This window comes from Bacillus sp. MT94, from assembly GCF_058792475.1.
The window spans coordinates 173,015-222,981 of the sequence record NZ_JBXAEZ010000008.1 but is presented as its reverse complement, the minus strand read 5'-3'; the positions used below and the strand labels follow the sequence as shown (position 1 = coordinate 222,981).

Here is a 49,967-nt window from a genome sequence, read left to right as displayed (position 1 = left end):
AGGTTAAGCTGAAGAGGCGGAGCCGCAGCGAAAGCGAGTCTGAATAGGGCGTTTAGTACGTGGTCGTAGACCCGAAACCAGGTGATCTACCCATGTCCAGGGTGAAGTTCAGGTAACACTGAATGGAGGCCCGAACCCACGCACGTTGAAAAGTGCGGGGATGAGGTGTGGGTAGCGGAGAAATTCCAATCGAACCTGGAGATAGCTGGTTCTCCCCGAAATAGCTTTAGGGCTAGCCTTAAGTGTAAGAGTCTTGGAGGTAGAGCACTGATTGAACTAGGGGTCCTCATCGGATTACCGAATTCAGTCAAACTCCGAATGCCAATGACTTATCCTTAGGAGTCAGACTGCGAGTGATAAGATCCGTAGTCAAGAGGGAAACAGCCCAGATCGCCAGCTAAGGTCCCAAAGTGTGTATTAAGTGGAAAAGGATGTGGAGTTGCTTAGACAACTAGGATGTTGGCTTAGAAGCAGCCACCATTTAAAGAGTGCGTAATAGCTCACTAGTCGAGTGACTCTGCGCCGAAAATGTACCGGGGCTAAATACACCACCGAAGCTGCGAATTGATACCAATGGTATCAGTGGTAGGGGAGCGTTCTAAGTGCAGTGAAGTCAGACCGGAAGGACTGGTGGAGCGCTTAGAAGTGAGAATGCCGGTATGAGTAGCGAAAGACGGGTGAGAATCCCGTCCACCGAATGCCTAAGGTTTCCTGAGGAAGGCTCGTCCGCTCAGGGTTAGTCAGGACCTAAGCCGAGGCCGACAGGCGTAGGCGATGGACAACAGGTTGATATTCCTGTACCACCTCTTTATCGTTTGAGCAATGGAGGGACGCAGAAGGATAGAAGAAGCGTGCGATTGGTTGTGCACGTCCAAGCAGTTAGGCTGATAAGTAGGCAAATCCGCTTATCGTGAAGGCTGAGCTGTGATGGGGAAGCTCCTTATGGAGCGAAGTCTTTGATTCCCCGCTGCCAAGAAAAGCTTCTAGCGAGATAAAAGGTGCCTGTACCGCAAACCGACACAGGTAGGCGAGGAGAGAATCCTAAGGTGTGCGAGAGAACTCTGGTTAAGGAACTCGGCAAAATGACCCCGTAACTTCGGGAGAAGGGGTGCTTTCTTAACGGAAAGCCGCAGTGAATAGGCCCAAGCGACTGTTTAGCAAAAACACAGCTCTCTGCGAAGCCGTAAGGCGAAGTATAGGGGGTGACACCTGCCCGGTGCTGGAAGGTTAAGGAGAGGGGTTAGCGTAAGCGAAGCTCTGAACTGAAGCCCCAGTAAACGGCGGCCGTAACTATAACGGTCCTAAGGTAGCGAAATTCCTTGTCGGGTAAGTTCCGACCCGCACGAAAGGTGTAACGATTTGGGCACTGTCTCAACCAGAGACTCGGTGAAATTATAGTACCTGTGAAGATGCAGGTTACCCGCGACAGGACGGAAAGACCCCGTGGAGCTTTACTGTAGCCTGATATTGAATTTTGGTACAGTTTGTACAGGATAGGCGGGAGCCATTGAAACCGGAGCGCTAGCTTCGGTGGAGGCGCTGGTGGGATACCGCCCTGACTGTATTGAAATTCTAACCTACGGGTCTTATCGACCCGGGAGACAGTGTCAGGTGGGCAGTTTGACTGGGGCGGTCGCCTCCTAAAGTGTAACGGAGGCGCCCAAAGGTTCCCTCAGAATGGTTGGAAATCATTCGTAGAGTGCAAAGGCATAAGGGAGCTTGACTGCGAGACCTACAAGTCGAGCAGGGACGAAAGTCGGGCTTAGTGATCCGGTGGTTCCGCATGGAAGGGCCATCGCTCAACGGATAAAAGCTACCCCGGGGATAACAGGCTTATCTCCCCCAAGAGTCCACATCGACGGGGAGGTTTGGCACCTCGATGTCGGCTCATCGCATCCTGGGGCTGTAGTCGGTCCCAAGGGTTGGGCTGTTCGCCCATTAAAGCGGTACGCGAGCTGGGTTCAGAACGTCGTGAGACAGTTCGGTCCCTATCCGTCGTGGGCGTAGGAAATTTGAGAGGAGCTGTCCTTAGTACGAGAGGACCGGGATGGACGCACCGCTGGTGTACCAGTTGTTCTGCCAAGGGCATAGCTGGGTAGCTATGTGCGGAAGGGATAAGTGCTGAAAGCATCTAAGCATGAAGCCCCCCTCAAGATGAGATTTCCCATAGCGTAAGCTAGTAAGATCCCTGAAAGATGATCAGGTTGATAGGTTCGAGGTGGAAGCATGGTGACATGTGGAGCTGACGAATACTAATAGATCGAGGACTTAACCATATAATATGTAGCAAATGTTATCTAGTTTTGAAGGAATATGCCTTCATAGTTTGGTGATGATGGCAGAGAGGTCACACCCGTTCCCATACCGAACACGGAAGTTAAGCTCTCTAGCGCCGATGGTAGTTGGGACCTTGTCCCTGTGAGAGTAGGACGTCGCCAAGCAAAAACCTAAGTCGTTTCGACTTAGGTTTTTTTGTGTTTATTTTTATTTACCGGATGTTATAATCCATAAATTTAAAAACGCTAAAGACGAAAAAAGAATGAAATAGAGACTGTTTAAAATAATAGCAATGATTTTTTGTGTTCCTGATTTTCCTAATGCCGCTAAAGTAATACTTAAAATAGGACACATTATTTCTATCATAAGTATATATTTTAAATAATGAGATGCTATAAATAAGTATTCAATAATTACAACAATTACTGCGATAGAAAAAATAAATAGGATAATAGCGTAGTTCTTTCTTTCATGTTTATCCTCCTTAGAAATTAAATCGTTATAATAAAAGTTCTATTGATGTGTAGAATACAAGATTGTACATATTGTGATTTAAAACATACTGAAGTACTATATAAACGATTATAAGTAAATAGATCTCTAGAAATATATATTCTAATTCCCTTTTCTTCTTGCATATAGTTGCAATTCTTGTTTTGAATATAACTAAAACACGAACGTTATTGACTACTAATAAAAAAACATTCGATTATTTATTGACATCGTTTATGAAATATTGTTAATATAGCCATAGAAACAATAATATAAGACCTCATATAATCGCGGGGATATGGCCTGCAAGTCTCTACCTAACGACCGTTATTCGTTAGACTATGAGGGAAAGTCACTCGGTATTTTTCTATTCACAAGGGATACGTATGCCTGAGTAGAGCGCTTTCTCTCATAGTAAAAGAGAAACTGTTCTATTTCAGGCTTTTTTTATTTGAATCGGGGGGATTCTAATATGAAATCACTAGTTGGAGTCATAATGGGAAGTACATCAGACTGGGAAACAATGAAATATGCTTGTGACATTTTAGATGAATTAAATATACCGTATGAGAAAAAAGTTGTATCCGCTCATCGGACTCCGGATTATATGTTTGAATATGCAGAGACGGCTCGTGAACGTGGATTGAAAGTTATTATTGCTGGAGCTGGTGGAGCAGCACATTTACCAGGAATGGTTGCAGCGAAGACAAATCTTCCTGTAATTGGAGTTCCAGTTCAATCAAAAGCATTAAACGGCTTAGATTCATTATTATCCATCGTCCAAATGCCAGGAGGTGTTCCAGTTGCAACTGTTGCAATTGGTAAAGCCGGTTCAACGAATGCTGGATTACTTGCTGCACAAATACTTGGATCATTCCATGATGATATACGTGATGCATTAGAATTGAGACGAGAAGCGATTGAAAAAGATGTGCGTGAAGGTAGTGAGCTAGTATGACGAGAATCATTTTACCTGGAAAAACAATCGGCATTATTGGAGGCGGCCAGCTAGGAAGAATGATGGCATTGGCAGCCAAGGAGATGGGATATAAAATTGCTGTTTTAGATCCTACAAAGCATTCACCATGTGCACAAGTTGCTGATATTGAAATTGTTGCACCGTATGACGATTTAAAGGCAATTCAGCATTTAGCAGAGATAAGTGATGTTGTCACATATGAATTTGAGAATATTGATTATAGATGTTTACAATGGCTTGAAAAACATGCTTACTTGCCACAAGGTAGCCAGTTGTTAAATAAAACGCAAAATCGTTTTACAGAAAAGAATGCAATTGAGAAGGCTGGGTTACCAGTAGCAACGTATAGATTAGTTCAAAATCAAGATCAGCTTACAGAAGCAATTGCTGAGTTATCATTCCCTTCCGTCTTAAAAACGACGACAGGTGGATATGATGGGAAAGGGCAAGTTGTTTTAAGAAGTGAGGCTGATGTTGAGACAGCAAGAGATCTTGTGGATAAAGCAGAGTGTATTTTAGAGAAATGGGTGCCTTTTGAAAAAGAAGTATCCGTTATTGTGATTCGTAGTGTAAGTGGTGAAACGAAAGTATTTCCGGTAGCGGAAAATATTCATGTAAATAACATTTTGCATGAATCTATCGTTCCAGCTCGTATTACAGAAGAGCTTTCTCAAAAAGCAATTGCTTATGCAAAGGTACTTGCGGATGAATTAAAACTTGTGGGAACACTAGCTGTAGAGATGTTTGCTACAGCTAATGGTGAGATTTACATTAATGAATTAGCACCAAGACCTCACAATTCAGGACACTATACACAGGATGCATGTGAAACGAGCCAATTTGGTCAACATATTCGAGCAATCTGTAATTTACCTCTAGGAGAAACAAATTTGTTAAAACCAGTTGTCATGGTAAACATTTTAGGCGAACATATAGAAGGGGTCCTAAGACAAGTGAATAGATTAACCGGGTGCTATTTACACTTGTATGGAAAAGAAGAAGCAAAAGCACAGCGAAAAATGGGGCATGTTAATATTTTAAATGATAATATTGAAGTCGCTCTAGAAAAAGCGAAGAGTTTGCATATTTGGGACCATCAAGAACAACTGTTGGAGGGAAAAAGATGATTAGTCGTTATACACGCCCTGAAATGGGTGCGATTTGGACGGAAGAGAACAAATTTAAAGCGTGGTTAGAAGTTGAGATTTTAGCTTGTGAAGCATGGGCTGAGCTTGGCGATATTCCAAAAGAAGATGTTAAAAAAATTCGTGAACATGCATCATTTGATATTGATCGTATTTATGAAATTGAAAAAGAAACACGTCATGATGTAGTTGCATTCACTCGTGCTGTATCAGAAACGCCAGCACTAGGTGAAGAACGTAAATGGGTTCATTACGGTTTAACATCTACAGATGTAGTAGATACAGCATTATCTTACATCTTAAAACAAGCGAATGAAATTATATTAAAAGACTTAGAGAACTTTGTAAGCATTTTAGCTAACAAAGCGAAAGAGCATAAATACACAATCATGATGGGAAGAACACACGGTGTTCATGCAGAACCAACAACATTCGGTTTAAAACTTGGTCTTTGGTATGAAGAGATGAAACGTAACGTAGAGCGTTTCAAACAAGCTGCTGATACAGTTCGTGTTGGTAAACTATCTGGTGCGGTTGGTACATATGCAAATATCGATCCATTCGTAGAAAAATATGTTTGTGAAAATCTAGGATTAGAAGCAGCACCAATTTCAACACAAACATTGCAACGTGATCGTCACGCACACTACATGTCAACACTTGCATTAATCGCAACATCTATCGAAAAGATGGCAGTTGAGATTCGTGGCTTACAAAAGAGTGAAACACGTGAAGTTGAAGAAGCTTTCGCAAAAGGCCAAAAAGGTTCTTCTGCAATGCCACATAAGCGTAATCCAATTGGATCTGAAAATATGACTGGTTTAGCTCGTGTTATCCGCGGTTATATGATGACAGCTTATGAGAATGTTCCATTGTGGCATGAGCGTGACATTTCTCACTCTTCAGCAGAACGCGTAATTTTACCAGATGCTACAATCGCATTAAATTACATGTTAAATCGCTTTGGTAATATCGTTAAAAACTTAACTGTATACCCAGAGAATATGAAACGCAATATGACAAGAACATACGGCTTAATTTATTCTCAGCGCGTAATGCTTACACTAATCGACAAAGGTATGGTACGTGAAGAAGCTTATGATATCGTACAGCCTAAAGCGATGGAAGCTTGGGAAACACAAGTACAATTTAAAGAGCTTGTAGAAGCTGATGAGCGCATTACAAGCAAGTTAACACAAGAAGAAATTAATGAATGCTTCAACTATGAGCATCATATGCAACACGTTGATACAATCTTTGAACGCCTTGGATTAAACGAAGCGTAAAATTTCATATGGCACAGAATAGAGTCATTCTGTGCCATTCTTTATAAAAATATTATTCACATTTTTCAAACTACAGGGGGCTTGCGAAATGCAAAAGCTAGAATTGCTGTATGAAGGTAAGGCAAAAAGAATTTATCGTACAGAATCAGCAGATATGGTTTGGGTAGAGTACAAAGATAGTGCGACTGCTTTCAATGGGGAGAAAAAAGAGACGATTACAGGAAAAGGTCGTTTGAACAATGAAATTACAACTTTATTGTTCAGAAAGTTACAAGAAGTAGGAATTAAAACACATTTTGTTGAGAAGTTATCTGAAACAGAACAACTTGTTAAAAAAGTGAGTATTATTCCTTTAGAAGTTGTCACAAGAAATGTAATTGCAGGAAGTCTTTCAAAACGATTAGGAATGGAAGAGGGAACTGTACTTGCAGAACCAATCGTAGAATTTTACTTCAAAGATGATAATTTAGGAGATCCGCTTGTAACGGAAGATCATATTCGTGTATTAAACGTTGCATCGCCAGAGCAAGTAAGCGTATTACGAGATATGGCTCTACAAATCAATCAAGTGTTGATTGATCATTTCGCAAGCTGTCGTGTAAGATTAGTAGATTTCAAATTAGAGTTTGGTGTAACGGAAGAGGGAGAAATCATATTAGCGGATGAAATTTCACCAGATACTTGCCGTTTATGGGATGAAACGAGCAATGAGAAGTTTGATAAAGACGTATTCCGTCGCGATCTTGGAAATTTAACAGATGCTTATGAAGAGATTTTAAAACGTTTAGGGGGAATTTCACATGTATAAAGTTAAGGTATATGTAACATTAAGAGAAAGCGTATTAGATCCACAAGGAACAGCGGTAAAAGGAGCTCTTCATAGTCTTTCATTCACAGAAGTACAAGACGTTCGAATCGGAAAGTACATGGAACTAACAATTGATAAATCTGTATCTGACTTAGATAGCAAGGTAAAAGAAATGTGTGAAAAACTATTAGCGAACGTTGTAATGGAAGACTTCCGTTATGAAGTTGAGGAGGTTGTCGCACAGTGAAATTTGCCGTAATAGTATTTCCAGGTTCGAACTGTGATGTCGATATGTTCCATGCAATTAAAGATGAGCTTGGCGAAGAAGTAGATTACGTTTGGCACGATACAGAGAATTTAGATGAATATGATGCAATTTTACTACCAGGTGGATTCTCTTACGGTGACTACTTACGCTGCGGTGCTATTTCTCGCTTTGCTAATGCAATGAAAGCAGTACAAAAAGCTGCTGAGCAAGGAAAGCCGATTTTAGGTGTATGTAATGGATTCCAGATTCTTGTTGAATCAGGATTACTACCAGGAGCGTTAATGAGAAACGAAAACTTAAAATTTATGTGCCGAACAGTTCAGTTACGTGTTGAAAATAATGAAACGATGTTTACATCACAATATGAAAAAGATGAAGTAATTAATATTCCAATTGCACATGGTGAGGGGAATTACTATTGTGATGAAGAAACGCTTAAAAGATTAGAAGAGAATAATCAAATCGCATTCCGTTACGTAGAAAACCCGAATGGAAGCGTTTCAGATATTGCTGGTATTGTAAACGAAAAAGGAAATGTACTTGGTATGATGCCACATCCAGAGCGTGCTGTAGATGAATTACTTGGCGGTGCCGAAGGGCTAAAAGTCTTTCAATCTATCTTAAAACAGTGGAGGGAAACATATGTCGTTAATGCTTGAACCAAATCCAACACAAATTAAAGAAGAGCGCATATATGCGGAAATGGGGCTAACAGACGAAGAGTTTGCCATGGTTGAAAAGATTTTAGGCCGTCTGCCAAATTATACAGAAACAGGGTTATTCTCTGTTATGTGGTCTGAACATTGCAGTTATAAAAATTCAAAACCAGTGCTTCGAAAATTCCCAACAACAGGTGAGCGCGTCTTGCAAGGACCTGGGGAAGGTGCTGGAATTGTAGACATCGGTGATAATCAAGCGGTTGTATTTAAAATGGAAAGTCATAACCATCCTTCTGCTATTGAACCATATCAAGGAGCAGCAACAGGCGTTGGTGGTATTATCCGTGACGTATTCTCTATGGGAGCACGCCCAGTAGCTCTATTAAACTCACTTCGATTTGGGGAATTACAATCACCACGTGTGAAATATTTATTCGAAGAAGTAGTAGCAGGGATTGCAGGGTACGGTAACTGTATCGGTATTCCAACTGTTGGCGGCGAAGTACAGTTTGATCCATGTTATGAAGGAAATCCACTTGTAAATGCAATGTGCGTAGGCTTAATTAATCATGAAGATATTAAAAAAGGGCAAGCGCACGGTGCTGGAAATACGGTAATGTACGTAGGAGCATCAACTGGTCGTGACGGTATTCACGGTGCAACATTCGCATCTGAAGAGTTATCTGAAAGCTCAGAGGCGAAGCGTCCAGCAGTTCAAGTAGGAGATCCATTTATGGAGAAACTTCTTATTGAAGCTTGCTTAGAGCTAATCCAATCAGATGCACTTGTTGGAATTCAAGATATGGGTGCAGCTGGTTTAACATCATCTTCTGCAGAAATGGCAAGTAAAGCAGGAATGGGTATTGAAATGTACTTAGATGATGTACCACAGCGTGAAACAGGAATGACACCATATGAAATGATGCTATCTGAATCACAAGAACGTATGCTAATCGTTGTGAAAAAAGGTAGAGAGCAAGAAATAGTAGATTTATTTGAGAAGTATGGTCTTGCAGCCGTTACGATGGGGAAAGTAACGGAAGACAAAATGCTTCGTTTATTCCATAAAGGTGAAAAGGTAGCTGAAGTACCAGCAGATGCTCTTGCAGAAGAAGCACCAATTTATCATAAACCATCAAAAGAAGCAGCATACTTTGCTGAATTCCAGGCAATGAAAATGGAAACACCAAAAGTAGAAAATTATAAAGAAACGTTATTCGCTCTATTACAACAACCGACGATTGCAAGTAAAGAGTGGGTTTATGATCAATATGATTATCAAGTTCGCACAAGCACAGTTGTTACACCAGGTTCAGATGCAGCAGTTGTACGTGTACGTGGTACAGAAAAAGGATTAGCAATGACGACAGATTGTAACTCTCGCTACATTTATTTAGATCCAGAAGTGGGCGGTAAAATTGCGGTAGCAGAGGCAGCGCGTAATATCGTATGCTCTGGCGGTGAGCCACTTGCAATTACAGATTGCTTAAACTTCGGTAACCCAGAAAAACCAGAAATCTTCTGGCAAATTGAGAAATCAGTAGACGGTATGAGTGAAGCTTGTCGCACATTACAAACACCAGTTATCGGCGGAAACGTATCGATGTATAACGAACGTAGTGGCGAAGCTGTATATCCAACACCAACTGTTGGGATGGTCGGACTTGTACATGACTTAAAACATGTAACAACACAAGAGTTTAAGCAAGCTGGTGATTTAGTTTATATAATCGGTGAGACGAAAGCTGAGTTTGGCGGAAGTGAATTACAGAAAATGATTCACGGAAAAATTTTCGGTCAATCACCAAGTATCGATCTAGATGTAGAATTAAAACGCCAAAAACAAGTATTAGAAGCAATTCAAGCTGGTCTTGTTCAATCTGCACATGATGTTGCTGAGGGTGGTTTAGCAGTTGCAATTTCAGAAAGTGCAATTGGTGCTAACGGCTTAGGTGCTACTGTGAAATTAGATGGAGAAGCAACAGCAGCATTATTCGCTGAATCACAGTCTCGCTTCGTGATAACTGTAAAACGTGAAAATAAAGAGGCGTTTGAGAAAGCGGTAGAAGCAATCCAAGTTGGCGAAGTAACAAGTACAAATGAAGTAACAATTCATAATGAAGAAAATGAAGTATTACTTACAGCAAATGTAGATGAAATAAGAAAGGCTTGGAAAGGGGCAATCCCATGCTTGCTGAAATAAAGGGGTTAAACGAAGAATGTGGCGTTTTCGGAATTTGGGGGCATGAAAATGCAGCACAAGTTTCATACTACGGATTGCACAGTTTACAGCACCGTGGGCAAGAAGGCGCAGGCATTGTCGTAAATAATGGGGAAAAAATCGTCGGTCACAAGGGATTAGGTTTAATATCAGAAGTGTTTTCAAGAGGTGAGTTAGAAGGATTAAATGGAAAATCAGCAATCGGACATGTACGATATGCAACAGCTGGTGGAAGTGAAGTTGCTAACGTTCAACCATTGTTGTTCCGTTTTTCCGATCATAGTATGGCGTTAGCTCATAACGGAAATTTAATTAACGCAAAAATGCTTCGTCGTGAATTAGAAGCAGAGGGAAGTATTTTTCAAACTAGTTCAGATACAGAGGTACTTTTACATCTTATTAAACGTAGTACGAAAGACTCTTTAATTGAAAGTGTAAAAGAGGCTCTAAATAAAGTGAAAGGTGCGTTTGCGTATCTTTTACTAACTGGAAATGAAATGATCGTTGCGTTAGATCCAAATGGATTCCGTCCGCTTTCAATTGGAAAGATGGGGGATGCTTACGTTGTAGCATCTGAAACATGTGCTTTTGATGTAGTAGGTGCAACATACATTCGCGATGTAGAACCTGGTGAATTACTTATCATTAATGATGAAGGAATTCACGTAGATCGTTTCACAAACGATGTAGAACATGCGATTTGTAGTATGGAATATATTTACTTTGCACGACCAGATTCTAATATTGCTGGTGTTAACGTTCATGCAGCGCGTAAAAATATGGGAAAACGTTTAGCAGCGGAAGCTCCTATTGAAGCGGATGTTGTTACTGGTGTACCAGACTCTAGTATTTCAGCTGCGATTGGCTATGCGGAGGCAACAGGCATTCCGTATGAATTAGGATTAATTAAAAATCGTTACGTTGGACGTACTTTTATCCAGCCTTCTCAAGAACTGCGTGAGCAAGGGGTTAAGATGAAGCTTTCCGCAGTAAGAGGTGTGGTTGAGGGGAAACGAGTTGTTATGATTGATGACTCTATCGTAAGAGGAACGACAAGTAAACGAATTGTTCGTATGCTTCGTGAGGCTGGAGCGACAGAAGTTCATGTAAGAATTGCTTCACCACCTCTGAAATATCCATGTTTCTATGGCATTGATATTCAAACGAGAAAAGAATTAATTGCAGCAAATAATACAGTAGAAGAAATCCGCGAAATGATCGGAGCAGATTCTTTAACATTTTTAAGCGAAGATGGATTAGTAGATGCAATTGGACGTCCATATGAAGGGAAATATGGCGGCCTATGCATGGCTTACTTTAATGGGGACTATCCAACAGCTCTTTATGATTATGAGCAAGAGCTTTTAGAAAGTATGAAATAAGAAAAGTGAAAAAAGCTTCTACTTCTTTTGCTGTAGAAGCTAGCTTTTTTCTTAAAACGGCCCGCCCTGGATGGGGAGAAATTAAAAGACGAGGTGTAAATAACGATGGCGAATGCATATAAGCAAGCAGGAGTAGATATTGAAGCTGGATATGAAGCGGTATCTCGCATGAAAAAACACGTACAAACAACTATGAGAAAAGAAGTACTAGGCGGTTTAGGCGGTTTTGGAGGTATGTTTGATCTATCAAAATTTGCATTAGAAGAACCTGTATTAGTATCTGGAACAGATGGCGTGGGAACAAAATTGATGCTCGCTTTTATGGCAGATAAACATGACACAATTGGTATTGATGCAGTAGCAATGTGTGTAAATGATATTGTTGTCCAAGGAGCAGAGCCGCTTTTCTTCCTTGATTATATTGCTTGTGGTAAAGCTGAACCTAGTAAAATTGAAAACATCGTCAAAGGTATATCAGAGGGCTGTCGCCAAGCTGGTTGTGCATTAATCGGTGGAGAAACAGCTGAAATGCCAGGAATGTATTCTACGGAAGAATATGATTTAGCTGGTTTTACAGTTGGGATTGTTGATAAAAAGAAAATTGTAACAGGTGAAAAGATTGAAGCTGGTCACGTGCTAATTGGCTTAGCATCTAGCGGTATTCATAGCAATGGTTACTCTTTAGTACGAAAAGTGTTACTAGAAGATGGAGAACTATCTTTAGAGCGTATTTATGGACGCTTAGAACTACCTCTTGGTGAAGAATTATTAAAACCAACGAAAATTTATGTCAAACCTATTTTAGAACTATTGAAGAAGCATGAAGTATACGGTATGGCGCATATTACAGGGGGCGGATTTATTGAAAATATCCCACGTATGTTGCCAGAAGGAATTGGTGCTGAGATTGAACTAGGATCTTGGAAAATTCAGCCGATCTTCCATTTACTTCAAGAAGTTGGGAAACTGGAAGAGAAAGAAATGTTCAATATTTTTAACATGGGTATTGGTATGGTAGTAGCAGTGAAGGAAGAAGATGCAAAAGAAGTTGTTCGTCTTCTTGAAGAGCAAGGAGAAACGGCTCGTATTATTGGACGTACTGTACAAGGAGCTGGCGTTACTTTTAATGGGGGCAAAGCACTATGAGTAGATTAGCAGTTTTTGCTTCTGGAAGTGGATCTAACTTTCAATCTCTCGTTAATGCGGTAGAAGAAAAAAGATTGGATGCAGAAATTAGTTTATTAGTATGTGATAAACCAGAAGCACGTGCTGTTGGGCGAGCGCATTATCATCATATTCCGTGTTTCGCTTTTTCAGCGAAAGCATATGAGTCCAAAGAAGCGTTTGAAAAAGAGATATTAAAGAAGCTAGAAGAATATGAAATTGATTATATTATTTTAGCTGGATATATGCGTTTAATCGGGCCGACGTTACTAGAAGCATACGGCGGAAAGATTATTAATATTCATCCATCATTACTACCGAGCTTTCCGGGTAAAGATGCTGTCGGTCAAGCGTTAGAAGCAGGTGTGAAAGTAACTGGAGTAACAATTCATTATGTAGATGCAGGTATGGATACAGGGCCAATTATTGCGCAAGAAGCAGTGGTTGTTTCTGAAGGGGATACGAGAGAAAGCTTACAAAAGAAAATTCAGCAAGTTGAACATAAATTATACGTAAATACAGTGAATCAAATTGTTCAGTCTGTGAAAGAAACAACTGTTAACTAACATACAACCAGGGGTGAAGGATAAATGAAAAAGCGTGCATTAGTAAGTGTTTCAGATAAAACAGGAGTAGTAGAATTTGTTAAAGGGTTACTAGAGCAAGGGATTGAAGTTATTTCAACAGGTGGTACGAAAAAGTTACTAGAAGAAAACGGCTTACAAGTAATTGGTATTTCTGAAGTAACTGGTTTCCCTGAAATTATGGATGGTCGTGTGAAAACTTTACATCCAAATATTCATGGTGGTCTATTAGCAGTTCGTGATAATGAAACACATGTAGCGCAAATGAATGAATTAGGTATTCAAGCAATTGATTTTGTTGTTGTTAACTTATACCCATTTAAAGAAACAATCGCTAAGCCTGATGTAACATTTGCTGATGCAATTGAAAATATTGATATCGGTGGCCCGACAATGATTCGCTCTGCTGCGAAAAATCATAAATTCGTATCTGTAATTGTAGATCCAGTAGATTATGATATTGTGTTAGCAGAACTGAAAGAGAACGGTGAAGTAGCAGAGGAAACGAAACGTAAACTAGCAGCGAAAGTATTCCGTCATACAGCAGCGTATGATGCGTTAATTTCTAACTACTTAACAGAGCAAATGGGTGAAGAAAGTCCAGAAACATTAACTGTGACATTTGAGAAAAAGCAAGACTTACGTTATGGCGAGAACCCACATCAAAAAGCAACTTTCTATAAAGCGCCATTCGCAGCAACTTCTTCTGTTGCATACGCAGAACAATTACACGGTAAAGAATTATCGTATAACAATATTAATGATGCAGACGCAGCGCTTAGCATCGTAAAAGAATTTACAGAACCAGCAGTAGTAGCAGTAAAACATATGAATCCATGTGGTGTTGGAGTAGGAACTAATATTCACGAAGCATATACTCGTGCTTATGAAGCAGATCCAGTATCAATCTTCGGCGGTATTATTGCAGCAAATCGTGAAATTGATAAAGCTACAGCAGAAAAGTTACATGAAATTTTCTTAGAAATTGTTATCGCACCTTCGTTCTCGCAAGAAGCTTTAGAAGTGCTGCAAAGTAAGAAGAACTTACGTTTATTAACTATAAATATTGAAAAAGCGACAAGTGCAAGCAAAAAACTAACTTCTGTACAAGGTGGACTTCTCGTTCAAGAGGAAGATACGTTATCATTAGATGAAAGTACAATTTCAATTCCAACGAAACGTGAACCTTCAGAGCAAGAATGGAAAGATTTAAAACTAGCTTGGAAAGTTGTAAAACATGTGAAATCAAATGCAATTGTTTTAGCGAAAGATGACATGACAATTGGTGTCGGTGCGGGACAGATGAACCGTGTAGGCTCTGCAAAAATCGCGATTACACAAGCTGGTGAAAAAGCACAAGGTAGCGCGCTTGCATCTGATGCTTTCTTCCCAATGCCAGATACATTAGAAGAAGCAGCAAAAGCGGGAATTACAGCAATCATTCAACCAGGCGGATCGATCCGTGATGAAGATTCTATTAAAGTGGCAGATACGTATGGGATTGCTATGGTGTTCACTGGCGTACGTCATTTCAAACACTAATAGAGGATGTTTAAAAAGTCCGGTCAAGATAACCTTCGCATGTCGTCGTTGCATCGCCAGTGCGGTACTCATGTAGGAAAGCTACACTCCGTGTCCTCCTGGCAAATGCGCCTAGATCTGCTCGGTGCTCTTGATCCTCCTTTTTAAACCTTTATTGAGATGGATGTTTAAAAAGTCCGGTCAAGGTAACCTTCGCATGTCGTCGTTGCATCGCCAGTGCGGTACTTATGTAGGAAAGCTACACTCCGTGTCCTCCTGGCAAATGCGCCTAGACCTGCTCGGTGCTCTTGATCCTCCTTTTTAAACCTTTATTGAGATGGATGTTTAAAAAGTCCGGTCAAGATAACCTTTTATTGATATGAAAAAGCAAACTAGGAGCATAGCTTCTAGTTTGTACTTATTTAATTATTGGGGGATGAAATATGAATGTTTTAGTAATTGGCCGCGGTGGGCGTGAGCATGCTTTAGCTTGGAAGTTTGCACAATCTGCAAAAGTGAAAAAGGTATATGTAGCACCAGGTAATGAAGGTATGCGAGATGTTGCAATACCAGTTGATATTGATGAAAATGATTTTGATGCATTAGTTTTATTTGCCAAAGAGAATAATGTGGAATTAACTTTCGTTGGACCAGAAATTCCACTTATGAATGGAATTGTTGATCGTTTTAAAGAAGAGGGACTTCGCGTATTTGGTCCGAATAAAGCGGCTGCTGTTATTGAAGGTAGTAAAGCTTTTACAAAAGAGCTTATGAAAAAGTATGATATTCCAACTGGGGCGTACGAAACTTTTACCGATTATGAAGAAGCAGTACAGTACATTCAAAAAGTTGGTGCACCAATCGTTATTAAAGCTGACGGATTAGCTGCTGGTAAAGGGGTAACGGTAGCAATGACGCTTGAAGAGGCATTACAAGCTGTGAAAGAAATGCTACAAGATGTGAAGTTCGGCGCGGCAAGTAAGAAGGTTGTTATTGAAGAGTTTTTAGATGGACAAGAATTTTCATTAATGGCATTTGTAAATGGAACAACTGTACATCCGATGGTAATCGCTCAGGACCATAAACGAGCTTTTGATGCTGATAAAGGCCCAAATACAGGCGGAATGGGTGCATATTCTCCAGTACCACAAATTCCAGAATCAGCAGTCCAAGAAGCGATTCAAACCGTATTACATCCAACTGCTCAAGCGATGCTCCAAGAAAATCGATCGTTTACAGGGATTTTATATGCAGGGCTTATTTTAACAAATGATGGTCCAAAGGTAATTGAATTTAATGCACGCTTTGGTGATCCTGAAACAGAAGTTGTATTACCTCGCTTAGAAAATGATTTAGTTGATGTATGTAACGCTGTATTAGATGAAAGTGAGTTAGTGTTAGAGTGGTCAGAGGAAGCAGTAATTGGTGTTGTACTTGCTTCAAAAGGATATCCAGAAGCGTATAAAAAAGGTGAAATTATTACAGGATTAGATCGTTTAGAAGATGCTATTGTCTTTCATTCAGGTACAGCGATGAAACATGGGGATTTTGTAACAAATGGTGGCCGTGTACTATTTATTGCTTATAAAGCGAAAGACTTACAAGAAGCGAAAGATAGAGTGTATAAAGAAATCGCAAAGATTGAAAGCGATGGCTTATTTTATCGTAGTGATATAGGATATCGTGCGATTGGGCATGAGATTACGCGAAGCTAACATATGTTAGCTTCTTTTTTTATAGGAAATAGAGTATAGTACGTTGAATCTTTTCAAGAGATTATAAACTATTTGTATCTATATACACTTTTTCTCTACCTGCTTACATCTTATTTCTCCAATTAATAATAGCAGTATTGAGATGATTAACGTAAGAGCAGCGACAAGGAGTGGGAGGGAAAAACTTTGCATTTGCTCTGCAATAATACCTGTAAAGATTGGACCGATAATTTGGCCAATCCCATAAACACCTGTCGTATAACCAATGATTTTATTACTTTCATTCGGTCTTATTCGTTTTGCTTCTGTAGTTGTTAAAATTGTAATTCCGACGAATGTAGCACCTAGAAGGACTGCACTTAGAAATGCCCCAAAAAGGTTTGGAATAAGGAGTAGAGAAAGTAAACTTATAATTTGTAACATATAGGCGGATGTAAGAGCTCGTGTTGGTCCGTACTTCCGAGCAACAGTGGACCAAATGTAACTAGATGGGATGACAGCAATACCGACAATAATCCAGCTACAAGATGCATAGAAGGGTGATAGTGTAATTCTTTCTACAATGGTGACAAGGAAGGTCCCTGTAATGATATAGCCAAACCCTTCGAATCCGTAAGCTAAAATAAGCCAAAATAAATAGTTTTTTCTATGAGATGTAGCTTGTATAGTACTTTTTGGTTGCTGTATAGTACGTCTACTGTCCTCTCTTAACCATTTCCATACAAGGATAGCTAAACTAAAACTAATAAGTCCTAACCCAATCCATGCACCTTGCCAATTCCAAATTGAGTTGAATAAAGGTGCGAAACTTCCAGAGAAAATAATGCCAATTCCAACACCGCTATAAATCATGCCACCTAGCATGACTTTATTACTTTGAAATAAATAATCTAAAACAATACTAGAGGCAAGAACAAATACAATTGCACTTGTGAAACCACCGATAAAGCGAAGGGGAAACCATAAAAAGATATAAGAGGTTAAGCCCATACAAAGAGTTGAAAGAACATTGAAGAATAAACAGAGGTGTAATATTTTTTCACGATTTTTTATCGTAATGAATCCAATAAAGAATACCCCAAGTAAATAACCAAGATAATTACTGGACGCTAAATATCCAGCGAGGTCATCTTCTATATGGGCTTGCTTTTCCATAAAAGAAATAATCGGTGTGTAGGCGAACCGACTAATACCCATGACAGCTATTAAAGAACATATCCCAGCTATAATCATTTTCCATGTTTTTGTTTCTTTCATATAATCTCCCTTCTTGAAATATCTTCTAATATATATGATAGAGGAATATATATGGGGCGTAAAATACTGATTTTTTATATGTAATATCAAAATTAATGATATGAACGAAGGGATATGAACGAATGAACTTACAAGATTTTGTAGCTTTTTATATGGTCGCGCAGGAGAAAAGTATTTCAAGAGCAGCTATTCGGTTGAATTTTGTTCAATCAAACATAACAGCAAAAATAAAACGGCTAGAAGCTGAATATGAAACACAATTATTTTATAGGCATCGAGATGGAGTTACATTAACACCAGCCGGAGAAAAGTTGTTAACATACGCTGAAAAAATGATTCAATTATTAAATGAATCAAAAAGGCAAGTGAAACATACAGCGGAGCCTGGAGGAGTATTGAAAATTGGAGCGATGGAAACAGCAGCAGCTGTTAGATTGCCCACGATTTTAGCTAATTATCATATGCGCTATCCAGAAGTGGAAATTATGTTGCAAACGCACAATACGGAAGAATTAACGAAGAAGGTACTCTTATATGAAATAGAGGGGGCATTTGTAGCTGATTGTATAGCTGATCCAGCTTTAGAAAAGATAGAAGTATTCCAAGAGGAAATGATGTTACTTTCAAAGCGGAATGTTTTGTGGGATAACGGATATTCGGAATCGCAGTCTTTTATCGTTTTTCAATCAGGTTGTTTTTATAGAAAAGTTTTAGAAGAATGGTTACTATCTGAAGGGATTGTTCCCAAAAAAATAATGGAATTAAATTCTTTAGACGGTATTATTGGATGCGTAAAAGCTGGACTTGGGGTGTCTATGTTACCACGTGAAGTAGCAGAGCAATTTGATAGCCATAAAGAACGTATTCATACACCGTTAGTACATGAAAACAGGTTTATTCCGACTTATTTTATTTATCGGAAAGATAGTGTGAGAACAGCAGCGTTAAGCAAGTTTATTGATGACTTGCTTTGTATAAAAACAGCCCGCTGAAAATTCAGTGGGCTGTTTGTTCATGCATCTTTATCTTTCTTCAATTTTCCTTTTTGCTTTGCCATTTCTCGAAGTAAATACTCGATGTGTGCATTGACGCTACGAAACTCATCATTTGCCCATTTTTCGATGACTGCGTGTAATTCAGGATCAATACGTAATGGAAAGCTTTTCTTTTTAGCCATAATTACTTATAGCCCTTAGTATAGGCTTCCTGTATTAATAACTGGTTGCGCACCTTTATCTGAAACGATGGCAACTAATAGGTTGTTTACCATATTCGCTTTACGCTCGTCATCTAATTCAAGTACGCCTTCCTCATCTAACATATGGATTGAATCCTTCGCCATCTTCACAGCACCTTCAACAATCTCTTTTCTAGCAGCTAATACCGCTTTTGCTTGTTGACGTTGTAGCATCGCATGGGCAATTTCTGTTGCATAAGCTAAATGTGTTAAACGAGTTTCTAATACTTCTACGCCTGCGATTTCAAGGCGCGCTTCTAACTCACGCTTTAATTCTTCAGAGATTTCTTCAGTATTCCCGCGTAACGTAATGCAAGTTTCATCTTGGAAATTGTCATAAGGATATTTTGTTGCGACGTGGCGGATTGCTGTTTCACTTTGAATTTCTACAAATCGATCGTAATGTTCAACACCGAACATTGCTTTTGCAGAATCAACTACTTTATATACAATAACAGCTGCAATTTCAATCGGATTTCCCTCAACATCGTTTACTTTTAATTTCTTACTATTAAAGTTTTCAACACGTAATGAGACAGTTTGACGGAATGCGAATGGAATTGTTAAAAATAAACCATTTTGACGAATTGTTCCTAAATAATTACCAAAGAACGTAATAACTTTCGCTTGATTCGGTTGAACAATACCGATACCTGTAGCGAGAATTGCGGCTAATATAATAGTTAGTGCTGCTCCTACGAAAATTTCTTGTGCAAGGAAAAATATACCGATAGCAGCTAAAATCAAAATTCCAATAATACCGAGAAAACCATTTACATAAAATACTTGTTTTTCTTTCATATGATCGCCTCCTGATATAAAAATGATATCACTTTTATATCATTTTAAGCAAGGGGTATGCACCTAATTTTCTGAAATTTATTGATTGATATCTTTTATGTACATTTTAAAGTTAGAAATAAGAATATACGTTCTGTTTTATGGTAAAATAAAGAAGACTTAACCGCCCACTGCAGCAGCTAAGTCCCTTTGAGAGCATCTTGCATCGTGACAAATGATTCAAAGCGGTTTTGCCAGGATTATTTCTTCAATCGCTGACTCAATCTCTTTGTCAGAAGCGTCATAACTTCCCTTTGACTTTGGCTTGTCATGAGCGGAAGTTTGATTCACTTCTTCTTTAGCATGTCCTTTTTCAGTAAAATTCATGCCAGGCATTTTAAATGCTCCCATATTCATGTATTTTCCAAATTTCCACGCTTCAACAATAGGGCAGAAGCGAACAATTCCCTCTGCAACTTTCATTGCACCAATCCATAGAAAAATGTTAGACCAAGTGCACCACGGCTTGCGTACAAGTTTAGTTGCACTACATCCGAAGAGGACAAGCCCAAGTGTAATTCGAATTAGAGCGTTTATTGTCCCGATGTTTTGCTTCATTAGAAAAACACTCCTTTTTATGAAAATTGAAATAGTAAATACTACTTCTCTTATTAGTATCCCGTGTGATTTTTGGGATATGTAATCCAACATTTGACGTTGAAAAAGATGTTGGATTCGGCGTGTGTGTCAGTAGCTTTTTTTGTTATAATGAAAGAATGCATAAAAAGAAGGTGAAATTAAATCCTTCTTTTTGAAAAATATTTAATAGCTATTTTAAAAAATCAAGATAAAAACTAACTGTTATTTTAAACAGAACTATAGATATAACTAGAGAAAAGGAAGGGTGTTTTCATGTACGATATTTCCGGATGGAAACATGTATTTAAGCTTGATCCAAATAAGGAGTTAAGTGATGAATATTTAGAAATGATTTGTGAGTCTGGAACGGATGCTGTTATTGTAGGCGGAAGTGACGGAGTTACAATTGATAACGTATTACACATGCTAGTTAGCATTCGTAGATATGCAGTTCCTTGTGTATTAGAGGTTTCTGATGTAGAAGCAATTACACCAGGATTTGATTTTTATTACATCCCAAGTGTTTTAAATAGCCGAAAAGTAGAATGGGTAACAGGTGTTCATCATGAGGCATTGAAAGAATTTGGGGATATTATGGACTGGGACGAAATTTTTATGGAAGGGTATTGTGTTTTAAATCCCGAAGCGAAAGTAGCCCAGCTTACAGATGCGAAATGTGATTTAACAGAAGATGACGTTATTGCATATGCGCGTTTAGCAGACAAGTTATTACATTTACCGATATTTTATTTAGAATATAGCGGTACGTATGGAGATGTTGAACTTGTTAAAAATGTAAAAGCAGAATTGAAACAAGCCAAGTTATATTATGGCGGTGGTATTTCTAATGCAGAACAGGCGAAAGAAATGGCGCAATATGCTGATACAGTAGTTGTTGGAAATATTATTTATGATGATATAAAATCGGCGTTAAAAACAGTTAAAGCAGTAAAAGGAGAGTAGGTGCAGGCGTATATGAGTATGACAGATAAGTTATTAAACGGTTTAAATCCACAGCAACAAAAAGCAGTACAAACAACGAATGGACCACTGCTACTAATGGCAGGTGCAGGTAGTGGTAAGACACGCGTGTTAACACACCGTATTGCGTATTTGCTTGGTGAAAAAGGTGTAGCACCATGGAATGTACTAGCTATTACCTTCACAAATAAAGCAGCTCGTGAAATGCGCGAGCGTATTGATAAACTTGTGGGACCAGAAGCAGAAGATATTTGGATTTCGACGTTCCACTCTATGTGTGTACGTATTTTACGACGCGATATCGATCGTATTGGTATTAATCGTAACTTTACAATCTTAGATTCAGGTGATCAGCTAACTGTAGTCAAAAAAATTATGAAAGAGCGCAATATTGATCCGAAGAAATTTGAGCCGCGCTCTATTTTAGCGGGTATTAGTAATGCAAAAAATGAACTGTTATCTGCGGATAAATATGCAAAAAAAATTACAATGGCTGATCCATATGAAAAATTAACGAGCGATGTATACACAGAGTATCAAAAACGTCTTTTGAAAAATAATTCATTAGACTTTGATGATTTAATTATGACGACTATTCAGCTATTTGAACGTGTTCCAGAAGTATTAGAGTTTTATCAGCGTAAGTTCCAATATATTCATGTTGATGAGTATCAAGATACGAACAAAGCGCAATATCTTCTTGTTAAACATTTGGCAGCACGTTTTAAAAATCTTTGCGTTGTAGGTGACTCTGACCAGTCTATTTATCGCTGGCGTGGTGCAGATATTTCTAACATTTTGTCATTTGAAAAAGACTATGAGAATGCACAGGTAATTTTGTTAGAACAAAACTATCGTTCATCACAAAATATTTTAAATGCAGCGAATGCTGTTATTGAAAAAAATACGAATCGTAAACCGAAGAAATTATGGACAGACAATCAAGTTGGAAGTAAAATCTCGTATTATCGTGCTGCAACTGAAAAGGACGAAGCATATTTTGTTGCGAAAAAAATACGTGACGATCTTCAAATGGGGAAACGAAAATACACTGATTTTGCAGTGCTATATCGTACGAATGCTCAGTCTCGTATGGTCGAGGAGATTTTCCTTAAATCTAACATTCCGTACAAAATTGTTGGGGGAACTAAGTTCTACGACCGTAAAGAGATTAAAGATATTTTGGCGTACTTACGTTTAATCGGTAATCCAGATGATGAAATTAGTTTTGCACGTATTATTAACATGCCAAAGCGTGGTATTGGTGCGACTTCTATCGATAAAATTATTAATTACGGTGTACAAAACGGAATTTCATTAACTGCTGTATTTGATGAGATAGAGCATGTTGGAGTAAGTGCAAAAATTACAAAGGCAGTAAAAGAATTCGCAAGTTTATTACACAACTGGGTAAATATGCAAGAGTATTTATCTGTTACAGAATTAGTAGAAGAAGTTATTGAAAAAACAGGCTATCGCGATATGTTGAAAAATGAGCGTTCTTTAGAAGCGGAAGGTCGTTTAGAAAACTTAGACGAGTTCTTATCTGTTACGCAAACATTTGAATCTCAAAGTGAAGATAAGAGCCTTGTTGCATTCTTAACAGATTTAGCACTTGTTGCTGATATTGATCGTGTAGATGAAGACCCAACTGCTGGTGAAGAAGTTATTTTAATGACGATGCACTCAGCGAAAGGATTAGAGTTCCCGGTTGTCTTTATTGTTGGTTTAGAGGAAGGGATATTCCCTCATACTCGTTCTCTTATGGAAGAGGATGAAATGCAAGAAGAACGTCGTCTTGCTTATGTAGGTATTACTCGTGCAGAAGAAGAGCTATATTTATCTAATGCGCAAATGCGTACTTTATTTGGTAGAACAAGTATGAACGCTGCGTCTCGCTTCATTACAGAAATCCCGGCAGAACTAGTGGAATCATTAAATGAAACAGCGCCGAAGCGTGAAAATTCGTTTGGTGCAAAAGGCAGAACAACAAGTAGCAGTAAAATGACAACGACAACCGCAACACGCTCTCGTTCAGCTTTCGCGCGTCCAGCAGCTAAGACGACAGGCGGTGAGCAAATTGGCTGGGCAGTAGGCGATAAAGCTTCCCACCAAAAATGGGGAATCGGTACAGTTGTAAGTGTAAAAGGTGAAGGTGATGCAAAAGAATTAGATATTGCGTTCCCAAGCCCGATTGGTGTTAAACGTTTGTTAGCAAAATTTGCACCTGTGACGAAACAATAGAAAGGAATGAGGATATGTCAAAAGAGATAGCAAAAAAACGTATAGAAGAACTGCGTGATTTGTTAAATACATTTAATTATCAATATCACGTATTAGACAATCCTTCTGTTTCTGATGCGGAATATGACCGTGATATGCAGGAGCTTATAAAATTAGAAGCAGAGAACCCAGAGTTTATGAGTGAAGATTCTCCCTCCGTTCGCGTTGGGGGAACTATTCTTGATATATTTGAAAAAGTAACACATAAGTCACCAATGTTAAGTTTAGGGAATGCATTTAACGAAGGTGATTTACGTGATTTCGACAGAAGAGTATGTCAAGGAATTGATGGTGCGAATGTAAGATATATATGTGAATTAAAAATTGACGGGCTTGCCGTTTCGCTTCATTATGAAAAAGGACGCTTCATTCAAGGGGCGACACGTGGTGATGGTGTAACGGGTGAAGATATTACTCAAAATTTAAAAACGATTAAAGCTATCCCACTTCGTTTAAATGAAGAAGTAACGTTAGAAGCACGAGGCGAAGCTTATATGCCGAAGCGTTCATTCGTTAAACTAAATGAAGAAAAAGAGCAAAATGGAGAAGATGTATTTGCGAATCCGCGTAATGCAGCAGCAGGTTCAATACGTCAACTTGATCCGAAAATTGCAGCGAAGCGTAACTTATCTATGTTTGTGTACGGTCTTGCGAATGTAGAAGAAAAAACAATTCCATCGCACAGTGAATCGCTTGATTTCTTAGGTGAACTCGGATTTAAGACAAATCCAAATCGCCGTACATGTGAAACAATCGAAGAGGTTATAGCTTATGTAGAAGAATGGCAAGAAAAACGTCCGCATCTTGATTATGAGATTGATGGAATCGTTATAAAAGTAGATGATGTTGCTCTTCAAGAAAGTCTAGGAACTACAGCGAAGAGTCCACGATGGGCGATTGCTTATAAATTCCCAGCTGAAGAAGTTGTAACGAGACTAACAGGCATTGAATTAAGTGTTGGCCGAACAGGGGTTGTAACGCCGACTGCAGAGCTAGAGCCAGTGAGAGTTGCTGGTACGATTGTTCGCCGTGCTTCTTTACATAACGAAGATTTGATTCGTGAAAAAGACATTCGAATTGGTGACTACGTTGTTGTGAAGAAGGCTGGAGATATTATTCCTGAAGTTGTGAACGTTATTTTTGATAAGCGTACTGGTAAAGAAGAAGAATACCGTATGCCAACGCATTGTCCAGCATGTGAGAGTGAACTTGTTCGTTTAGAAGAAGAAGTAGCACTTCGATGTATAAATCCGACTTGTCCGGCTCAAATTCGAGAGGGATTAATCCATTTCGTTTCAAGAAATGCGATGAATATTGATGGACTTGGAGAACGTGTCATTACACAACTCTTTGATGCAGATTATATTCGTACATTTGCTGATTTATATGCATTGACGAAAGAGCAATTATTACAGTTAGAACGTTTTGGTGAAAAATCAGCAACAAACTTAATACAAGCAATTGAAAATTCTAAAGAAAACTCGTTAGAGCGATTATTATTTGGTCTTGGAATTCGCCACGTTGGAGCGAAAGCAGCACGTACATTTGCAGAGCACTTTGAAACGATGGATGAGCTTGTAAAAGCAACAGAAGAAGAACTAAAAGCAATTAATGAAATTGGCGAAAAAATGGCTCAATCTGTTGTGACATATTTTGATAATGAAGATGTATTAGAATTATTACAGCAGTTTAAAGAGTATGGCGTGAATATGACATACAAAGGTATAAAAATTGCAGATTTACAAAATGTTGAATCTTACTTCGCAGGAAAAACGGTTGTTTTAACAGGTAAGCTAGAAGTTATGGGACGAAGTGAAGCGAAGAAGAAGATTGAGGCATTAGGTGGAAAAGTAACAGGAAGTGTTAGTAAGAGTACGGATTTGGTTGTTGCAGGTGAAGCAGCTGGTTCGAAATTAGCACAAGCGGAGAAACATAATGTTGAGGTTTGGAATGAAGAGAGGTTCTTACAAGAGCTAAATAAGTAAGAGGTGCAAACTTACCATGAAAAAAATAGCATTAGCGATATTAAGCCTGGGCCTACTTGTAAGTGGGTGTAGTGCAGGTGCCGACAAAGATGAAAAAGTGGCTGAGAAATCGGGGAAAGCAAAAGAACAATCAGTTGTTCCAAAATACGCTATTTCGGATGAATATTATAAGACGACTATTCCATTTGATGGTGGAAATGCACGTGGTTTAGTGGTGCAAGGGCTAAATAGTCGTCTTGATATAGATGAATTTGAAACAGGATTAATGCGAATTGCAAAAGAATCATTTAATACGAAAGATAATTTTTTAAAAGGCGGAAGTGCTCTAGATACTCAAGTGATACAGATGCTTGTTAAAAGAAAACGTACAGATGCTGAACAAAAGGAACTAGAGGACAAATTAAAAAAAGATGCAGTTAAATTTCCTAATATAGGATTAAACCCTGCGTTAGGAACGGGATCCGAATCACTAGAAGTGAAAAATAAAAAAAATCCAATATATATTTCAAATATTTTAGAGCATGATTATTATGTGAAAAAAGGCGATAACAGCGAGGAACGTGTTGGTATGGTAGTTGGATTAGCAATGAATTCTGTTCAATATTTTAACGAAGAGCATGGTTATCCACGTGAAGCTGCAATCCCGGATGAAAAGATGTTAGCTGAAGGGAAAAAAATGGCGCAAGAAATTTTGAAAGTCATACATCAAAAACAACCTGATACAAAAAATATTCCGATAACATTTGCGATTTATCGCCAATCTCCAAAGTCTTCGCTCGTACCAGGTAACTTTGTTTCTTATGCAAATGTAGAAAAAGGTAGTGAAACGGTTGAAGATTGGAAACAAATTAATGAGAAATACTATTTGTTCCCATCAGAGCAAGCGAAAACAGATAATAAACGTGAAGATCTTGCAAGAGTATCCAACTTTAAGGCAAAACTAAGCGATTATTTCCAAGGCGACTATACAGCTGTTATTGGTACTGGTATGTATAGAGATGATGAATTAAGAGAAATGAAGCTTGATATTCCTGTCCAGTTTAATGGAAAAGCTGAAATAATTGGTTTTACACAATATGTGGCAGGGCTTGTTATGGAATACTTCCCGAATTATATGAAAGTACAAGTAACGATTAAATCTGTAGAACGCCCAGAAGCTATTATTATACGTGAAGCAAAACAAGATGAACCACTTGTGAAAATTTTAGATTAAATATGAAGGCTGTTCCTCTATGGAACAGCTTTTTTTCTTATGTAATTTTGTTATAATTTAAAATGTTGTAAATAATAGGGGTAAGGGGTAAAGTTCATGGAAGAATTAAGTTTTCAAGTCATTATTTTATTAATTGCATTCGGTTTTTTAGCAGCTTTCATTGATTCCGTTGTTGGAGGAGGAGGGTTAATTTCGCTTCCTGCGCTTATGTTTGTTGGCTTAACGCCGGCTTCAGCAATTGCAACGAATAAATTAGCGGCAACAATGGGGACGTTTACGAGTGCGATGTATTTCATTCGATCAGGAAAAGTTGATTTTAAAATTGTAGGAAAGTTAATCCCGTTAACTATTGTTGGAGCTGTTGCAGGTGCTTTAGTAGTAAAATTTATTCCATCGGATATTTTACGCCCATTAGTACTTGTAATGTTGGTATTTATTGCTATTTATATTATTGCAAAAAAGAATTGGGGAAGTGTGTCTACCTATAAGAAGATGACGCAAAGAAAAACATTAATATTTTTCTTTGTTATTTTAATGATAGGATTTTATGATGGATTTTTTGGACCAGGGACAGGGTCATTTTTAATTTTTGCATTTTTATTAATTGGTTTGGATTTTATTCAAGCGGCAGCATCTGGAAAACTTTTGAACTTTGTTAGTAATATTGTATCTTTAATTACTTTTTTATTTTTAGACATAATTCATTTTGAATACGGTATTATCATGGGATTATCAATGATCTTAGGTGCTTATTTGGGATCGAAGTTTGCGGTTCAAAAAGGCGTTGGATATGTAAGGACTTTATTTTTATTAGTTACTATATTATTGATCGGGAAAAATGTTTTGGAATATACTCATATTTTGTAGATTCATACGCATGTATGAATCTCTTTTTTTTATTATATTTTAAAAATTTATTAATTTTTAAAATATAAGTCTAGGAATATTTGAATAAATCTAAATTATCGTGTAGAATAATGTTGTAAAATGTAAACGTTTTTCTAAGGGGAGGCTAAAAAAAATGGTAGTAGCATACAAACATGAGCCATTTACAGATTTTTCAGTGGAGGCTAACAAATTAGCGTTTGAAGAAGGTTTAAAGAAAGTAGAATCTTATCTTGGACAAGACTATCCATTAATTATTGGGGGAGAAAAAATCACTACAGAAGACAAAATTGTTTCTGTAAACCCTGCAAATAAAGAGGAACTTGTTGGTCGTGTTTCAAAAGCAAGCCGTGAGTTAGCTGAAAAAGCAATGCAAGTAGCGGATGAAACATTCCAAACTTGGAGAAAATCAAAGCCAGAAATGCGTGCAGACATTTTATTCCGTGCTGCAGCAATCGTTCGTCGCAGAAAACATGAATTCTCTGCTATTCTTGTAAAAGAAGCAGGTAAGCCATGGAATGAGGCAGATGCTGATACAGCAGAAGCAATCGACTTTATGGAATATTATGGTCGTCAAATGTTAAAATTAAAAGACGGTATTCCAGTAGAAAGCCGTCCAATTGAATATAATCGTTTCTCTTACATTCCATTAGGAGTAGGTGTTATCATTTCTCCTTGGAACTTCCCATTCGCAATTATGGCAGGTATGACAACAGCTGCTTTAGTTTCTGGTAACACAGTATTACTAAAACCAGCTAGTACAACTCCTGTAGTAGCAGCGAAATTTATGGAAGTATTAGAAGAAGCTGGCTTACCAGCTGGCGTAGTAAACTTCGTTCCAGGTAATGGTTCTGAAGTTGGTGACTACTTAGTAGATCATCCTCGTACACGTTTCGTAAGCTTCACGGGATCTCGTGATGTAGGTATCCGTATTTATGAGCGTGCAGCGAAAGTAAACCCAGGCCAAATTTGGTTAAAACGCGTTATCGCTGAAATGGGCGGTAAAGATACAATCGTTGTTGATAAAGAAGCAGATCTTGAATTGGCAGCTAAGTCTATCGTTGCATCAGCATTCGGATTCTCAGGACAAAAATGTTCTGCATGTTCTCGTGCAGTAATCCACGAAGATGTATACGATCACGTATTAAATCGTGCTGTTGAATTAACAAAAGAATTAACAGTTGCTAACCCAGCAGTATTAGGTACAAACATGGGTCCTGTTAATGACCAAGCTGCATTCGATAAAGTAATGAGCTATGTTGCAATTGGTAAAGAAGAAGGTAGAATCTTAGCAGGTGGCGAAGGAGACGATTCTAAAGGCTGGTTCATCCAACCAACAATCGTTGCTGATGTTGCAGAAGATGCTCGCTTAATGAAAGAAGAAATCTTCGGACCAGTAGTAGCATTCTGTAAAGCAAAAGACTTCGATCATGCACTTGCAATTGCAAACAATACGGAATACGGTTTAACAGGTGCTGTTATTACTAACAACCGTGACCATATTGAAAAAGCACGTGAAGACTTCCACGTTGGTAACTTATACTTCAACCGTGGATGTACTGGTGCAATCGTAGGTTACCAACCATTCGGTGGCTTTAACATGTCTGGTACAGACTCTAAAGCTGGTGGACCTGATTACTTAGCACTTCACATGCAAGCAAAAACTACTTCTGAAACTTTATAAGAAATAGTAGAGGAGCTCTTCACAAAGTGTGGAGAGCTCCTTTTAAAGTTGAAACCCCATATATTACCGTCGTTCGAAGAGAATGAGCTAAAACCTATTAATAGCGGGATAAACATGTAAACAGAAATAAAATAATGAGAAAAATTGACGTATTAGTCATATTTTTTAGTATTCATTTTGAGAATTTCCTGTATAATACAATTTGAAAGAAAATCTATGGTTCGACAAGGAACACTCCTTTCGGTTTTGCTCACTGAAAGGAGTGTTTTTTTATTGACATAGATCAAGAGTCTTGATTTCGGAATCTTCAATAATTAGATAGAAGAAAAACTCTCTATTTAAGTAGTTGATTTGGAAAATATTAAATATATAAGAAAAAAATTAAATTTATTTTTAGGATTTTGTATAGTATACTAAGTGATTTTATAATCGAATATCGAGATTTTAAGTTTTAATTATTGTTTTAATATTTATTATATTCTGGCATAATAGATTTGTACTTTTGGAAAAGACAAAAATGGTGAGGGGAAATGTTATGTGGGAAGGGATGATTGTTAGATGAATAAAAAGAATTATGTTGAATATGTTGACGTACTACGTGTATTTTCGATGTTTGCGGTAGTGTTTCTTCATACTGCTGCAGGAAGTTTACGGGGGAATATCGGTTCGGGTACTTGGCATATAACGAATGCACTGACAACTGTATTTAGTACGAGTGTACCTATCTTCTTTATGATTTCTGGTGCGATGTTAATGAGGAGTAGTAAAACGGAATCACTTAAAATAACTTATACAGAACGTTTGCCAAAATTAATTGTGCCATTTATTATATGGTCAACTATTGCTGTGTTATACTTTACGCCAAGGCCGATACAAATAACAAATGTTATTAAGAGTATTTTATACATGCCGAATCAAGCAGCGACAGTACATCTTTGGTTTATGTATGCCATTATTCCTTTGTATATTCTTTCTCCTCTTTTGAAGAAAATGGTAGATGCTTTAAGTAAAGAGCTTATAAAGTACATGTTAATTCTTTGGTTTATAGTAAGTTCGCTATTGCCAACAATTGCAGTACTAGTTCCAAATGAATTAAAACCAATATTTACGTTGTATCCTAATTTTGATATGAACTTTTTAGGCGGATATATAGGGTATTTCCTCATAGGTTATTATTTAATGACATATGAGAAGAAGGTATCCAAAAGGTTGTTACTATCCATAATCGTTATAGATACATTTTTAATTATATTGGGTACTTGGTATGCAACGGTTAAAATAGGGGAATACTCTGAGGATTTTAAGGCATACGTTAGAGTATTCGAAGTAATGCTTTCAGGTTCAATCTTCTTATTAGTAAAAGAGTATTTTAGAAATTACTCAATGAATCCGTTTATGTTTAAGTGGATACAAATTTTATCTGCTTTTTCATTTGGTGTGTATTTAATGCATAATTTAGTAGTTGTATATATTGGGAATAGATTGAATATTTGGCCAGCGCAATCAATTTGGATGTTATTAGTTGCTTTCATAATAATTACAGTTATAACAATGATAGCAATTATAATTTTTGCAAGTATAAAAATCACATGTTATCCATTAACAGGAATGAGTTTTAAGGAAGCTTCTCGTACATGTAATATTCAATTTTTATGGGGAAATTGGACTCAATCAAAAGATATTAAAAATGATAATGTATCAATGTAAATAATTAGTGAGGTTTTTATAAGTAGAATATGAATTCCTCAAAATAGGGCATGAATAGATGGTAAATATAATATAGTCGAAAAAAATCCTTTTGAATTTTCAAAAGGATTTTTTTCTTTGGACAAACTCTTTTTTGCTAAGTATTTCCGCATATATATTATTCAAACTTGCTAAAATTGTATTATGAATATAAACAGCTGGTATAGTAGCGTTCTTAAAAGAAAGGTCTTTTGTAGCACAAGCATCATGTATAACGGTACATTGAAAGCCAAAATCGAATGCAGCCCTTACTGTAGCATCAATACACATATGAGTCATCATCCCGCATACGACGACATGTTCAATGTCTAAACGCTGTAATTGCTCTAGAAGATTAGTTTCTCGGAAGCTATTTGGATAATGTTTGACTATAACGGTTTCTTCTCTAAGCGGACGTACGCTTTCGTGAATATGTACACCTTCTGTATTAGGTAGGAAAAAAGTAGCGTCATCTTTTATAGCTACGTGCTGGATATGAAAAATAGGTTCGCTGTTTGTTCTAAAGTGTTGTAATAACTGATTAGCATATTCGCTTGCTTCTACTGGATTACGCAATTCCATCTTTCCATTTGGAAAATAATCGTTTTGAATATCGACGAGTAAAAGAGCTGTTTTCATATATTTATCTGCCTCCGAGTTTCATATTCAAATAAATTTATTCAATTTGTAGAGAGGATTCTCCTGTTTAAAAATATGAGGAAGAAGAATTTTAAATAACCTTGAAAGTTACTATTTTCTCATGAATTTTCATCTGAAAATTTTAATAAAGGAATAATTAATATTTTTCTAAAAAATGTATTGACTCTTATTATTCTGAGTTCTATAATGAGAATTAATTAAATGACAATTAAATCGATACATTCTTATCCAGAGAGGTGGAGGGACTGGCCCTACGATACCTCAGCAACGGGTTTTTTAATACCGTGCTAACTCCAGCAAGCCATATAAAGGCTTGGAAGATGAGAAGATGTGAACGAGTACATATAAGTGCTCTCCTTCTTATCTTTATGGTTGATAAGAAGGAGAGCACTTTTTATTTTACCTCGAAAGCTCTACTTCAAGTTTTTACAGCATATAGGAGGGGAAAAATGATTTCTTTTAACAATGTAAGTAAAGTGTATGAATCAGCTGGGCAATCTGTTCATGCGGTGGAGGATGTAACATTATCAGTTGAGAAAGGCGAAATTTTTGGCATTATCGGTTTTAGTGGCGCTGGAAAGAGTACATTATTACGCTTAGTAAATATGTTAGAGAGACCAACGTCAGGAACGATTGCAATAGATGATAAAGATATTACATCATTATCGACGAAAGAATTACGCAAACTAAGACAAAGAATCGGAATGATTTTTCAAAGCTTTAATTTATTTAATTCAAGAACAGTGTTTGGGAATATTGCTTATCCATTAAAGTTAGCGAAATTGCCAAAGAACGAGATAAAGGAACGAGTGAATGAACTGCTGAAGTTTGTAGGGTTAGAAGATAAAGCAAACTATTATCCAGAACAGCTATCAGGGGGACAAAAACAACGTGTTGGTATTGCTAGAGCACTTGCGACATCGCCAGATATTCTTATATGTGATGAGGCAACATCAGCCTTAGATCCAGAAACGACGACAGAAATTCTAAACTTATTAAAGAAAGTAAATCGAGAATACAATTTAACAATCCTTCTTATTACACATGAAATGCATGTTGTGAAAGAAATTTGTCACCGTGTAGCTGTAATGGAGAAGGGAAAAGTTATTGAAGAAGGAAAACTGTTCGATGTTTTCACGCAACCAAAAACAAAGACGACTCAAAACTTTGTACGTTCTGTTATTAATGATCATTTACCAGAAAGTGTTCTAGCGAAAATTCAAAATGGTGGTCAAATTTATCGTCTAACATTTACTGGTGAGGAGACAGGACAGCCGGTACTATCATATATCGCAAAAAACTATAACGTCGATGTAAATGTACTGTACGGAAATATTATTGAACTTCAAAATGTGCTATTTGGAAATCTGCTTGTAGAATTGCAAGGTGAGCAGAGGGAAATTCAAAAAGCATTACAACATCTAAGACTGCAAGTGCAGCTGAAGGAGGTAGAAGCTCATGCGAGTTGATTGGAGTATATTTTGGCCGCGCATACTAGATGCGACGGGGGATACCCTCTTAATGGTAATTGTAACCCTTATATTCGCTACAATTCTGGGTATACCTCTAGGTTTACTTTTATATGTAACGAGAAAAGGAAACTTTTTAGAAAATAAATGGGTCTTTTCTATTCTTAACATCATAATTAATACAATTCGTCCGGTACCATTCATTATCTTTTTAGTAGCTTTAAGTCCACTAACGAGAAGCGTTATTGGAACGACGATTGGAACAGCAGCAGCAATTTTCCCGATGACGTTAGTCGCATCAATTGGTATTGCTAGAATGGTTGAAACAAATCTTGTTTCCGTTCCGAAAGGAGTAATTGAAGCAGCGCAAGCAATGGGCGCCTCGCCAATTAGAATTGTTTTTGAAATCCTTGTACCAGAAGCGTTAGCACCATTAATCTTAGGTGTCACATTTATGACAGTTGGTTTAATTGAATTTTCTGCAGTTGCTGGGCTTGTCGGTGGTGGCGGTCTTGGTGACTTGGCAATGACATATGGTTATCAACGTTTTGATACATCAGTTATGTTTGTAACGGTTGTTTTACTTATTATTCTCGTACAGATAGCTCAAAATTTAGGAAACTACTTTGCGAAAGTCTTGTTACGTAGATCATAAAAAGGAAGAGAGGAAAAGAAAATGAAGAAAATTTTAGCATTTGCATTATCAGCGATTGTAGGAGTCTCAGCATTAAGTGGCTGCTCAAGTGGAGACACGGGTGCAGGAGCGAAAGAAAAAGTAGTTCGCGTCGGTGTAACTGGAACGGATGGAGACGCTTGGGAAATTTTGAAGAAAAAAGCTGAAAAAGAAGGGATTAAGATTAAACTGGTGGAGTTCTCTGATTATACAACTCCAAATAAAGCTTTAGCTGATGGAGATATTGAATTAAACTCATTTCAGCATATTGCTTTCTTAGAGCAATTTAAAAAAGAGCATAAGTTAGATATTACAGCTGTTGGTACAACACAAATTGCGCCAATGGGTTTATACTCTGAAAAATATAAGAAGGCAAATGAAATTCCAGATGGTTCAGAAATTGCAATTCCAAACGATCCAACGAACCAAGCACGTGCATTAAAACTTCTTGATGCAGCTGGAGTATTAAAGCTTAAAAAAGATTTTGGCTTATTTGGAGATCCAAGCGGCATTGCTGAAAATCCGAAGAAGTTAAAAATCACGCCGGTTATCGCACAGCAAACACCTCGTGTGTTAAAAGATGTAGCGGCATCAGTTATTAATAACGGTGTTGCTGGTCAAGCTGGATTAGATCCAGCGAAGGATCCTATTTTCTTAGAAGATCCAAAGAATGAAAATGCGAAGCCTTATATTAATATTTTCGCAGCTCGTACGAAAGATAAAGATGATCCAACACTGAAAAAAGTAATTGAACTATACCATTCAAAAGAAGTAACAGATGCAATTAAGAAAGAAACAAATGATGGTTCAATTTCAGTTGATCTTTCACTTGAGGAGCTTGAAAAAATCGTAAAATAATGATTGAGTTTAATGGACTAACAGAAGGAACCCCTCCGCTGTTAGTTCGTTCAACATATAAACTTAACAAACGAACCCTAATTCTGTACCTTCCAATTTTGTATAACGTAGAATCCAATGTTTGTTAAGTAGAGTAATGGACCAGGAGTTTTCCTGGTCTTTTTTTATGAATGAAAGTAGCTAGCGAACAGTAAGGTAATCTGAAAAAACAATTGTTTAGATTGTTTTTTCAGATTAGGCAGAAAACTTTCTTTAAAATAGTATTCTTTTATGATAGATTTATAAATATAAAACTAGAATTTACATAAAAATCCATCATGGTAAATATACTTATCTATAATGGGTATACAGCTAACGAGGGGGAGAACGATGAGAAGACGTAATACGCAAGCGTTCACGTTTTTAGCATGGACTTCATTTGTTTGTGCGCTTTCAGGTATGCTAATTGGGATTTATACGTTAGATGAAACGCTTAGTGTAAAAGGATACTATTTAATTGGAACATTATTTTTAACGATGTCTTGTTTTGTATTACAAAAAACAATTCGTGATAATGAAGAAGATAACGAGAGATTTCCGAAAAATAAACCGTTAGATAAAGAGTAAATTGTAAAGAAAGGCATTTGCCTTTCTTTTTTTATGTAAAAATGGCGTAAGTACTCTGTGTTGACTTGCTTGAAGTACTGAAAATTTGGTATCATCAATAGTATTGTAGATTGAACGATATATTATGGAGGTGGCCTAGCCGTGTCAAGAATTTCCGTTGAGAATGTAAAGCACGTAGCACATTTAGCACGTCTTGCAATTACTGATCAAGAAGCAGAAAAATTTCAAAAACAACTAGATGCAATTGTTACATTTGCAGAACAGTTAAATGAATTAGATACAACAGATGTAAAACCAACAACTCATGTATTAACTATGAAAAATGTTATGCGTGAAGATGTACCAGAAAAAGGTTTACCAGTCGAAGAAGTATTAAAAAATGCACCGGATCACAAAGATAATCAAATCCGTGTTCCAGCAGTATTAGAATAGAGGAGGGGAATTTCGATGTCATTATTTGATCATTCAGTATCAGAGTTACATAAGAAGTTAAACAACAAAGAAATTTCCGTTACGGATTTAGTAGAAGAATCTTACAAACGTATTGCGGATGTTGAAGATAACGTAAAAGCTTTTCTTACATTAGATGAAGAAAATGCACGCGCAAAAGCGAAAGAATTAGATGCAAAAATCGGCGCTGAAGATAATGGTTTATTATTCGGTATGCCAATTGGTGTAAAAGATAACATTGTAACTAACGGTCTTCGTACAACTTGTGCGAGCAAAATGTTAGCAAACTTCGATCCAATTTATGATGCGACAGTTGTGCAAAAGCTAAAAGCTGCTGACACAATTACAATCGGTAAATTAAACATGGACGAGTTCGCAATGGGTTCTTCAAATGAAAACTCAGGATTCTACGCTACGAAAAACCCATGGAACTTAGATTACGTTCCAGGCGGATCTAGTGGTGGTTCTGCAGCAGCTGTAGCAGCAGGAGAAGTACTATTCTCTCTAGGTTCTGATACGGGTGGTTCTATCCGTCAGCCAGCTGCATATTGCGGTGTTGTAGGTTTAAAACCAACTTACGGACGCGTATCTCGTTACGGATTAGTAGCATTCGCATCTTCACTAGACCAAATCGGACCGATTACACGTACAGTAGAAGACAATGCATACTTATTACAAGCTATTTCAGGTATTGACCGCATGGATGCAACTTCTGCAAACGTTGAAGTTGGAAACTATTTAGCTGGTTTAACAGGCGATGTTAAAGGTTTACGCATTGCTGTACCGAAAGAATACTTAGGCGAAGGTGTTGGCGAAGAAGCTCGTGAGTCAGTACTAGCTGCTTTAAAAGTATTAGAAGGTATGGGCGCAACTTGGGAGGAAGTATCTCTTCCACACTCTAAATACGCTCTAGCAACGTATTACTTACTATCTTCTTCTGAAGCATCTGCTAACCTTTCACGCTTTGATGGCGTGCGTTACGGTGTTCGTTCTGATAATGTAAATAACTTATTAGACCTTTACAAAAACACACGTAGTGAAGGTTTCGGTGATGAAGTTAAACGTCGTATTATGCTTGGTACATTTGCTCTTAGCTCTGGTTACTATGATGCATATTACAAAAAAGCACAACAAGTACGTACATTAATTAAGAACGACTTTGAAAATGTATTTGCTAACTATGATGTTATTATTGGACCAACAACACCAACTCCGGCATTTAAAGTGGGAGAAAAAGTTGACGATCCAATGACAATGTATGCAAATGACATTTTAACAATCCCAGTAAACTTAGCGGGTGTTCCAGCGATTTCAGTTCCATGTGGATTCGGTGCTAACAACATGCCACTTGGTCTACAAATTATTGGTAAACACTTCGATGAAGCGACAATTTACCGCGTTGCACATGCGTTTGAGCAAGCAACAGACTATCATACAAAAAAAGCAAGTCTGTAAGGAGGCGAGCATAGATGAATTTAGAAACAATTATTGGTTTAGAGGTTCACGTTGAGTTAAAAACAAATTCGAAAATTTTCTCTGCGAGTCCAACAGAATTCGGAGCGGAGCCAAATACACAAACAAGTGTAATTGACTTAGGATACCCAGGGGTACTTCCTACTTTAAATAAAGAAGCAGTTAACTTTGCAATGAAAGCTGCAATGGCATTAAACTGTGAAATCGCAACGGAAACGAAGTTTGACCGTAAAAACTATTTCTATCCAGATAACCCGAAAGCTTACCAAATCTCTCAATTTGATAAGCCAATTGGTGAAAATGGTTGGATTGAAATCGAAGTAGACGGTAAAAAGAAACGTATCGGTATTACACGTCTTCATTTAGAAGAAGATGCTGGTAAATCAACGCATACAGCTGATGGTTCATTAGTAGACTACAACCGTCAAGGTATGCCTTTAATCGAGATCGTATCTGAGCCAGATATGCGTACGCCAGAAGAAGCATATGCATACTTAGAGAAGTTAAAATCAATCATTCAATACACTGGTGTATCTGATTGTAAGATGGAAGAAGGTTCCTTGCGTTGTGATGCGAACATTTCTCTTCGTCCAGTTGGACAAGAAAAGTTCGGTACAAAAGCGGAACTGAAAAACTTAAACTCATTCACTTACGTACAAAAAGGTCTTGAGCATGAGCAAGTGCGCCAAGAAAAAGAATTGTTATCTGGTGGCATCATCCAACAAGAAACACGTCGTTATGATGAAGCAACGAAGAAAACAATCTTAATGCGTGTGAAAGAAGGATCTGACGATTACCGTTACTTCCCGGAGCCAGACTTAGTTGAACTTTACATCGATGATGAGTGGAAAGAAGCAGTTCGAGCTTCTATTCCAGAACTTCCAGATGCACGTAAAGCTCGCTACGTTGCAGAACTAGGCTTGCCAGCTTATGATGCACACGTGTTAACATTAACGAAAGAGATGTCTGATTTCTTTGAAGCAACTGTTGCAGACGGTGCTGATGCGAAATTAACATCGAACTGGTTAATGGGTGAAGTACTTGCATACTTAAACAAACAACAAAAAGAATTAAAAGACGTTGCATTAACGCCTGCTGGTTTATCTAAAATGGTTCAATTAATTGAAAAAGGTACAATTTCTTCTAAAATCGCGAAGAAAGTATTTAATGAATTAATTGAAAAAGGTGGAGACCCAGAAGAAATCGTTAAAGCGAAAGGTCTTGTTCAAATTTCTGACGAGGGTACACTTCGTAAAGTTGTAACAGAAATTCTTGATAATAATGAGCAATCTATCGAAGACTTTAAAAACGGTAAAGACCGTGCAATTGGCTTCTTAGTTGGTCAAATTATGAAAGCTACAAAAGGACAAGCAAATCCACCGCTTGTTAACAAAATCTTACTTGAAGAGATTAATAAGCGATAATAGTAGTGACTTTTAAAGATTAAGCAGAAAAACACCCGTACATGGGTGTTTTTCTAGGTTAATCAAACGTTTGTTTAAATGAGACAAAATCGTTTAAACAAACGTTTGATTAACTGTCAAAAGTGGAAAAATGTTTGTATAGCAACTATGGTATGATAGTTGCAAAAAGGTGGGAATAATGATAAATCTAAACATAGAGGTTTTTTTCATCTCATGAAATAATAGATAGTTATTATTCGTTATATGTAAATTTTTATGGAAGAATGGATAGAAATAAAGTGAAACTTTAATCAGTAGGAGGTTCATCCAACACTGATTATTAGCCCTCACCAATCGGGCATTTACTGCCCGCAAATAGCGGGATAAATTTTTGGGTCAAATAAAAAAACCATTGAAATGAATATTTACTTTTGATGGACTACACGAATCGGGTTCTTACTGCCTGTTTGAGCGGGATAAAAGAAGGATAGCAAGATGAGAGGAGGTAGGCATGGGAATACTGAATAGAAGTTCAGTATGTTCTTTTTCGATACATAAAGAAATTTCCTGTGCTAATAAATGATGAAGCGAGCAAGAATTATTTATAATCCTACTTCTGGGCGTGAGCTATTTAAGAAGAGCTTACCAGAAGTATTACAAAAATTAGAACAAGCTGGCTATGAGACATCTTGTCATGCGACAACGGGTCCTGGAGACGCTACTGTGGCGGCGAGGCAAGCTGCGGATCGTAAGTTTGATGTTGTTATTGCGGCTGGTGGCGACGGTACGTTAAATGAAGTAGTAAACGGTTTAGTTGGGCATGAATTCCGTCCGAAATTTGGAATTATTCCAGTTGGAACGACAAATGACTTTGCACGTGCGATTGGTGTACCTCGTTCTATTGAAGAGGCAGCAGATATTATTTGCGAAGGAAAAACAGTGCCATTAGACCTTGGTAGAGCGAACGATACATATTTTATTAACATCGCTGGTGGCGGTCGTATTACAGAATTAACATACGAGGTACCGAGTAAGTTAAAGACAGTATTAGGACAACTTGCTTATTACCTAAAAGGTATCGAGATGTTACCATCATTACATCCAACATATGTTGAAATTGAGTATGATGGAAAATTACTACAAGAAGAAATTACGATGTTTTTAATTACGAATACTCGTTCAGTAGGTGGATTTGAAAAGGTAGCACCGTATGCATCTATTAACGATGGGTTATTTGACCTATTAGTACTGAAAAAAGGTTCTATCGCTGATTTAATTAAAGCAGCAACACAAGCACAACGTGGTGAACATATTAATAATCCAAAAGTGTTATATACACAAGCGAACCGAATTAAAGTACATTCACCAGATAAACTAATGATTAATTTAGATGGTGAGTACGGTGGAGATGCACCGATGGAATTCGAAAATATATATCATTGTTTAGAACTATTTGTTCCTGAACATCAAGAGGATGCCCTGTAAAGGCATCCTCTTTTACTTTGTTAAAATGAATTGTAAATTGGGAGTTAGTTTGATTTTTATGGTATTTTTACAATTCTTTTATGTTACATCCATATTTTATTGATACACTGGAGGAGATAAGAAACGAGAGGTAGGATGCTATGGAGAAGGTAAAAGCAATACTATTTGATAAAGATGGGACATTAATGGATTTTCATTCAATTTGGATAAAAGTAGCTGAAGAACTTGTAGCTGAATGTATAAGTTTATATCATTTACCAAGTACAATAGGGCAGACCTTATTAGAAGAGATTGGTGTAGAGGGAGCATTTGTTAATCCGAGGAGTGCAATAGCTGCTGGAACAAGCCTTGATGTAGCGAAGGGGCTTTGTAATTATATTGAGTCTGCTAGAGAAGAAGAGATGCATCAGTGGGTAAGTGAGAAGTTATTTTCCCTTATGTATGAGCATCGTTCGCATATGAAAATGACAGCGGATTTACCGAAAGTGTTACAGGCATTAAAAGATAAAGGATTTATATTAGGGGTTGTCACGGCGGATGATTTCGCACCAACAGAATTATTTTTAAAACAATATAAGTTGGAGAACTTTTTTGATTATATTATAGCCTCGGATACATTCCTTGCGCAAAAACCAGATAAAAAGATTATAGAAGTGTTTTGTGAGAAATTTAATTTAGAATCATGTGAGGTTGCGGTTGTTGGAGATACGCCAACTGATTTACATTTAGCTAAAAATGGCGATTGCTATGCAATTGGGGTGCTATCTGGTACGGGAGACCGTCCAACATTAGAACCACTTGCTGATTTAGTGTTAGATTCTGTTGGAGAGTTTATTTCTCAATCGGGTGAGTTTTTCTGGGAGAAAGAAAAGTCTAATGTGTAAGGAAAATAAGTCTATAAAGACTCTTAATGAGTCTTTATAGACTTATTTTTTATGCCTGGATACAAAGAATATAGGATAAATGCTAGAAAAGAAAGTTGGCATATATTTTGCAATAAGAAGAGAAAACAATGTAAAGAAAAGGATGGGGTACGCAATGAACACAAAAAAATTTGCTAAAGTAAATGAACAAATTCCAGGACCGAAAGCGGCATCTTTATTAGAACGCCGTCAAAATATAGTACCAAAAGGAGTAAGTAACGGCATCCCAACGTTTGTACAATCTGCAAATGGTGCTCTTGTAACAGATGTTGATGGCAATCAGTACATTGATTTTGCAGGAGCAATCGGGACAATTAACGTAGGGCATTGTCATCCAACGGTTAAAGAAGCGCTCCATAAACAAGTCGATCAATACATTCATACTGGATTTAATGTCATGATGTATGAGCCATATATTGAATTAGCAGAAAAGCTTGCGGCATTGGCACCAGGAAGTTTCGATAAGCAAGTCCTATTTTTAAATAGTGGTGCAGAAGCAGTTGAGAACGCGGTGAAAATCGCTCGTAAATATACGAAGAGACCTGGTATTATCGCATTTTCTAAAGGTTTCCACGGTCGTACATTAATGACAATGACGATGACAAGTAAAGTGAAGCCATATAAATTTGGGTTTGGTCCCTTTGCTCCAGAAGTATATAAAGCGCCATTTCCATACGAATATCGTCGCCCAGAGGGATTAACGGAAGAGCAGTATGATGATTTTATTATTGAAGAGTTTAAGAACTTCTTCATATCGGAAGTAGCACCAGAAACAATTGCAGCTGTTGTAATGGAACCTGTTCAAGGGGAAGGTGGATTTATCGTCCCAAGTAAGAAATTTGTTCAAGAAGTACGCCGCATTTGTTCAGAGAACGGCATCTTATTTGTAGCGGATGAAATACAAACAGGCTTTAGTCGTACAGGAAAATATTTTGCAATTGATCACTATGATGTCGTTCCAGATTTAATTACAGTGTCTAAATCATTAGGGGCTGGTGTACCGATAAGTGGTGTCATTGGACGTAAAGAAATTATGAATGAATCTGCACCAGGTGAACTTGGTGGAACGTATGCAGGAAGTCCATTAGGATGTGCAGCTGCATTAGCTGTTCTCGATGTAATAGAAAATGAGAAATTAAATGATAGAGCGATAGAATTAGGAAAAGTCGTAATGAACCGATTCGAAGAGATGAAAAATAAATATCATTGCATCGGTGATGTGCGTGGGTTAGGAGCAATGTGTGCATTTGAGGTCGTTCAAGATCGTAAGACGAAAGCACCTGACAAAACGTTAACGGCTAATCTATGTGCAGAAGCAAATAAGCGTGGGTTACTTTTATTATCAGCAGGAACGTATGGAAATGTTATCCGTGTGTTAATGCCTTTAGTTATTACAGATGAGCAACTTGAAGAAGGTTTAACAATAATTGAAGAATCATTGCAAGCTTGTTATGAGCAAACGAACATCGCTCGCGTTTAAAAACTGAAGTATAAATAGCAAACATTCTAGCTGACTCTATATTAAATGCAGAAAATTCGCTTTATAATAAAGATAGTGAAGTGGATCGATGGATTTGAAGTTAGGGGTGGCTAGGATGGTTGCAGAAAAGGAACGAGTGTTAATGGATTTAAAAGATGTATTTGAATATGCGTTTGACGAAATTTTTGTTACAGATGAGCAAGGGATCGTTGTGCGTGTAAATAGTACATGTGAAAGGCACTACCAACTAGCTGCAGAAGAGTTAGTTGGTAAGCATGTAAAAGAACTACAAAAGGATGGAATCTTTTATCCATCAGCGACATTAGAAGTGATTGAAAAAAAGAGGCCAATTGAACTCGTTCAAACTACAAAATCAGGAGAGTATTTACACGTTCGTACAAGGCCTGTTTTTGATGATGAGGGAAATTTAAGAAGAGTGATTAGTTATTCTCGCGACCTTACTGAACTCTATCAATTACGTCAAAAGGTAGAGGAAATGGATAATCAGCTAAAAACATATAAAAAAGAATTAAGAGAAACATATGAGCATGAAGGACTTATTTTTAAAAGTCTAGCTATGCAAAAAATAGTCGATACAATCAAAAAAGTATCTGTAGTGGATAGTACTGTTCTCGTTTTAGGCGAGACTGGAGTAGGAAAAAGCCGATTAGTACGCCATTTACATGAAGTGAGTCACCGTAAGAATGAAAGTTTCTATGAAATTAATTGTGCGGCATTGCCAACTAATTTAATTGAATCGGAGCTCTTTGGATATTCAGGTGGATCTTTTACAGGTGCGAATCGTGAAGGGAAAAAGGGACTATTAGAATCCGCGCATAAAGGAACTCTTTTTTTAGATGAAATCGGTGAAATGCCGATTGAAATTCAAGCGAAGCTTTTGCAAGTATTGCAAGAAAAAACATTTCGTCCTATAGGCGGAAGAGAATTAAAAAAAGTAGATGTTCGAATTGTGGCGGCAACAAATAGAGATTTAAGCGAGATGGTGAAACAAGGAACATTTCGGAAAGATTTATACTATCGTCTGAATGTCATTCCAATTGCAATTCCCCCGCTTAGGGAAAGAACAGAAGATATTTTACCGCTTATTTATCATTACTTGCAGCACTTTAATAAAAAGTACGGACGTGATGTGAAACTAGCACCGGGTACATTACAAATGTTTGTCGGATATCCGTGGGAAGGAAACAATAGAGAGATAGAGAATGTAATTGAGAGAATTGTTATTACTGTCGATGATGTTGTAACGGTAGAGGATTTGCCACTCTCTATGCAAGAGGCTGCAGTTGAACAATCGGGGCAAAGCCTTTATAAAATGCTGGAAGAGGTAGAGAGAAATATTATTCTTAAAGCGTATAAAACGTATGGATCAAGTTATAAAGTGGCTGAGTTTTTGCAAATTAGTCAATCTGCTGCTACTAGGAAAATTAAGAAGTTCATAGAGGAGGAAGAAAATATTGGATAAAAAGGCGACTTTCGTAAGTATAGATAAAAAGGCGATGTATATAAATGGTGAGTGGATTACACTACAAGAACAAATTGAAGTAAATAATCCTGCGACGAAGGAAATATTTGCAACTGTACCAAAAGGCGGAGTAACAGAGGCAAAGCAAGCTGTTGATGCTGCGCATGAAGCTTTTAAAACGTGGTCTAAGTTAACGGCAGCAGATCGTGCCACGAAGTTAAAAAAGTGGTTTACGCTTATTGATGAAAATAAAGAAGAGATCGCAGCGGTTATGACGAAGGAACAAGGAAAGCCGTTTGCAGAAGCGCTTGGTGAAGTAAATTATGCAAACAGTTTTGTTGAATGGTATGCAGAAGAGGGGAAACGCGTATACGGTGAAATGATTCCTGCTTCTCATCCGAATAAGCGCATTTTAGTTATGAAGCAACCAGTTGGCGTTATGGCAGCTATTACACCTTGGAACTTCCCAGCTGCTATGATTACGAGAAAGGTAGCCCCAGCGCTTGCAGCAGGCTGTACAGCCGTTGTGAAACCAGCAAGTCAAACGCCATTAACTGCATTGAAATTAGCTGAATTAGCCCATGAAGCAGATATTCCAAAGGGCGTAATCAATATCGTAACAGGTAGTGCAAAAGCAATTGCTGATACATGGATGGAAGATGGTCGCGTTCGAAAAGTGTCCTTTACAGGGTCAACGGAAATCGGGAAAGAGTTAATGGCTAGTGCGGCGCAAACGATGAAAAAAGTTTCGCTTGAGTTAGGGGGACACGCTCCGTTTATCGTAATGAATGATGCAGATTTAGATAAAGCAGTAGAAGCGGTGATTGGTTCGAAATTCCGTAATGCAGGACAAACGTGTATATGTACAAACCGAGTATTCGTTCAAGAAGAAGTATACGAAGTATTTGTAGAGAAGTTCCAAAAGGCAGTAGGGCAGTTGAAAGTAGGAGACGGTTTCGGTGACGGAACGACTGTCGGGCCACTTATTGATGAGAATGCAGTTTCAAAAGTACAAGAACATATTGAAGATGCTATTCAAAAAGGTGGAACAGTTTTATATGGTGGTCAAAAGGTCGCAGAGTTAGAGGGACATTTCATTCAACCGACTGTAATTGGGTTGGCAAATGATACGATGCTTTGTATGAATGAAGAAACATTTGGGCCAGTGGCACCAGTTGCGAAATTTAAAACAGTTGATGAAGTAATTGAACGTGCAAATAATACACCATACGGTTTAGCTGCGTATATTTTCACGAAAGACATTAGCCAAGCATTCCAAATTAGTGAAGCGCTAGAGTACGGTATTATTGGTCTAAACGATGGTCTTCCATCAGTTGCACAAGCACCATTCGGTGGATTTAAAGAAAGTGGTATCGGCCGTGAAGGAGGCCATTTCGGCATCGAGGAATATTTAGAAATTAAATATATTTCATTAGGACTATAAGTAGTATACTAGAATCTCTATAAGGTAACAGAGAAGGAGATTCTAGTATGGTATATTGGCTATTATTACTTGTTACAATTATTTTTGAAGTAGCTGGAACAATCGCAATGAAACTATCAAATGGTTTAACAAAGCTCGTTCCAAGTGTACTTATTTTCGTATTTTATGGAATTTGTTTCAGCGTGTTTGCTATCGTCGTTAAAAAGATTCATTTAAGTATTGCTTATGCCATTTGGTCTGGCGTTGGAACGTTACTTATTACAATCATTAGTGTGTACTTTTTTAAAGAGCATATTAGCTTATTCCAAGCATTTTGTATTCTCTTTATTGTTTTGGGTGTCATTGGGCTTAAGGTTTCATCGGCATCATGAAAGCTATCTTTTGTAGAAGATAGCTTTTTTCTATTTGTGCAGTTAGCAATTAATACGACAAAATATGACAAGAAAGAGTAAAGCGTTTTGTTATGATACATATGAAATATTGTCTTATGTGGAGGAAAGAGTATGTTAAAAAAGGTGAGTCAAATTGTTTTAATTTTTGGCATAGCTTTTAGTTTAAGTGCTTGCACTGAGACTAAAGATAGTAATGAAAGTAAACAAGAAGATGTTCAAGATAAAGTGTATAAAATAGGGGAGACAGTAGACGTAGATGGTTTGCAAGTAACTATCGATTCAGTTGAATTAGGATATCCGGATTATGATGAGGATAAAAAGAAAGAAGAGATTTTGGGGGTTATTTTCAAAGTGGAAAATAATAGTAAAAAGGAAATACCTTTTGCATTTTATGAATTTGAGATTACCGATAAGAAAGGTACAAGATTTAAAGAATATAATAACCCTGATAGCTTTATTAGTAAAAAGTTAGCACCAGATGAAAAAATTCAAGATATCATGCTATTTGACGTAGCGAAAGAAAATACGTATATCGCTACATATAGACCGGAGTTTACGCATGAAAATAGAACGATAAAATTTGAATTGAAACCAAATAAATAAAGAAACACATTGGATTATCCAATGTGTTTCTTTATGGTAATAAATTTAAAACGCCCAGTTACCTTTACGGAAGATAGGCTCATGTCTGCCATCAGCAGTAATACCGTCAATATCAAGCTCAGCTGATCCAATCATGAAGTCGTTGTGTGTGATACTAGCGTTTGCGCCGTTTTCAGCAAGTTCTTCTTTAGACATTGTTTTTCCGCCAACTAAGTTAAATGCATAAGCATTTCCGATTGCAAGGTGGCAAGATGCATTTTCGTCAAATAGTGTATTGTAGAATAAAACATTTGTGTTTGAAATTGGTGAGTCATGAGGTACTAAAGCTACTTCTCCTAAGAAGTGAGAACCTTCATCTGTTTCTACTAAATGTTTTAAAGCTTCTTCACCAGCTTCAGCTTTATAGTCTACGATACGCCCGTTTTCAAATGTTAACGTGAAATTATCGATAATATTACCTGCAAATACTAACGGTTTTGTACTAGAAACTTGGCCGTTTACACCTGTTTTAAGTGGCATTGTAAATACTTCTTCAGTTGGAATATTAGCCATAAATGGTACGTTCTTTTCATTTAAGCTACCAGCACCAGCCCATACATGTTTTTCTGGAAGTTCGATTGTTAAATCTGTTCCAGGACCTGTATAGTGAAGAGCTTTATAATGCTTTTCGTTTAAGTAATCCACTTTTGTATGTAATGTTTCATCATGTTCTTTCCATGCTTCTACAGGATTTTCTAAATCAGCACGAGTAGCTTTGAAAATAGCATCCCATAACTTTGCTTCTTGTTCTTCTGGCGCTACGTCAGGGAATACTTTCGCAGCCCATTCTTTCGTAGGAACAGAAATGACACACCAACTTACTTTATCTGCTTGTACGTAATCACGGTATACTTTCATTGCTTCTCCAGCTACTTTATGAGCTGTTGCAATACGCGATGCTTCTACACCTTTTAATAAATCAGGGTTTTCTGCATAGATAGACATAAATGCAGCGCCTTCTTTTGCTAATTCTTCACGAGCATGTGCTTTCCAAGATGGAAATTCAGCGAAAGCTTCTTCAGGAGCTAGATCGAACTTTAAGCGTGTTAACGTCTCATCATTCCAATCTACATATACGTGTTTTGCACCAGATTTATATGCTTTTTCTGTAACGAGGCGTACAAATTGTACAGCTTCAAGAGGTGCACTAATTGATAAAGTTTGTCCAGGTTGAATATTAACACCAACATTAACTGCAAGAGCAGCATATTTCTCTAACGTTTGTTCAAATGACATATGTATAATCTCCTTTAATTTGAAAGATTTCTTACTATATATAATACAAGAAAATTCTAAAAATATATATAAATATAAAGTAAAAAGAGAGCTCAAAATGTATTGAGCCCTTATATTTACTTAATTGAAGAAGCAAACTGCTCTACAGTCGTTGTATGGTGTATACGAACGCGCTTCATCTTTAACAATTCATCAGGTTCACCCTTCGTAATGAATTGCCCAGGCTTTGTCGTCGTCGCAAATTGATAATACTTCTTCGTTTCTGTAACAACCTTATCATCTACATGACCGAATGGATAAGCAATCGCGATAACAGGCTTACCTGTTATTTTTTCTAGTTTTTCTTTTGAACCTTTTAACTCTTCCTCATAGTTTGTAATTTTCGGTAAGTCTGCATGTGTTGCAGTATGAGATTGCACCGAGAAAATGCCGGAATCAACCATTTCTTTTATTTCAGAAGTAGACAATGCTCCTTCTACATCAACGTTATCAACAATCATATATTCTGTTGCTGCCGGTTTAAAAGTATCATCTTTTAGCTTTTGTAAAACGCGAAATGCATTCATATTATTTTTCATACCGTCATCAAATGTAACGAAAATCGGCTTATTTACTTTATTTATATCGCCCCAGCGTTCAAACGTTAACAGCGTATAACCATTGTCCTTTAAATGTTTCATTTGTGCTTCAAAGTTAGCTGGTGATACGAATAAGTCTTTAATACCTTGACCATGATAATCATCAATTGCGTGATACATAAGAACAGGAACCTTTTGTTCGAAAGTAATAGTAGATTTCGTAAGCGGGATTGTTTTCCCATCTTCTTTCATTCCTGTTGCTTCAATTTGGAACTCACCGCGTTTTCCTTCAAATTCCTTTATATCAAAAGGAAGTGTGAATTGCTTCTCTTTTTCTTTAGAAGAAAAAGATTTAGCACTTTCCTTGCCATCAGCTGTGCGCCAAATTTTATATTGTACTTCATTTAAAGAATCTTTTATGTCTGTAATATGAATACTTGTGTTTGTAGATTCGTGTGTAACTGCATTATATGAGATTTTACCTTGTTTTTGCACAGTCTCTTCTTGTTTCTTAATCCCTTGAGCCGTTTTCTCTTTTTTAGGTTCTAGACTTACATTGTTAGTATTACAGCCTGCTAGAATGGCAGACGTACATAAAGCAATTGCTGCGTATTTTCTCATGAAAATCACCTTCTATTGTGTAGTATGTTGCATATTGACATTAAAATCCCCACCGCTATAAGAGTGGTGGGGATATACCCTTGTTCATCATATCATTTGAAGAAAATGAGGGGAATATGATTTTTAGGAGGCTATTAAGGTAATAGATTAGTGACTTTGAATAGATGTATTTTTTTGTTTCTTATTAGAATTAATAATGATATAACCGACTACAAAGATAAGAGGAATAATGAAGACATAGATAGGCATTCCCCATACATAATAGCTTTTCAGCGTTAAGACTAGTAAATGTAAGAAATCGAAAATTGCGTGGGCTTTCATAATATCCTCCGATGTTTTTTTGAAAATTATAACATTTTAAACTTGTTATTTGTATAATTTGGAAAGTAATTTAAGCTAATTTTAAAGTAAGAAGAAGACTTATTGATATGCAATTTTGCATACAGATATGGATTTTATTAAAATATAAAGATTTTATACTATAATAAAACCCGCTATAAAACTAAGTAAGAATAATGTATGGAGTGGAGAATAGAAATGAAATATAAAAAAATAATATATATCTTTTTCATATCACTATTTATAGTTGGTTGCCAAAGTGAAGTGAGTAAAGCGAATAGTGTGGAAGAGTATATTCCATCGCATCTTATGAATGCGGAAGTGACGGCGGATATCATGACACTAGAGATGGATCGTGATACACGTAAAAAAGTAGAGGTTATTACTAAAAAGATGAGTGATCATGTGAAGAATGATAAAGAGTGGTACGTAAACTACATATCAGGGCATATAGATAAACAGGTGAAGCCGTATCATCCTAACTTTGGTATTACAGAAGAAGAATATAACTTTTTTAGAAACGCCGTTGAGAATAGTAGTTTATCTAATACAAGTGATGGAAAACTTCAATTTAAGCAAAAA

43 protein-coding genes, 2 rRNA genes, 1 pseudogene and 2 riboswitches (1 of these 48 cut by a window edge) are annotated in these 49,967 nt (G+C 37.3%); of the genes and pseudogenes, 37 read left to right on the top strand and 9 right to left on the bottom strand.

Going from position 1 to position 49,967, the window contains the following annotated elements; translation table 11 throughout:
- Both AC1Q51_RS24565 and rrf read left to right on the top strand, forming a co-directional pair.
- Positions 1-2,276, top strand: a 23S ribosomal RNA gene (locus tag AC1Q51_RS24565); the annotation flags it as partial.
- A gap of 49 nt (positions 2,277-2,325) precedes the next feature.
- A 5S ribosomal RNA gene (gene rrf, locus AC1Q51_RS24560) occupies positions 2,326-2,441 on the top strand.
- A 43-nt stretch (positions 2,442-2,484) separates the two neighbouring features.
- Here the strand turns inward: rrf and AC1Q51_RS24555 are convergent.
- Positions 2,485-2,750, bottom strand: a pseudogene (locus tag AC1Q51_RS24555) (hypothetical protein).
- A 279-nt stretch (positions 2,751-3,029) separates the two neighbouring features.
- A riboswitch (purine riboswitch) is annotated at positions 3,030-3,131 on the top strand.
- A 110-nt stretch (positions 3,132-3,241) separates the two neighbouring features.
- Here AC1Q51_RS24555 and purE point away from each other — a divergent pair.
- The 12 genes from purE to purD all read left to right on the top strand — a co-directional run bounded on the left by purE (position 3,242) and on the right by purD (position 16,501).
- Positions 3,242-3,727: a 5-(carboxyamino)imidazole ribonucleotide mutase gene (gene purE, locus AC1Q51_RS24550; RefSeq protein WP_000839370.1), complete on the top strand. Its 486-nt coding sequence runs from the start codon at positions 3,242-3,244 to the stop codon at positions 3,725-3,727.
- On the top strand, positions 3,724-4,875 hold the full coding sequence (gene purK, locus AC1Q51_RS24545; protein WP_000196767.1) for a 5-(carboxyamino)imidazole ribonucleotide synthase: 1,152 nt from the start codon (positions 3,724-3,726) through the stop codon (positions 4,873-4,875). Before purE ends, purK begins: the two co-directional genes overlap by 4 nt.
- Entirely contained in the window at positions 4,872-6,179 is a 1,308-nt protein-coding gene (purB, locus tag AC1Q51_RS24540) for an adenylosuccinate lyase (protein WP_000625682.1), read from the top strand. The genes purK and purB overlap by 4 nt, the downstream gene beginning before the upstream one ends.
- Before the next feature lie 88 nt (positions 6,180-6,267).
- A complete protein-coding gene (gene purC, locus AC1Q51_RS24535; RefSeq protein ID WP_001170549.1) occupies positions 6,268-6,987 on the top strand; it encodes a phosphoribosylaminoimidazolesuccinocarboxamide synthase in 720 nt (239 codons plus the stop codon).
- Positions 6,980-7,234, top strand: a complete 255-nt coding sequence (purS, locus tag AC1Q51_RS24530; RefSeq protein ID WP_000278823.1) for a phosphoribosylformylglycinamidine synthase subunit PurS — start codon at positions 6,980-6,982, stop codon at positions 7,232-7,234. Before purC ends, purS begins: the two co-directional genes overlap by 8 nt.
- Positions 7,231-7,914, top strand: coding sequence for a phosphoribosylformylglycinamidine synthase subunit PurQ (gene purQ / locus AC1Q51_RS24525; protein WP_048375606.1), 684 nt, complete (start codon positions 7,231-7,233; stop codon positions 7,912-7,914). Before purS ends, purQ begins: the two co-directional genes overlap by 4 nt.
- Positions 7,898-10,117 (top strand): phosphoribosylformylglycinamidine synthase II, encoded by a 2,220-nt coding sequence (gene purL / locus AC1Q51_RS24520; RefSeq protein ID WP_090978162.1) that lies wholly within the window; start codon positions 7,898-7,900, stop codon positions 10,115-10,117. Before purQ ends, purL begins: the two co-directional genes overlap by 17 nt.
- Positions 10,102-11,517: an amidophosphoribosyltransferase gene (gene purF / locus AC1Q51_RS24515; RefSeq protein ID WP_000879026.1), complete on the top strand. Its 1,416-nt coding sequence runs from the start codon at positions 10,102-10,104 to the stop codon at positions 11,515-11,517. Before purL ends, purF begins: the two co-directional genes overlap by 16 nt.
- 105 nt (positions 11,518-11,622) lie before the next feature.
- Positions 11,623-12,663: a phosphoribosylformylglycinamidine cyclo-ligase gene (gene purM / locus AC1Q51_RS24510; RefSeq protein ID WP_090978164.1), complete on the top strand. Its 1,041-nt coding sequence runs from the start codon at positions 11,623-11,625 to the stop codon at positions 12,661-12,663.
- Positions 12,660-13,247 carry a phosphoribosylglycinamide formyltransferase gene (gene purN, locus AC1Q51_RS24505; RefSeq protein WP_053565400.1) on the top strand — a complete coding sequence of 196 codons (588 nt, stop codon included), beginning with the start codon at positions 12,660-12,662 and terminating at the stop codon, positions 13,245-13,247. Before purM ends, purN begins: the two co-directional genes overlap by 4 nt.
- Positions 13,248-13,271: 24 nt before the next feature.
- Positions 13,272-14,807: a bifunctional phosphoribosylaminoimidazolecarboxamide formyltransferase/IMP cyclohydrolase gene (gene purH, locus AC1Q51_RS24500; RefSeq protein ID WP_000745406.1), complete on the top strand. Its 1,536-nt coding sequence runs from the start codon at positions 13,272-13,274 to the stop codon at positions 14,805-14,807.
- A 422-nt stretch (positions 14,808-15,229) separates the two neighbouring features.
- A complete protein-coding gene (purD, locus tag AC1Q51_RS24495) occupies positions 15,230-16,501 on the top strand; it encodes a phosphoribosylamine--glycine ligase (protein WP_090978166.1) in 1,272 nt (423 codons plus the stop codon).
- 78 nt (positions 16,502-16,579) lie between these two features.
- On the opposite strand, the gene AC1Q51_RS24490 is transcribed toward purD, so the two are convergent.
- Entirely contained in the window at positions 16,580-17,758 is a 1,179-nt protein-coding gene (locus AC1Q51_RS24490) for a YbfB/YjiJ family MFS transporter (RefSeq protein ID WP_492331780.1), read from the bottom strand.
- 122 nt (positions 17,759-17,880) lie between these two features.
- Between AC1Q51_RS24490 and AC1Q51_RS24485 the strand changes: the two genes are divergently transcribed.
- Positions 17,881-18,750, top strand: coding sequence for a LysR family transcriptional regulator (locus tag AC1Q51_RS24485; protein ID WP_327941049.1), 870 nt, complete (start codon positions 17,881-17,883; stop codon positions 18,748-18,750).
- Positions 18,751-18,770: 20 nt separating this feature from the next.
- Here AC1Q51_RS24485 and AC1Q51_RS24480 read toward each other — a convergent pair whose 3' ends face one another.
- The 3 genes from AC1Q51_RS24480 to AC1Q51_RS24470 all read right to left on the bottom strand — a co-directional run bounded on the left by AC1Q51_RS24480 (position 18,771) and on the right by AC1Q51_RS24470 (position 20,393).
- Positions 18,771-18,935 (bottom strand): type II toxin-antitoxin system antitoxin, encoded by a 165-nt coding sequence (locus AC1Q51_RS24480; protein WP_001085171.1) that lies wholly within the window; start codon positions 18,933-18,935, stop codon positions 18,771-18,773.
- A gap of 15 nt (positions 18,936-18,950) precedes the next feature.
- Positions 18,951-19,796 carry an SPFH domain-containing protein gene (locus AC1Q51_RS24475; protein WP_053565395.1) on the bottom strand — a complete coding sequence of 282 codons (846 nt, stop codon included), beginning with the start codon at positions 19,794-19,796 and terminating at the stop codon, positions 18,951-18,953.
- 219 nt (positions 19,797-20,015) lie between these two features.
- Complete coding sequence (locus AC1Q51_RS24470) at positions 20,016-20,393, bottom strand: YgaP family membrane protein (RefSeq protein WP_000812341.1); 378 nt, start codon at positions 20,391-20,393, stop codon at positions 20,016-20,018.
- 294 nt (positions 20,394-20,687) lie between these two features.
- On the opposite strand from AC1Q51_RS24470, the gene pcrB reads away from it, so the two are divergent.
- The 7 genes from pcrB to AC1Q51_RS24435 all read left to right on the top strand — a co-directional run bounded on the left by pcrB (position 20,688) and on the right by AC1Q51_RS24435 (position 31,152).
- Positions 20,688-21,377, top strand: a complete 690-nt coding sequence (gene pcrB / locus AC1Q51_RS24465; protein ID WP_000272109.1) for a heptaprenylglyceryl phosphate synthase — start codon at positions 20,688-20,690, stop codon at positions 21,375-21,377.
- Positions 21,378-21,389: 12 nt separating this feature from the next.
- Positions 21,390-23,639: a DNA helicase PcrA gene (pcrA, locus tag AC1Q51_RS24460; protein ID WP_139213320.1), complete on the top strand. Its 2,250-nt coding sequence runs from the start codon at positions 21,390-21,392 to the stop codon at positions 23,637-23,639.
- Positions 23,640-23,653: 14 nt separating this feature from the next.
- Positions 23,654-25,663 (top strand): NAD-dependent DNA ligase LigA, encoded by a 2,010-nt coding sequence (ligA, locus tag AC1Q51_RS24455; RefSeq protein WP_090978170.1) that lies wholly within the window; start codon positions 23,654-23,656, stop codon positions 25,661-25,663.
- A 16-nt stretch (positions 25,664-25,679) separates the two neighbouring features.
- Positions 25,680-26,876: a CamS family sex pheromone protein gene (locus AC1Q51_RS24450; RefSeq protein WP_000717011.1), complete on the top strand. Its 1,197-nt coding sequence runs from the start codon at positions 25,680-25,682 to the stop codon at positions 26,874-26,876.
- A 96-nt stretch (positions 26,877-26,972) separates the two neighbouring features.
- Entirely contained in the window at positions 26,973-27,743 is a 771-nt protein-coding gene (locus AC1Q51_RS24445; protein WP_090978172.1) for a TSUP family transporter, read from the top strand.
- Positions 27,744-27,897: 154 nt separating this feature from the next.
- Entirely contained in the window at positions 27,898-29,445 is a 1,548-nt protein-coding gene (pruA, locus tag AC1Q51_RS24440; RefSeq protein ID WP_000259555.1) for an L-glutamate gamma-semialdehyde dehydrogenase, read from the top strand.
- A 558-nt stretch (positions 29,446-30,003) separates the two neighbouring features.
- A complete protein-coding gene (locus AC1Q51_RS24435) occupies positions 30,004-31,152 on the top strand; it encodes an acyltransferase (RefSeq protein WP_001035908.1) in 1,149 nt (382 codons plus the stop codon).
- 99 nt (positions 31,153-31,251) lie between these two features.
- Here AC1Q51_RS24435 and AC1Q51_RS24430 read toward each other — a convergent pair whose 3' ends face one another.
- Positions 31,252-31,809 (bottom strand): cysteine hydrolase family protein, encoded by a 558-nt coding sequence (locus AC1Q51_RS24430; RefSeq protein ID WP_000844908.1) that lies wholly within the window; start codon positions 31,807-31,809, stop codon positions 31,252-31,254.
- 242 nt (positions 31,810-32,051) lie between these two features.
- A riboswitch (SAM riboswitch) is annotated at positions 32,052-32,157 on the top strand.
- A 122-nt stretch (positions 32,158-32,279) separates the two neighbouring features.
- On the opposite strand from AC1Q51_RS24430, the gene AC1Q51_RS24425 reads away from it, so the two are divergent.
- From AC1Q51_RS24425 to AC1Q51_RS24360, 14 genes are all read left to right on the top strand, one after another.
- A complete protein-coding gene (locus tag AC1Q51_RS24425; protein ID WP_000622973.1) occupies positions 32,280-33,299 on the top strand; it encodes a methionine ABC transporter ATP-binding protein in 1,020 nt (339 codons plus the stop codon).
- Positions 33,289-33,954 (top strand): methionine ABC transporter permease, encoded by a 666-nt coding sequence (locus tag AC1Q51_RS24420; protein ID WP_001261865.1) that lies wholly within the window; start codon positions 33,289-33,291, stop codon positions 33,952-33,954. Before AC1Q51_RS24425 ends, AC1Q51_RS24420 begins: the two co-directional genes overlap by 11 nt.
- A 21-nt stretch (positions 33,955-33,975) precedes the next feature.
- Positions 33,976-34,830, top strand: a complete 855-nt coding sequence (locus AC1Q51_RS24415; RefSeq protein WP_016083725.1) for a MetQ/NlpA family ABC transporter substrate-binding protein — start codon at positions 33,976-33,978, stop codon at positions 34,828-34,830.
- A gap of 369 nt (positions 34,831-35,199) precedes the next feature.
- Positions 35,200-35,436, top strand: coding sequence for a YiaA/YiaB family inner membrane protein (locus tag AC1Q51_RS24410; RefSeq protein WP_001254393.1), 237 nt, complete (start codon positions 35,200-35,202; stop codon positions 35,434-35,436).
- A 141-nt stretch (positions 35,437-35,577) separates the two neighbouring features.
- Positions 35,578-35,868, top strand: coding sequence for an Asp-tRNA(Asn)/Glu-tRNA(Gln) amidotransferase subunit GatC (gatC, locus tag AC1Q51_RS24405; RefSeq protein ID WP_000086999.1), 291 nt, complete (start codon positions 35,578-35,580; stop codon positions 35,866-35,868).
- A gap of 15 nt (positions 35,869-35,883) precedes the next feature.
- Positions 35,884-37,341 (top strand): Asp-tRNA(Asn)/Glu-tRNA(Gln) amidotransferase subunit GatA, encoded by a 1,458-nt coding sequence (gatA, locus tag AC1Q51_RS24400; RefSeq protein WP_000051441.1) that lies wholly within the window; start codon positions 35,884-35,886, stop codon positions 37,339-37,341.
- A 14-nt stretch (positions 37,342-37,355) separates the two neighbouring features.
- Positions 37,356-38,783, top strand: a complete 1,428-nt coding sequence (gene gatB / locus AC1Q51_RS24395) for an Asp-tRNA(Asn)/Glu-tRNA(Gln) amidotransferase subunit GatB (RefSeq protein ID WP_001047685.1) — start codon at positions 37,356-37,358, stop codon at positions 38,781-38,783.
- 558 nt (positions 38,784-39,341) lie between these two features.
- Positions 39,342-40,247 (top strand): diacylglycerol kinase, encoded by a 906-nt coding sequence (locus AC1Q51_RS24390; RefSeq protein ID WP_000977679.1) that lies wholly within the window; start codon positions 39,342-39,344, stop codon positions 40,245-40,247.
- 140 nt (positions 40,248-40,387) lie between these two features.
- Positions 40,388-41,131, top strand: coding sequence for an HAD family hydrolase (locus tag AC1Q51_RS24385; protein WP_047792104.1), 744 nt, complete (start codon positions 40,388-40,390; stop codon positions 41,129-41,131).
- Positions 41,132-41,285: 154 nt separating this feature from the next.
- Positions 41,286-42,650 carry a 4-aminobutyrate--2-oxoglutarate transaminase gene (gene gabT / locus AC1Q51_RS24380; protein ID WP_001093019.1) on the top strand — a complete coding sequence of 455 codons (1,365 nt, stop codon included), beginning with the start codon at positions 41,286-41,288 and terminating at the stop codon, positions 42,648-42,650.
- A 115-nt stretch (positions 42,651-42,765) separates the two neighbouring features.
- A complete protein-coding gene (locus tag AC1Q51_RS24375) occupies positions 42,766-44,133 on the top strand; it encodes a sigma-54 interaction domain-containing protein (protein ID WP_053565389.1) in 1,368 nt (455 codons plus the stop codon).
- On the top strand, positions 44,126-45,577 hold the full coding sequence (gene gabD, locus AC1Q51_RS24370; RefSeq protein ID WP_090978174.1) for an NADP-dependent succinate-semialdehyde dehydrogenase: 1,452 nt from the start codon (positions 44,126-44,128) through the stop codon (positions 45,575-45,577). Before AC1Q51_RS24375 ends, gabD begins: the two co-directional genes overlap by 8 nt.
- Before the next feature lie 47 nt (positions 45,578-45,624).
- Positions 45,625-45,948 (top strand): DMT family transporter, encoded by a 324-nt coding sequence (locus tag AC1Q51_RS24365; RefSeq protein ID WP_000263262.1) that lies wholly within the window; start codon positions 45,625-45,627, stop codon positions 45,946-45,948.
- A 132-nt stretch (positions 45,949-46,080) separates the two neighbouring features.
- On the top strand, positions 46,081-46,572 hold the full coding sequence (locus AC1Q51_RS24360; protein ID WP_000915102.1) for a DUF4352 domain-containing protein: 492 nt from the start codon (positions 46,081-46,083) through the stop codon (positions 46,570-46,572).
- A gap of 45 nt (positions 46,573-46,617) precedes the next feature.
- On the opposite strand, the gene AC1Q51_RS24355 is transcribed toward AC1Q51_RS24360, so the two are convergent.
- The 3 genes from AC1Q51_RS24355 to AC1Q51_RS24345 form a co-directional block, all read right to left on the bottom strand.
- Positions 46,618-47,847: an aminopeptidase gene (locus tag AC1Q51_RS24355; protein WP_000007349.1), complete on the bottom strand. Its 1,230-nt coding sequence runs from the start codon at positions 47,845-47,847 to the stop codon at positions 46,618-46,620.
- Between the two features lie 116 nt (positions 47,848-47,963).
- A complete protein-coding gene (locus tag AC1Q51_RS24350) occupies positions 47,964-49,046 on the bottom strand; it encodes a polysaccharide deacetylase family protein (protein ID WP_078401478.1) in 1,083 nt (360 codons plus the stop codon).
- Between the two features lie 147 nt (positions 49,047-49,193).
- On the bottom strand, positions 49,194-49,367 hold the full coding sequence (locus tag AC1Q51_RS24345) for a hypothetical protein (RefSeq protein WP_000643592.1): 174 nt from the start codon (positions 49,365-49,367) through the stop codon (positions 49,194-49,196).
- Between the two features lie 216 nt (positions 49,368-49,583).
- Between AC1Q51_RS24345 and AC1Q51_RS24340 the strand changes: the two genes are divergently transcribed.
- Positions 49,584-49,967 carry the 5' portion of a hypothetical protein gene (locus tag AC1Q51_RS24340; RefSeq protein ID WP_079245002.1) on the top strand. The gene runs 324 nt beyond the window's last position, so 384 of the gene's 708 nt are visible here — the first part of the coding sequence; its start codon is at positions 49,584-49,586; the stop codon falls past the right edge of the window.

Excerpts from the sequence above, each read along its gene's own strand:
- AC1Q51_RS24435 (WP_001035908.1), top strand. The coding sequence starts at position 30,004 with ATGAATAAAAAGAATTATGTTGAATATGTTGACGTACTACGTGTATTT.
- purN (WP_053565400.1), top strand. The coding sequence starts at position 12,660 with ATGAGTAGATTAGCAGTTTTTGCTTCTGGAAGTGGATCTAACTTTCAA.
- AC1Q51_RS24425 (WP_000622973.1), top strand. The coding sequence starts at position 32,280 with ATGATTTCTTTTAACAATGTAAGTAAAGTGTATGAATCAGCTGGGCAA.
- gatA (WP_000051441.1), top strand. The coding sequence starts at position 35,884 with ATGTCATTATTTGATCATTCAGTATCAGAGTTACATAAGAAGTTAAAC.
- AC1Q51_RS24485 (WP_327941049.1), top strand. The coding sequence starts at position 17,881 with ATGAACTTACAAGATTTTGTAGCTTTTTATATGGTCGCGCAGGAGAAA.
- pcrB (WP_000272109.1), top strand. The coding sequence starts at position 20,688 with ATGTACGATATTTCCGGATGGAAACATGTATTTAAGCTTGATCCAAAT.
- AC1Q51_RS24410 (WP_001254393.1), top strand. The coding sequence starts at position 35,200 with ATGAGAAGACGTAATACGCAAGCGTTCACGTTTTTAGCATGGACTTCA.
- purD (WP_090978166.1), top strand. The coding sequence starts at position 15,230 with ATGAATGTTTTAGTAATTGGCCGCGGTGGGCGTGAGCATGCTTTAGCT.
- purS (WP_000278823.1), top strand. The coding sequence starts at position 6,980 with ATGTATAAAGTTAAGGTATATGTAACATTAAGAGAAAGCGTATTAGAT.
- AC1Q51_RS24360 (WP_000915102.1), top strand. The coding sequence starts at position 46,081 with ATGTTAAAAAAGGTGAGTCAAATTGTTTTAATTTTTGGCATAGCTTTT.
- AC1Q51_RS24390 (WP_000977679.1), top strand. The coding sequence starts at position 39,342 with ATGATGAAGCGAGCAAGAATTATTTATAATCCTACTTCTGGGCGTGAG.
- purB (WP_000625682.1), top strand. The coding sequence starts at position 4,872 with ATGATTAGTCGTTATACACGCCCTGAAATGGGTGCGATTTGGACGGAA.
- AC1Q51_RS24345 (WP_000643592.1), bottom strand. The coding sequence starts at position 49,367 with ATGAAAGCCCACGCAATTTTCGATTTCTTACATTTACTAGTCTTAACG.
- ligA (WP_090978170.1), top strand. The coding sequence starts at position 23,654 with ATGTCAAAAGAGATAGCAAAAAAACGTATAGAAGAACTGCGTGATTTG.
- pruA (WP_000259555.1), top strand. The coding sequence starts at position 27,898 with ATGGTAGTAGCATACAAACATGAGCCATTTACAGATTTTTCAGTGGAG.
- AC1Q51_RS24490 (WP_492331780.1), bottom strand. The coding sequence starts at position 17,758 with ATGAAAGAAACAAAAACATGGAAAATGATTATAGCTGGGATATGTTCT.
- pcrA (WP_139213320.1), top strand. The coding sequence starts at position 21,390 with ATGAGTATGACAGATAAGTTATTAAACGGTTTAAATCCACAGCAACAA.
- purM (WP_090978164.1), top strand. The coding sequence starts at position 11,623 with ATGGCGAATGCATATAAGCAAGCAGGAGTAGATATTGAAGCTGGATAT.
- purE (WP_000839370.1), top strand. The coding sequence starts at position 3,242 with ATGAAATCACTAGTTGGAGTCATAATGGGAAGTACATCAGACTGGGAA.
- gabT (WP_001093019.1), top strand. The coding sequence starts at position 41,286 with ATGAACACAAAAAAATTTGCTAAAGTAAATGAACAAATTCCAGGACCG.
- purH (WP_000745406.1), top strand. The coding sequence starts at position 13,272 with ATGAAAAAGCGTGCATTAGTAAGTGTTTCAGATAAAACAGGAGTAGTA.
- AC1Q51_RS24430 (WP_000844908.1), bottom strand. The coding sequence starts at position 31,809 with ATGAAAACAGCTCTTTTACTCGTCGATATTCAAAACGATTATTTTCCA.
- AC1Q51_RS24475 (WP_053565395.1), bottom strand. The coding sequence starts at position 19,796 with ATGAAAGAAAAACAAGTATTTTATGTAAATGGTTTTCTCGGTATTATT.
- AC1Q51_RS24365 (WP_000263262.1), top strand. The coding sequence starts at position 45,625 with ATGGTATATTGGCTATTATTACTTGTTACAATTATTTTTGAAGTAGCT.
- purK (WP_000196767.1), top strand. The coding sequence starts at position 3,724 with ATGACGAGAATCATTTTACCTGGAAAAACAATCGGCATTATTGGAGGC.
- purF (WP_000879026.1), top strand. The coding sequence starts at position 10,102 with ATGCTTGCTGAAATAAAGGGGTTAAACGAAGAATGTGGCGTTTTCGGA.
- AC1Q51_RS24445 (WP_090978172.1), top strand. The coding sequence starts at position 26,973 with ATGGAAGAATTAAGTTTTCAAGTCATTATTTTATTAATTGCATTCGGT.
- AC1Q51_RS24420 (WP_001261865.1), top strand. The coding sequence starts at position 33,289 with ATGCGAGTTGATTGGAGTATATTTTGGCCGCGCATACTAGATGCGACG.
- AC1Q51_RS24450 (WP_000717011.1), top strand. The coding sequence starts at position 25,680 with ATGAAAAAAATAGCATTAGCGATATTAAGCCTGGGCCTACTTGTAAGT.
- AC1Q51_RS24350 (WP_078401478.1), bottom strand. The coding sequence starts at position 49,046 with ATGAGAAAATACGCAGCAATTGCTTTATGTACGTCTGCCATTCTAGCA.
- AC1Q51_RS24480 (WP_001085171.1), bottom strand. The coding sequence starts at position 18,935 with ATGGCTAAAAAGAAAAGCTTTCCATTACGTATTGATCCTGAATTACAC.
- AC1Q51_RS24375 (WP_053565389.1), top strand. The coding sequence starts at position 42,766 with ATGGTTGCAGAAAAGGAACGAGTGTTAATGGATTTAAAAGATGTATTT.
- purC (WP_001170549.1), top strand. The coding sequence starts at position 6,268 with ATGCAAAAGCTAGAATTGCTGTATGAAGGTAAGGCAAAAAGAATTTAT.
- gatB (WP_001047685.1), top strand. The coding sequence starts at position 37,356 with ATGAATTTAGAAACAATTATTGGTTTAGAGGTTCACGTTGAGTTAAAA.
- AC1Q51_RS24415 (WP_016083725.1), top strand. The coding sequence starts at position 33,976 with ATGAAGAAAATTTTAGCATTTGCATTATCAGCGATTGTAGGAGTCTCA.
- purL (WP_090978162.1), top strand. The coding sequence starts at position 7,898 with ATGTCGTTAATGCTTGAACCAAATCCAACACAAATTAAAGAAGAGCGC.
- AC1Q51_RS24385 (WP_047792104.1), top strand. The coding sequence starts at position 40,388 with ATGGAGAAGGTAAAAGCAATACTATTTGATAAAGATGGGACATTAATG.
- AC1Q51_RS24355 (WP_000007349.1), bottom strand. The coding sequence starts at position 47,847 with ATGTCATTTGAACAAACGTTAGAGAAATATGCTGCTCTTGCAGTTAAT.
- AC1Q51_RS24470 (WP_000812341.1), bottom strand. The coding sequence starts at position 20,393 with ATGAAGCAAAACATCGGGACAATAAACGCTCTAATTCGAATTACACTT.